Source organism: Pusillimonas sp. (assembly GCF_035515275.1).
In the GTDB taxonomy this organism is placed as follows: domain Bacteria; phylum Pseudomonadota; class Gammaproteobacteria; order Burkholderiales; family Burkholderiaceae_B; genus Pusillimonas.
Genome location: NZ_DATJBQ010000126.1, coordinates 1 through 41,981 on the forward strand (window position 1 = coordinate 1; position 41,981 = coordinate 41,981).

General features: G+C 59.5%; 34 protein-coding genes, 1 tRNA gene and 2 pseudogenes. 5 read left to right on the forward strand and 32 right to left on the reverse strand.

From position 1 onward, the window contains the following. From dctP to VL003_RS09080, 10 genes are all read right to left on the reverse strand, one after another. On the reverse strand, nucleotides 1-912 hold a 912-nt coding region (gene dctP / locus VL003_RS09035; protein WP_325441694.1), incomplete at its 3' end, for a TRAP transporter substrate-binding protein DctP. A 201-nt stretch (nucleotides 913-1,113) separates the two neighbouring features. Next, nucleotides 1,114-2,205 (reverse strand): redox-regulated ATPase YchF, encoded by a 1,092-nt coding sequence (gene ychF / locus VL003_RS09040; RefSeq protein WP_325441696.1) that lies wholly within the window; start codon nucleotides 2,203-2,205, stop codon nucleotides 1,114-1,116. A 53-nt stretch (nucleotides 2,206-2,258) separates the two neighbouring features. Then, entirely contained in the window at nucleotides 2,259-3,029 is a 771-nt protein-coding gene (locus tag VL003_RS09045) for a CPBP family glutamic-type intramembrane protease (RefSeq protein WP_325441698.1), read from the reverse strand. Further along, nucleotides 3,019-3,678, reverse strand: a complete 660-nt coding sequence (pth, locus tag VL003_RS09050; RefSeq protein WP_325441700.1) for an aminoacyl-tRNA hydrolase — start codon at nucleotides 3,676-3,678, stop codon at nucleotides 3,019-3,021. The genes VL003_RS09045 and pth overlap by 11 nt, the downstream gene beginning before the upstream one ends. Nucleotides 3,679-3,839: 161 nt before the next feature. Next, nucleotides 3,840-4,469 carry a 50S ribosomal protein L25/general stress protein Ctc gene (locus VL003_RS09055; RefSeq protein WP_325441702.1) on the reverse strand — a complete coding sequence of 210 codons (630 nt, stop codon included), beginning with the start codon at nucleotides 4,467-4,469 and terminating at the stop codon, nucleotides 3,840-3,842. A gap of 105 nt (nucleotides 4,470-4,574) precedes the next feature. Continuing rightward, a complete protein-coding gene (locus VL003_RS09060; RefSeq protein ID WP_325441704.1) occupies nucleotides 4,575-5,525 on the reverse strand; it encodes a ribose-phosphate pyrophosphokinase in 951 nt (316 codons plus the stop codon). Between the two features lie 112 nt (nucleotides 5,526-5,637). Continuing rightward, a tRNA-Gln gene (locus VL003_RS09065) sits at nucleotides 5,638-5,714 on the reverse strand. A gap of 1 nt (nucleotide 5,715) precedes the next feature. Then, complete coding sequence (ispE, locus tag VL003_RS09070) at nucleotides 5,716-6,702, reverse strand: 4-(cytidine 5'-diphospho)-2-C-methyl-D-erythritol kinase (protein WP_325441706.1); 987 nt, start codon at nucleotides 6,700-6,702, stop codon at nucleotides 5,716-5,718. A gap of 8 nt (nucleotides 6,703-6,710) precedes the next feature. Then, the gene (gene lolB, locus VL003_RS09075; protein ID WP_325441708.1) at nucleotides 6,711-7,301 is read right to left on the reverse strand and encodes a lipoprotein insertase outer membrane protein LolB; all 591 of its coding nucleotides are present in this window, start codon (nucleotides 7,299-7,301) and stop codon (nucleotides 6,711-6,713) included. Continuing rightward, entirely contained in the window at nucleotides 7,301-9,064 is a 1,764-nt protein-coding gene (locus VL003_RS09080; RefSeq protein WP_325441710.1) for a tetratricopeptide repeat protein, read from the reverse strand. The genes lolB and VL003_RS09080 overlap by 1 nt, the downstream gene beginning before the upstream one ends. 85 nt (nucleotides 9,065-9,149) lie before the next feature. On the opposite strand from VL003_RS09080, the gene mutM reads away from it, so the two are divergent. After that, entirely contained in the window at nucleotides 9,150-9,977 is an 828-nt protein-coding gene (mutM, locus tag VL003_RS09085) for a bifunctional DNA-formamidopyrimidine glycosylase/DNA-(apurinic or apyrimidinic site) lyase (protein WP_325441711.1), read from the forward strand. A 23-nt stretch (nucleotides 9,978-10,000) separates the two neighbouring features. Here the strand turns inward: mutM and VL003_RS09090 are convergent, their stop codons facing one another. Continuing rightward, nucleotides 10,001-11,416: an FAD-binding oxidoreductase gene (locus VL003_RS09090; protein ID WP_325441713.1), complete on the reverse strand. Its 1,416-nt coding sequence runs from the start codon at nucleotides 11,414-11,416 to the stop codon at nucleotides 10,001-10,003. A gap of 158 nt (nucleotides 11,417-11,574) precedes the next feature. Between VL003_RS09090 and VL003_RS09095 the strand changes: the two genes are divergently transcribed. Further along, complete coding sequence (locus VL003_RS09095; RefSeq protein WP_325441715.1) at nucleotides 11,575-12,966, forward strand: phosphomannomutase/phosphoglucomutase; 1,392 nt, start codon at nucleotides 11,575-11,577, stop codon at nucleotides 12,964-12,966. A 78-nt stretch (nucleotides 12,967-13,044) separates the two neighbouring features. On the opposite strand, the gene VL003_RS09100 is transcribed toward VL003_RS09095, so the two are convergent. From VL003_RS09100 to coq7, 10 genes and pseudogenes are all read right to left on the reverse strand, one after another. Further along, nucleotides 13,045-14,262, reverse strand: coding sequence for a glycosyltransferase family 4 protein (locus tag VL003_RS09100; protein WP_325441747.1), 1,218 nt, complete (start codon nucleotides 14,260-14,262; stop codon nucleotides 13,045-13,047). A gap of 150 nt (nucleotides 14,263-14,412) precedes the next feature. Then, a pseudogene (locus tag VL003_RS09105) lies at nucleotides 14,413-15,429 on the reverse strand (glycosyltransferase); the annotation flags it as partial. A gap of 10 nt (nucleotides 15,430-15,439) precedes the next feature. Further along, entirely contained in the window at nucleotides 15,440-16,561 is a 1,122-nt protein-coding gene (locus VL003_RS09110) for a glycosyltransferase family 4 protein (RefSeq protein ID WP_325441717.1), read from the reverse strand. Next, nucleotides 16,558-18,471 (reverse strand): asparagine synthase (glutamine-hydrolyzing), encoded by a 1,914-nt coding sequence (asnB, locus tag VL003_RS09115; protein WP_325441719.1) that lies wholly within the window; start codon nucleotides 18,469-18,471, stop codon nucleotides 16,558-16,560. Before asnB ends, VL003_RS09110 begins: the two co-directional genes overlap by 4 nt. A gap of 64 nt (nucleotides 18,472-18,535) precedes the next feature. Beyond that, nucleotides 18,536-19,630, reverse strand: coding sequence for a glycosyltransferase family 4 protein (locus tag VL003_RS09120; protein ID WP_325441749.1), 1,095 nt, complete (start codon nucleotides 19,628-19,630; stop codon nucleotides 18,536-18,538). 54 nt (nucleotides 19,631-19,684) lie between these two features. Beyond that, nucleotides 19,685-21,034: a murein biosynthesis integral membrane protein MurJ gene (murJ, locus tag VL003_RS09125; protein WP_325441720.1), complete on the reverse strand. Its 1,350-nt coding sequence runs from the start codon at nucleotides 21,032-21,034 to the stop codon at nucleotides 19,685-19,687. A gap of 1 nt (nucleotide 21,035) precedes the next feature. After that, nucleotides 21,036-22,061, reverse strand: coding sequence for an SDR family oxidoreductase (locus tag VL003_RS09130; protein WP_325441722.1), 1,026 nt, complete (start codon nucleotides 22,059-22,061; stop codon nucleotides 21,036-21,038). Nucleotides 22,062-22,078: 17 nt separating this feature from the next. Beyond that, the gene (tviB, locus tag VL003_RS09135; RefSeq protein WP_325441751.1) at nucleotides 22,079-23,353 is read right to left on the reverse strand and encodes a Vi polysaccharide biosynthesis UDP-N-acetylglucosamine C-6 dehydrogenase TviB; all 1,275 of its coding nucleotides are present in this window, start codon (nucleotides 23,351-23,353) and stop codon (nucleotides 22,079-22,081) included. A gap of 96 nt (nucleotides 23,354-23,449) precedes the next feature. Beyond that, nucleotides 23,450-24,586: an MraY family glycosyltransferase gene (locus tag VL003_RS09140; RefSeq protein ID WP_414708277.1), complete on the reverse strand. Its 1,137-nt coding sequence runs from the start codon at nucleotides 24,584-24,586 to the stop codon at nucleotides 23,450-23,452. A gap of 689 nt (nucleotides 24,587-25,275) precedes the next feature. Continuing rightward, a complete protein-coding gene (coq7, locus tag VL003_RS09145; RefSeq protein WP_325441755.1) occupies nucleotides 25,276-25,935 on the reverse strand; it encodes a 2-polyprenyl-3-methyl-6-methoxy-1,4-benzoquinone monooxygenase in 660 nt (219 codons plus the stop codon). A 196-nt stretch (nucleotides 25,936-26,131) separates the two neighbouring features. Between coq7 and VL003_RS09150 the strand changes: the two genes are divergently transcribed. Further along, the gene (locus tag VL003_RS09150; RefSeq protein WP_325441724.1) at nucleotides 26,132-26,554 is read left to right on the forward strand and encodes an OsmC family protein; all 423 of its coding nucleotides are present in this window, start codon (nucleotides 26,132-26,134) and stop codon (nucleotides 26,552-26,554) included. 52 nt (nucleotides 26,555-26,606) lie between these two features. Here the strand turns inward: VL003_RS09150 and arsB are convergent, their stop codons facing one another. The 6 genes from arsB to VL003_RS09180 all read right to left on the reverse strand — a co-directional run bounded on the left by arsB (nucleotide 26,607) and on the right by VL003_RS09180 (nucleotide 31,882). After that, entirely contained in the window at nucleotides 26,607-27,635 is a 1,029-nt protein-coding gene (gene arsB / locus VL003_RS09155; RefSeq protein WP_325441726.1) for an ACR3 family arsenite efflux transporter, read from the reverse strand. An 80-nt stretch (nucleotides 27,636-27,715) separates the two neighbouring features. Continuing rightward, nucleotides 27,716-28,216 (reverse strand): arsenate reductase ArsC, encoded by a 501-nt coding sequence (locus VL003_RS09160; RefSeq protein ID WP_325441728.1) that lies wholly within the window; start codon nucleotides 28,214-28,216, stop codon nucleotides 27,716-27,718. A gap of 94 nt (nucleotides 28,217-28,310) precedes the next feature. Further along, entirely contained in the window at nucleotides 28,311-28,634 is a 324-nt protein-coding gene (locus VL003_RS09165; RefSeq protein WP_325441730.1) for an ArsR/SmtB family transcription factor, read from the reverse strand. Between the two features lie 9 nt (nucleotides 28,635-28,643). Next, nucleotides 28,644-29,897, reverse strand: a complete 1,254-nt coding sequence (gene arsJ / locus VL003_RS09170; protein WP_325441732.1) for an organoarsenical effux MFS transporter ArsJ — start codon at nucleotides 29,895-29,897, stop codon at nucleotides 28,644-28,646. Between the two features lie 11 nt (nucleotides 29,898-29,908). Further along, complete coding sequence (locus VL003_RS09175; protein ID WP_325441734.1) at nucleotides 29,909-30,838, reverse strand: ArsJ-associated glyceraldehyde-3-phosphate dehydrogenase; 930 nt, start codon at nucleotides 30,836-30,838, stop codon at nucleotides 29,909-29,911. A 210-nt stretch (nucleotides 30,839-31,048) separates the two neighbouring features. Next, the gene (locus VL003_RS09180; RefSeq protein ID WP_325441736.1) at nucleotides 31,049-31,882 is read right to left on the reverse strand and encodes a thymidylate synthase; all 834 of its coding nucleotides are present in this window, start codon (nucleotides 31,880-31,882) and stop codon (nucleotides 31,049-31,051) included. A gap of 323 nt (nucleotides 31,883-32,205) precedes the next feature. Between VL003_RS09180 and VL003_RS09185 the strand changes: the two are divergent. Next, nucleotides 32,206-32,676 (forward strand): annotated as a pseudogene (locus VL003_RS09185) (dihydrofolate reductase); the annotation flags it as partial. Then, the gene (aptA, locus tag VL003_RS09190; RefSeq protein WP_487047251.1) at nucleotides 32,674-33,999 is read left to right on the forward strand and encodes an omega-aminotransferase AptA; all 1,326 of its coding nucleotides are present in this window, start codon (nucleotides 32,674-32,676) and stop codon (nucleotides 33,997-33,999) included. The pseudogene VL003_RS09185 and the gene aptA, both read left to right, overlap by 3 nt. A 54-nt stretch (nucleotides 34,000-34,053) precedes the next feature. Here aptA and gcvH read toward each other — a convergent pair whose 3' ends face one another. From gcvH to VL003_RS09215, 5 genes are all read right to left on the reverse strand, one after another. Beyond that, nucleotides 34,054-34,434: a glycine cleavage system protein GcvH gene (gene gcvH / locus VL003_RS09195; RefSeq protein ID WP_325441738.1), complete on the reverse strand. Its 381-nt coding sequence runs from the start codon at nucleotides 34,432-34,434 to the stop codon at nucleotides 34,054-34,056. Nucleotides 34,435-34,534: 100 nt separating this feature from the next. Then, nucleotides 34,535-35,734 carry a BaiN/RdsA family NAD(P)/FAD-dependent oxidoreductase gene (locus tag VL003_RS09200; protein WP_325441739.1) on the reverse strand — a complete coding sequence of 400 codons (1,200 nt, stop codon included), beginning with the start codon at nucleotides 35,732-35,734 and terminating at the stop codon, nucleotides 34,535-34,537. A 2-nt stretch (nucleotides 35,735-35,736) separates the two neighbouring features. Further along, entirely contained in the window at nucleotides 35,737-38,001 is a 2,265-nt protein-coding gene (locus tag VL003_RS09205; RefSeq protein WP_325441741.1) for an arginine/lysine/ornithine decarboxylase, read from the reverse strand. A gap of 34 nt (nucleotides 38,002-38,035) precedes the next feature. After that, nucleotides 38,036-38,605, reverse strand: coding sequence for a dCTP deaminase (dcd, locus tag VL003_RS09210; RefSeq protein ID WP_325441743.1), 570 nt, complete (start codon nucleotides 38,603-38,605; stop codon nucleotides 38,036-38,038). Between the two features lie 77 nt (nucleotides 38,606-38,682). Continuing rightward, the coding region (locus VL003_RS09215; protein WP_325441745.1) for a translocation/assembly module TamB domain-containing protein at nucleotides 38,683-41,981 on the reverse strand (3,299 nt) is incomplete at its 5' end.

The following is a 41,981-nucleotide window of genomic DNA, read 5'->3' on the forward strand; positions in this document are numbered from 1 at the left end:
TTGTGCCCAGCCGGCCTCGCGTGCAGTGCTGAGCCATTTGTCGCGCTCGGCGCCTTCAAGCGTGTACACCACCATGCCCGCATCGGCTTGTTTCTTGGCCTCGGCCTTGTTGATTTGCTCGTTTTCGGCGTTGGTGGTTTCCAGCCATTCGGCCATTTTGTTCAGGAAGGCACGCTGTTCGTCGGAGAGCGACTTCCATTTGTCGAGGTTAACCAGCACATTGACGTCGACGTTATAGAAACCTGGGTCGACTCGGGCTTTGGTGACCTCGTGCCAGCCCAGGTCGAGCACGCCCTGAATGGGCCAGCCGTAGCCGTCGACCACCCCACGTTCGAGCGCGGTGTAGACCTCGGACGGTGCGGTTTGCACGCTGTTGGCATTGAGCGCATCGAAGAACGCGCGATACACAGGCGTGACGCGCAAGGTGAGCCCACTAAGGTCGGCCTTGTTTACAGGTTTGTTGACGTAAAGGTGAAACGGCACGCCATCGCCGGTACGCGCCAGGTACCAGACGTTCATTTTTTTGTTGTGCAGCTCGTTGATGTATTCCCAGCCGCCGTTCTTTCGAAGTTCTTGTATGGGGCGTTCGGCCAGCTTCAGGCCGTCGCCCTCGGGCAGCAGGTTGGTGTAGAAAGCGGCTGTGACAAACGCCATGTCGATGACGCCCGAAGACACCGAGTTGCCGACCTCGAATGGGGGAATGGCCGAAGGGCCGCCCATGTGGTTGATCTGCACCAGGCCCTTGCCTTCGGCATTGACCTTTTCAACAAACCGCGCAAATGGACGTTCGATTTCGGAGCCCGGTTGAAACGAAGCCACGGCCCGAAGCACGACCTCTTTTGCAGTGGCCGGCGCGGCGGCGAACAAGGCGCTGACAGCAAGAGCGCCGGCAATTCTGGTGAAAAGCGTCATGGGGTTGTCTCCTGTTTACTGTTTTATATTTTGTACCGGCGGCAACGCCACATAACGCACGCCGCCAAGGCCTTGATTCTTTATGCGCGAAAAAAACCTGGGGATCTTTCGGCATTGGTCAGTCACGCTGGCTAGTCTGGCACAAATCGTACCGCTTTGTCACTAGGGCTTGCCCCATGGCGCATTCGCAGGGTACTTGGCTTAGACGTTGAACAAGAAATTCAGTACATCACCGTCTTTGACCACATATTCTTTGCCCTCGGCCCGCATCTTGCCGGCTTCTTTGGCGCCCTGCTCGCCCTTGCAGGCAATGAAGTCGTCGTAGGCAATGGTTTGAGCGCGAATGAAACCGCGCTCAAAGTCGGTGTGGATGACGCCCGCCGCCTGGGGCGCGGTGTCACCGATGTGGATGGTCCAGGCGCGAACCTCTTTGACGCCCGCCGTAAAGTAGGTTTGCAGGCCCAACAAGGTGTATGCGGCCCGAATCACCCGGTTCAGTCCGGGTTCGTCCATGCCCATGTCTTCAAGAAACACCGCCTTGTCTTCGTCTTCGAGCTCGGCGATTTCAGCCTCAACGGCAGCACATACCGCCACTACCGGCGCGTGCTCGCCCTGGGCGTACGTGCGCACGACATCCAGGTGCGGGTTGTCAATAAAGCCGTCTTCGCGCACGTTTGCCACGTACATGCATCGCTTGGCGGTAATAAAGCAAAACTGCTTGATCAGGGCGGCCTCGTCTTCGTCGAGCGCAAGCGAGCGAATAGGCCGCGCTTCGTTCAGAACAGGAATGATCTTTTCAAGCACCGCCACCATCTTGATGGAGTCCTTATCGCCCGAACGCGCTGTTTTTTGATGACGCAGCAAGGCCTTTTCAGCGGACGCCAGGTCGGCCAGGGCCAGCTCGGTGTTAATCACCTCGATATCGGAGATGGGGTCGACCCGCCCGGCCACGTGCACCACGTTCTCGTCTTCGAAGCATCGCACCACGTGAACAATGGCGTCGGTTTCGCGAATATTAGCCAGGAACTGGTTGCCCAGGCCCTCGCCTTTCGAGGCTCCGGCCACCAGGCCTGCGATGTCCACGAACTCGACCACTGCGGGCAGGACGCGCTCGGGCTTGACGATTTCGGCCAGCGCATCGAGCCGTGCGTCGGGCACTTCGACCACACCGACGTTGGGTTCAATGGTGCAGAACGGGTAGTTTTCCGCCGCAATGCCTGCCTTGGTCAGGGCGTTGAATAAAGTTGATTTTCCGACGTTGGGCAAGCCAACAATGCCACATTGCAAAGCCATGGGTGTCCTGAATAATGAAAGAAGCGAGAAGTTATTGGAAAATGGGGTCTATTCTAACTTGGCGGCATCGGCATCCACTGCAACACCAGCCATACCAGCAGCAAGGGGCCGCCGTTGAACATAGCGTGCAACAGCACCGAGGCCCCAATGCCACGCCGCACGCGTAGCCAGGCCAGCGCAAGCCCTGTAAGCCATTGGGGCAAAACCAGTAAGGGCATCAACCACCAAGGCGTCTGGTTAAGCGAAAAGTTATTCAGATGAACGGCCGCAAATAGCAGGCACGAGCCATGCACCACCAGAGGAAACACCGCACGGTAAGCACGACGCCAGCGCAAGGGCAAGGCGGCAAGCCTGCGTGACGGCCGTTTTAAAAAAGGCCACCAGCACAGCAACACGACCCCAGCCGCCAGCGCAAAGGCGTAGCCCTGCGGCCCGGCAAGCAAGGCGACCACGCAAACGGGTACCACCCAGATCGCGCGGGCGGGTTGACGCAGGCCATAGCGAAAGGTCAGCTCTTCGATAATCGGCGCCCAGATCAGGGCGTGCATCCATGGGATATTGCCGAGATTGAGCCTGTGTTCGGCCCCGCCGGCACCTGCTGCGGCCAGGGCAATGGGACCAAGAAAAAGCAGGTTGATCGCCCACAACACCCCCGCCCATTGAAGAAGGCGGCCGATCGACACATTGGGAAACCAGTCGGACCATTCGCCATGGCCGGGCCGACGCCCTGCCGGCCGAGGCGACAGTGCAGGCTTGACGACAAAGCGCAGGAAATCCCGCCACTCTTGGCGAAACGGCAACCTGGATGCCGAGTTAACCGCCATTGCCACCGCCGGGGGCGTTGCCCACTTTGCCGGCGCTTTTGGTTTCAGCGCCATTACCGCTATTGCCACCGTGCAACTGACGCATGGCCGCGTCGAACTCGCCGCGCAACAATGCCGGCACAGCAACGCGGCTGCGCTCGATGGCTTTTTCGATTTCGGCCAGTTCGTCGCGTCGCGGCGGAGCCAGTACGAAGGCCGCCACTTGCTGCGCAAGGCCCAGGTCGCGCGGATGCCCAATGCCCAGACGCATGCGCCAGAAATTAGGGGTCGAGAAAGCCGACTGTATATCGCGCAAGCCGTTATGGCCGGCGTGACCGCCACCCCGCTTAAGCTTTACTTGCCCCGGAACAAGATCGAGCTCGTCATGCAGCACCAGCACTTGTTCGGGCACGAGCTTGTAAAAGCGCATCAGCGCACCGGCCGCCTGGCCCGAACGGTTCATGAACGTGGCGGGCTTGGCCAACAGTACGACCTCGCCGTCAACACGCGCTTTTGCCACCCATGCGGAAAATGCTTTTTCAAGAGTGAATGAGGCGTGCAGGTCGTCGGCCAGATGATCGGCCAGCCAGAAACCGGCGTTGTGTCGCGTGGCTTCGTACTCGGGGCCGGGATTGCCCAGACCGACAATCAGGCGAATGGGTGGCTTCATGAAACTACCAAAGTAAGGCTGCTGAATTCAAAGCGTCTATCGTAATGCAAACGGAACAGCGAACTAAAACAAAACCCCCTGTGGTACACACCAGAGGGGGTTGAGCGAAGCGCCCTTGCACGCGGGCATGCCGCATGCAAAGGGGCCCGAAGGCGGCGTGACTACTCGGCTGCGGACTCGTCGCCGGCTGCAGGGGCAGCGTCGTCGGCGTCGTCGGCAGCAGCACCGCCGCCCTTGACCATGGCGGTAGCCAGTGCGGGGTTGGCGGCTTCGCCCTGACCCACGAACGTTACGCCTTTGGGCAGCTCGATGTCGGCCAAGTGCAGTGTGGCACCAGCTTCGATCGCACCCAGGTCGACCTCAATGCTCTGAGGCAGATCGCCTGGCAGGCAGGTAATTTCAAGTTCGGTCAGCACATGGCTGATAATAGCCTTGGAAACCTTCACGGCCGGCGAGTTCTCGCCATTGATGAAGTGCAGGGGCACCTTGGTGGTAATAGCTTGCTTGGCCAGCACGCGCTGAAAATCAACGTGCAAGACCTGCTGCTTGAAGGGGTGCCATTGCACGGCACGCAGCAGAACCTGCTGCGACTTGCCCTCGAGCTGCATGTCAAGAATCGAAGCGTGGAACGCTTCTTTACGCAGGGCGTGGTAGATTTCGTTGTGGTCCAGCTCGATATTGACAGGCTGTTCGGTTCCGCCATAAACAATGGCGGGAACACTGCCCGCGCGGCGCAGGCGGCGGCTCGCACCCGTACCTTGGACGCTACGCAAAGTGGCGTTGAATTTCATGGAAATGCTCCAAATACAAAGGGGCTTTTGCCCCGTTTACAAACGCAACGCATCGCGTTGCGCGCTTTCGCCGCCTGCCGCGACCAGCAGAACGGCGTCTAACTTTTACTCGACGAACAACGAACTGACCGACTCGGCGTTGGAAATGCGCAGTATGGTCTCACCCAACAGCGAGGCACAGGAAAGCTGGCGGATCTTGGCACAGGCGTTGCCCTCTTCGGACAACGGAATCGTATCGGTCACGACCAGCTCGTCGAGTTCGGAATCTTTGATGCGGTCGATGGCGCCACCCGACAATACCGGGTGGGTGCAATAGGCATAGACAGCGCGGGCGCCGCGCTCTTTAAGAGCCTGCGCGGCCTTGCACAGCGTGCCGGCGGTATCGACCATGTCGTCCATGATAATGCAGGTGCGGCCGTCGATTTCGCCAATAATGTTCATGACCTCGGACACATTGGCACGCGGGCGGCGTTTGTCGATAATGGCCAGGTCGGCCTCAAGCTGCTTGGCCAGAGCCCGGGCACGCACCACGCCGCCGATATCGGGCGACACAACGACCACGTCCTGGTAATTGCGACGCCAGATGTCGCCCAGCAAAATGGGGCCGGCATAAACGTTGTCGACGGGAATATCGAAAAAACCTTGTATCTGGTCGGCGTGCAGATCCATGGTCATGACGCGATCAACGCCCACAACCTGCAGCATGTTGGCCACGACCTTGGCCGAGATGGCAACACGCGCCGACCTTGGCCGGCGATCTTGCCGTGCATAACCGAAATACGGAATGGCAGCCGTGATGCGGCCTGCCGACGCCCGGCGCAACGCATCGACCATGACCATGACTTCCATGAGGTTGTCGTTGGTGGGCGCGCAGGTGGGCTGTAGAACGAAGACGTCTTTACCGCGGACGTTCTCGTTGATTTCAACCATGACCTCGCCGTCTGAAAAACGACCGACGGTCATTTTGCCGAGCGACATGTCCAGATGATTGACAACGTCAACCGCCAAACGGGGGTTGGCGGTGCCGGTGAAGATCATGAATCTGTCATTTGCCATGATGGATGGGATTCCGCGGCGTCAATAATAAAGCTGTTGACGCGCGCCGGCGAAGCGCACAGACTCAACAGCTTGTTGTTCGCGCCAAGGGCCTGTGCCGTGGCTGCGTAAATGGCTGGGGAAGAAGGATTCGAACCTTCGCATGCTGGAATCAAAATCCAGTGCCTTAACCAGCTTGGCGATTCCCCAATTAATCTTTGGTCCAGTAGCGCAAGGGGTGATTAACCAACCCGCGACAGGCCCACACTGCATCTATTACCGGCCCTGTGTCGCCACAGTTGGGTATTTTACCGATTATTTGCTGTTGGGCAAAAACAGCCTGCTTGTACGTTGCAAACTGAGCAAAAATACAAGCACCCGAACCACTCATGCGTGCCTGTATGTTTTGTTTCGCAAAAAAAGCCAAGGCTTTTTCTACTTTTTCATACCGTGCCCGTACAACCGGCTCTAGATCGTTGCGGCCAAATTCGCCAAGGCTAAATAAGCCCGCTTCCTCTGGCTTTACAACTCCCGGGTTTGCAACCTTTGGGTTTGCAACTCCTGGGTTTACTCTATTCAACCCTGCGTTGCGTTCCAGCCAATCAGTAAAGACCGTTATTTTGATGCTTTTTGTATTGCGTGTCAAGTCTGGGTCTGCAAATACATCAATAGTCGAAACATGTTGTGCGGGTCGGGCAATAACGTAGCTGCGTTCGGGAAGGTCGACAGCCGTAAGCAGCTCGCCAACCCCTTGCGCAAAGGCCGCCCGGCCAAATATAAACACCGGCACGTCTGCCCCCAACGGCAGCGCCAGTTCCATCAGTTGCCGCCGGCTCAAGCCGGTTTCCCATAAACGGTTCAAGGCGATGAGCGTGCTTGCGGCATCGCTGGAGCCGCCGCCCAGGCCGCCGCCGGCCGGTATGTTCTTGACGCAGGAAATTTGCGCGCCGAGCCTGGTGCCGGTGGCTTGCTGAAGCGCCCTGGCCGCTTTCAGGATCAGATCATTTTCAGGCGCCAAACCCGGCAACGAGTTTTCGCACTCGACCACGCCGTCTGTGCGTCGCTCGAAACTCAGCGTGTCGGCAAGGTCCACAAAACGAAATACGGTCTGCAACAGATGATAGCCGTCATCGCGACGCCCTGTTACGTGCAGGAAAAGATTGAGCTTGGCTGGTGCCGGCACATCGTACAAACGCATACCGGCCACTACTGTCCGTCGATCACCAGGCGCAAGCTGATGTCGCGTGCGGTTTCCGCGCGCCGTAGGCGAAGCAGACGGGGGCCCAAAGTGTCATAACGTGAAAGTTCGGCCTGCCAGCCGTTTTGCACGAAGCGCGCCAACCGGCCTTCGGCGTCTTTTTCTACCTGCTCGGCCGCCCCCGGCGCCAAGCGCCCATGGAGCCAGTCGCGCAGACCTTCGACAGGAATGGGGCTGCCAAGCACTTGCTCAACCAGCGCGTCGGCGTGCGGCGCCTGATCGGTGGTGCCGTCAGAGCGTGTCAGCACCGCCAGATTCGGCGTGACTTCAATACGGGCCAGGGTGCTGCCCAAGGGGTTGGCCAGATCAAGCCACTGTCGCGCCCGGGTGTCGCGCCAGGCAAAGCCGCCCTGAACCGAGTCGCGGTCTCCGCCCCGATGCTCAACCAGCAGCGCGAAGCGGCCGGTGCGATCAAATGACGGACCTTGAACCTCTCCGCCGATGCGCTGCGGCGTTGCGCAGCCGGCAATCACGGCCGCGGTCAGGATCATGCCTGCGGCAACGAATCGGCGACGGGTTCGAAAGCCGGCTGCCGACATTAGCGGGATACTCCAAAGCGCTGCATCGTTTTGTTCAAAACTTCGTTGCCGGGGTCTGTTTCGAGCGCCGCACGCCAAACGCGCTGCGCCTGGTCGCGCCGCCCTTGCTTCCAAAGGACTTCGCCCAGATGGGCGGCCACGTCGGCAGCCGGCATCAATTTGTACGAACGCTCGAGGTACTCTTGTGCGGCCGGGTAGTCGCCGATGCGATAAAAATACCAGCCCACACTATCAAGAATGTAGGGATTGTCGGGCTCGAGCTCAAGTGCGCGCTCGAGCAGATCTCGCGCCTCATCCAGCCGCGTGTCCTGATCGACAAAGGTGTAACCAAGCGAGTTGTAGGCATTGGCGTCGTCAGGCTCCAGCTCAATAACGCGCCGCATCATGGCCTCGAATTGCTCGTAGCGGCCCTGCCGCTCGTAAAGCATGCCAAGGTCGTATTTTATTTCAGATGTGTTCGGAAGCGCCTTATCGGCCGCCACCAACACCGAAACGGCCTGCTCCGTGCGACCGGCTTCGCGCAAGATGGAAGACAGTGTCAGGGCAATAACCGCACGCTCGCGATCGTCGACCGGCTTAAGCATGTCGAGGGTGCGGCGGGCCTGAGCCAGGTTACCCTGGCGGCCCTCAAGCACCGCTTTGTGGATACGAGCCTGAAAAACCAAGGACGGGTCATCGATAAGCTCGAGCTGACGTATGGCTTCGGCGAGGTCGCCCTGTTTTTCGGCGATCTTGACCAGCATCAGACGCGCGTCCGACGCATCGTCCACGGCATCGGATGCTCGGTCGTCAATAGACTGCCGCCGCTGGGTCTGCACATTTATGTATTGCAGCAGCAGGCTGCGCGCAGCGTCGAAGCGGTCGGCACGGAAATTGATTTCGGCTTCAGTGTAAAGCAGGTCAAAGTCTTCGGGAGTGCGCCGACGCAAATCGTGCACTACCCTTAATGCCCCGTCGAAGTCGCCGCGCCGCACCAAATGGTTAGCCAGCAATAACTGGGTTTTGCCAGACTCTGGATTGGCCTGCACAAACGCCCGGGTCTCGGCAAGAACAGCCTCGGGGTTGACGCTCATGCCGTACTCCAGCACCCGCTGGGCGGCCGACTCAAGCCGCGGGTCAAGGGCCTGTGCCTTACGGGCTTCGCCCAGCGCACGCGTGGCGTCGCCCGCGGCCCAGGCCGCGTCAGCCAGCACCACGTGGGAAATCGGCAACGACCTTACCGGCGCACGCAAGGTGCGTTCGAGCACATCGAGCGCCACCTGCTTGTCGTTGAGCTTTGAGATAATGGCCGCCGCCTGCAAAATGGCGGTGTCTTTGTCGTCGGCTTGCTCGATGCGCTGCCAAAGCGCCGACGCCATGCCCGAAGTTTGCCCGTTCGAGGCCGCCAGCGCCAACGAACTGGCTACGGCCTCGGGGTCGCCCGGGGCCAGCAGCACCCATTGCTGGGCCGCTTCATTTGCCCGCGCCATGTTTCGGTCGATAATGGCCGCACGAAAGGCCTTTTGCGCCAGACGCGGGTCAGACGTATCTTTGGCCAGGCTAAGATACTGCTCGCTGGCCACGTCGAAATCTCCGCGTTGAGCAGCAATTTCAGAGAGCAGGAGTCGGTACAGCAGGTCGGCGGTAAGCGCCACGGCCGGCGGTTCGCCGGCGCGCAAATGTATCTGCTCGACGACCTCGCCTTGCGCGGCCAGCCCCGTGGCGGGAAACTGCACACACAAACCTGCTGATGCCGCCCAAAACAAAAGACTCGATAGTTTCATTCATGAACCGCCGCTGCGGCGTCGATACAAAAGCGCAAATTGGCGAAAATACATTTATCAGATTTAGCGATGTTATCACCCTGTCATGCCAGAGCTCCCAGAAGTTGAAACCACCCGTCGCGGAATTGCGACGATCATGCCCGGCCATAAGCTGCGCCGCCTGCTGGTTCATGAACCACGCATGCGCTGGCCCATACCCCAGAACCTGTCCGACCTGGTCGCTGACCAGGTGGTGCGGGCTTGCCAGCGCCGAGGCAAATACCTGCTGCTGAACTTTGATCATGGAAGCATGATCATTCACCTGGGCATGTCCGGCTCATTGCGCAGCGTCACGCTGGACGAGCCCCGCCGCAAGCACGACCATGTTGAATGGGTATTCGACCACGCCCGCTTCCTGTTGCACGATCCGCGTCGCTTCGGCGCCGTGCTTTGGCACAATGCGGCCGATGGGCCGGTGCTTGCCCACCCTTTGCTGGCAAAGCTGGGTGTCGAGCCTCTTGAAACTGATCTGGACCCGGTCTATTTGCATGGACGGCTACGCGGTCGAAGCATCAGCATCAAACAGGCGCTGCTGGCGGGCGACATTGTGGTCGGGGTGGGCAATATCTATGCTTCCGAGGCGCTGTTTCGGGCGGGCATCCACCCGGCCACAGCAGCCGGGCGGGTATCGCTAAAACGCTGCCAGCGGCTTTGTCTGGCCATACAAGACACCTTGAACGATGCACTGGATTCCGGCGGCAGCACGCTGCGGGACTACGTCAACGCCACGGGCCAGCCCGGCTCGTACTTTGACATTCACGCCGCCGTTTATGACCGCGAAAAACAGCCCTGCCGGGTTTGCGCCACCCCCATACGCCGCATGATGCAGGGGCAGCGGGCCACGTATTTTTGCCCCGGCTGCCAACGCCGGTAACGCAACCGGCGCAACAGCGCCGCTTACGCGTTCAGCACCTTGCCTGGGTTCATGATGCCTTGCGGGTCAAGCGCTTGCTTGATGCTACGCATCAGGGCCATTTCAACCGGGTCTTTGTATTTGGGCAGCACATCGCGTTTAAGCTGCCCCACCCCATGCTCGGCGCTGATCGACCCACCCAGCCGGTAGACGTTGTCGTGCACGATTTCGTACACGGCGTCCTGGTTCGCCAGCAGCTCGTCTTCGGCAAAGGCCTGGCCGCGCGCCACGTTGTAATGCAGGTTGCCGTCGCCAAGGTGCCCGAAAATAACATGCTCAATGCCCGGAAAGCGTGCTTGCAAGGCCGCGTTGGTGGCGTCAATAAAGGAAGACATCTTTGAGACGGGCACCGATACGTCGTGTTTGATGCTTTTGCCGGCGTCTTTTTCGGCAAGCGGAATGCTTTCGCGCAAATGCCATAAGGCCTTGCTTTGCGAGATGTTCTCGGCAATGACGGCGTCAGCAATCAGCCCCGCCTCGAATGCTTCGCCCACGATGGTCTCGAAACGTTCCCGGGCATGGTCGGCGCTTTCGCTGTCAGAAATTTCAAGCAGGGCATACCAGGGCAATTGGGCGGACTCACCTTCAAAAGGCAGGCGTTGCTGCGGGTAGTGCCGGTTGACCAGGGCCAGACAAAAGCCGGCAATCAGCTCGAAACCGGTTAGTGCCGCACCAAAACCCCGGCGCGCAGCAGAAAGCAAGGCAACGGCATCGTCGACCGAACTTAGCGCCACCAGGGCGGTGCATTGGGCCACCGGCCGCGGATACAGCTTGAGGGTGGCAGCGGTAATGACGCCAAGGGTGCCTTCGCTGCCCATGTACAAGTTGCGCAGGTCGTAGCCGGTATTGTCTTTGCGCAGACCCCGCAGGCCGTGCCAGATTTCGCCCTGCGGCGTCACCACTTCAAGGCCCAGCACCAGGTCGCGTGCATTACCGTAACGCAGCACCTGGGTGCCGCCGGCATTGGTGGCCAGGTTGCCGCCGATGGTGCAGCTGCCTTCGGCCGCCAGGCTTAGGGGGAACAAACGGTCTGCATCGCGTGCCGCCTGCTGCACTGCCTGCAGGATGCATCCGGCCTCGACTTCCATGGTGTCGTTATCGGTATCGATGCCGCGAATCCGGTTCAGGCGACCCAACGAAAGAACCAGGGCCGTACCGCTGGAATCAGGTGTGGCAGCGCCGCACAAGCCGGTGTTGCCGCCCTGCGGAACCACCGGCACATCGTTGGCGGCACACCATTTGATCACCTGAGCAACCTCTTGAGTGTTGCCCGGCCTGACCACTGCCAGTGCCTGGCCGCGATAGCGCCCGCGCCAGTCTTCGACAAACGGCGCCGCATCGGCGCCGGTCAGCACGTGGGCCGAACCCAGGATCTCAACGAGCTCATTCAGTTGTGTCATTACTTACCTTTACTGTGCGCCGTAGCGGCGTAGATTGCCATTTCATTTTAGCCGCTCTGTGTAGACGCGCCTCCGCGCCCGAAACGTGCCGCGCCGCCTGTCACGACCCTATGCAATAATCAGCCGGCAAGCCGGAATTGAATTTGAAAGGAAACCTCGTGACGTCGACCCCCTCTTTGCCCGATGCCGTATTCAAGGCCTACGACATTCGCGGCATCGTGCCCGAGCAACTTAATGCGCCCTTTGCACGCCTGCTGGGCCAAGCTCTGGCTCAACGCGCCAAGCGCGAAAGCATCGATACCCTGGTCATCGGTTACGACGGCAGGCTCAGCAGCCCCGACCTGGCCGACGCGCTTCATGAAGGCATTAACGCCGAAGGGATCGACAGCCTGGATATCGGCATGGTGCCGACCCCCCTGGTGTATTTTGGCGCCCATGTGCGGCACACAGGTTCGGGAGTTGCCATTACCGGCAGCCATAATCCTTCGAACTACAACGGCTTCAAGATGATGATGGGCGGAAAGACCCTGTACGGCGACGACGTGCAAGGGCTTAAAGCAGCCATGCTGCAAATCGACCCCACCCGCGAAGCCACCCCGGGCACTCGCCGCAAGCTCGATCTGGTCGGCGACTACATTGAACGCATCGTGTCCGACGTCAAGATGGCACGACCCATGAAAATCGCCATCGATTGCGGCAATGGCGTGGGCGGCGCTGTCGCGCCGCAGTTGTTCCGTGCGCTGGGCTGTGAGGTTGATGAGCTGTACTGCGAGGTCGACGGCCGCTTTCCCAACCACCACCCCGACCCTGCCGACCCGCACAATCTGCAAGACCTTATCCGCCACGTAAAAGACACCGACTGCGAGATCGGCCTGGCCTTTGACGGCGACGCCGACCGCCTGGGCGTAGTCACCAAAGCCGGCGAAATCATCTGGCCTGATCGCCAATTGATTCTCTATGCGCGCGACGTGCTCTCGCGCGTTCCGGGCGCCACGATTATTTTCGACGTCAAGTGCAGCCGGCACGTTGCGGCATCCATTGCCCAGGCCGGCGGCAAGCCGCTGATGTGGCAAACCGGCCATTCGATGATCAAGGCCAAGCTGGCTGAAACCAATGCACCGCTGGCCGGTGAAATGAGCGGCCACACGTTTTTCAAAGAGCGCTGGTTTGGCTTTGACGACGGCCTGTATACCGGCGCCCGCCTGCTCGAAATCTTGTCACGCAGTGCGGATCCGTCGGCGGTGCTTGAAGCCCTGCCCAAAGATATTTCAACCCCCGAGCTAAAACTTGAAATGCAGGAAGGCCAGCCTCACGTCCTGATTGCCCGCTTGCAAGCCGAGGCCAGGTTCCCCAGCTCGACCAGCATCAACACCATTGACGGCGTGCGTGCCGAGTACCCAGACGGTTTCGGCCTGGCCCGCGCTTCGAACACGACGCCGGTGGTCGTGCTGCGCTTTGAAGCCGACAGCCAGGAAGCCTTGAACCGCATCCAGCAGGAATTTCGTGCCGCACTTACGCCCTTGGCGGGCAACGCAAAGCTTCCTTTCTAGCTTTCGTGCGCCGGGGCCGCGTAGCGGGCCCGGCGCACGGCCGCCGCTACAGCGCTCGAGCGGCAAGGCGCACTCGCATCAGTCCAGGTCTGAAGGCTCAAACTTATGGGTTGAGCCCGACGCGTCAACAAGGGTCTGGTACAGCTCAAGGTGCCGCTGCACCACCAGCCTGATGTCAAACGCACGTTCGGCAAGATGTCGACCCTCGGCACCGAATCGCTGCCGCAGCTCGGGGTCGTCAGCCAGACGTTGCACCGCCGAACACAACGCCGCCGCGTCATGGGAAGGAACCAGCAAGCCCGTCACATCCGGTTCGATGGCATCGCGGCAGCCTGGTACATCGGTGGTAACCACCGCCCTGCCGCAGGCGGCCGCCTCGACCAGCGACTTGGGCAGGCCTTCTCGATAAGACGGCAGCACCGCTATGTGCGAACGCGCATACAGGCCAGCGACGTCCGATTGCTCGCCGACACAGTCCACCATGCCCTGCTTTCGCCAGGCCTCGAGCTCATGGGTAGATATGCCGGCCGGGTTTCCGCTGTCAATGCTGCCCGCCAAAACCCAGCGGATGCGCTGGGAACGCGTGAACGACAGACGCGCCGCTTCAACGAACTCTCGCACGCCCTTGTCGGCCAGCAACCGGCACACCATCACGGCAACGATGGGCTCCGGCGGTTCCGGCGCCACCGCAAAGGCCTGCAGGTCAACGCCCGAGCCCCGAATAAGCACGACCTGTTCCGGGCGCACCGCCCCCGCCTGCAGCAATACATCACGATCTGCCGTGTTCTGAAAAATGACCCGGCTATTGCGATGCCCCAGCGCCAGGCGATATAGCTGCAGCGCGGCCCAACGCAAAAAATCAAAACGTTGCCGCTTGCGCATGAAGATAAAGCCCAGGCCCGATACGGCCGCCACATAGCTGGGCACGCCTGCCAAACGCGCCGCGATGCCGCCGTACAACACCGGCTTGATCGTGACCGCATGAACAATATCGGGTTGCAGCTTGCGAAACAGCCGCCAAAGCGCGAACAGGGTTGCGCCTTCTTGCATTGGGTTCTTGCCGCTACGCGACATGGGGATCTCGTGATGTTGAAAACCCAGCGCCACAATGTCAGAGGCGGCGTCTCCGGCCATGGTGGCCACATGAACCTGGTAACCCGCGTTCTTGGCGGCCACGGCGATGGGCTTGCGGTGCGAAAGGAAGAACGCGGGATTATTCACCACAAACAGCAGACGTCGTGGCCTGGAGCCCGGCTGGGCCTGACCGCTCTGGCCGACCGCGTCATAGGTCGACAGCTGCGCGCCTGCAGTCGAATGCTGCGCCGCCAGTTGACGCCAATTGCGATCGTAAGCCGATACCATGGTAGACAGGCTGTACAGCCTTTGCACCCGCTCTGCTCCCGCGGCGAGGCGTTGCTGCATGGCGGGCGTACCAAGCTCTGCAAGCGCAGACTCTATGCCCTTCGCCAGCGCTGACGCATCACCCGGCGGAACCACCCAGCCAAAATCGCCCACGATGCGTGCCGCGTCGCCCACGTCGGTGACGACGCAGGCCGCGCCTGCAGCCATGGCCTCGGCCACCACATTGGGAAAACCTTCGGCGCAGCTGGACAGTACGTGCACATCCAGCGCAGCCATGATGTCGGGCACGTCGTCGCGGCGGCCCAGCAAAATAACGTGCCTGCGCAGGTTCAAGCGGTCGACCAAAGACATAAGGGCCGGGTTGTCGGACGACACGCCCTGCCCCACCAGCACACATTTCAAATCAGGCTGAACCCGCAGGCACAACGCCAAGGCTTCCAACAGGTTGGCGTGGTCCTTAAGTGGATTCCACCGTGCAACGCTGCCAATGACCGGAGTGCCGTCTGCCAGCCCCCATTGGGCACGCAAGCGATCACGCACACCGGGCTGCGGCACCCAGCGGGAAAAGTCGTAGCCATTGGGAATGACCTGCATACGGTCTGCACGATAGCCCCGTGCTTCGTGGCGCCCGGCGGCGTCTTGCGCGCAGGCGATAATGCCCGCCGGCACCAGCCCCGAAAGCCGCGCACACACCCAGGCAATGACGTTGGTCAGGCGGCTGCTTTTTTCCAGGTTGGCGCCCGAATTGCGAATGCCCCACGACACGGCACGCACGCCGGCCCATCGGGCCACAATGCCTCCGACCAGATCAGCGTGATACATCCAGGTCTGAACCACATCGGGCCTTTCGACTTGCAAAAAACGATAGAGGCTTTTTAGGCCGGACCATGTCAAGCGGCCCGCCGGCATGTCCAGCGTCACTACCCGTACACCGGCTTCTTGCAGCCGCGGGCCGAACACGCCCGCGGAGCCCATGGACACCACTGTGTGGCGGGTCGATTGCCCCGGCGCGGTAACCAGGCGGTGCAGCACGGTTTCAGCCCCGCCTTGCCCGAGGCCCGAAATAATGTGAACAACATGCAAAGGCGTGGTGTCGGCCATGCGTTTCCTTTCAGTGGGCAGCACGGGCCACGCCCGCCTGCCTCATGATCTCGTCCCATCGCTCAAGCACGCGCGGCAGCGCATAGCGATTTCGTACTGATACCGCTGCTCGTTGTCCCAACTCGGCCCGTAAAGCCGCATCTTCCATGAGGCACAGCAAACCCTGCGTAAACGCTGCGGTATCACCTAACGGTATCAGCAGCGCATCGCGCCCTTGCCGCGACATTTCCGCCGGGCCGCTGGGGCAGTCGAATGCAATGCACGACAGGCCCAATGCCATGGCTTCGAGCAATGCATTGGGAAAGCCCTCGACCGCCGACGACAAGGCGAATGCATCGGCCTTTGACAGCTCGTCCCAGGGTGTGTTGCTGCGACCCGGCAATGCAATGCGCGACTGCAGACCCAAGCCCGCCACCTTGGAAAGCAAGACATCGCGAAGGGGGCCGTCGCCGTATATGGTCAGGTTCCAGTCGGGTTGTTGAGCTGCAACGCGCGCGAACGATTCGATCAATACATCGAACTGCTTGGCCGGCACCAGTCGGCCCATGGCCACCAATTGCTTGCCGCCCTGCGTCTTCGCAGAGGGTGGTTCGCGCTCAAGCAGCGCCGGGGGCAAGGGGTTGGGTACGACTTCGAGCCGACGGATGCCAGGCACCATTCGTCGAAACGGCTCGACGCTGGAATCAGCCTGCACGGTAACCATGTCGGCCCACGGGTAAGTGACACGCCGCATCAGCTTGAGCACTGCCCCACTATTGGTCGCTGCAGCGGGGTTGGTGCGCTCGCAGACGATGACAGGCACCTTCAGGCCCCAATGAGCCAGCAGCGCCATGACATTCACATTGGTCAGGAACGAAATGACGACGTCAGGTTGTTGGTCGCGCATCAGCTTGCGCATCAGACGCAGCTTTGCCGCAGTGACACTGACAGGGTTGCCGGCCGCGTTCAAAAGATCGGCAATCCACACCAGCTTCACGCCCGGGTTCAATGGATAAAAGCATTCGCCCCGCTTGGGGTACGTAGACACAAGGGTAACGTCGTCGCCGCGCTCGACCCAGGCGCTGGCCAGCGTCGTGGCGACCCGCTCTGCGCCTCCGGTATTCAGCGAGCTGACCAAAAACAGTATTTTCACGGTGCCTGCCTCTGGGAGGCTGTGTCGTCCAGCCAGGCCTGCGCCATCAGAACGCCCCACAAATGGGCGCTCCAGTCGCGCCTCCCGGATTGGTGTTCCTGCCATTTTTGCTGGATGGGCTGAACCTGGAACAGGCCCTGCTGCTTCAGCCTGGAAGGCTCCAGCAAAGCGTGGCCCCAGTCTTTTAGCGGCCCGCGCAGCCAAACCGCAAGCGGCACGCCAAAGCCCTTCTTGGGCCGGTCGACCAGGGCCCGCGGCACATGCTTGTATAAAAGCTGGCGCAGCAACCACTTGCTTTGGCCGTTGCGATATTTATAGCGTTGCGGCAGCCGCCGCACAAACTCGTAAACCTCGTGATCCAGCAACGGCACCCGGGTTTCAAGGCTGACCGCCATGGCTGCCCGATCGACCTTGACCAGAATGTCGTCCGGCATATAGGTAATGGTGTCCAGCAGGGTCATGTGATCAAAAAACGGTAGAGTCAAATTACGATGAAACGCACCGCTTGGCTCAGAGCCGCCGATCACCACTTGCTCCGGCTGCTTCCAGTACGACACAAACTGCCTGTAGAACAGGCCCGAGTGCTCGGTGCTCAATGCCTGAGAAAGCTTGTCAGCCTGCTCGCTCCATCGCCCTTCGGGCAGCACCCTTGCCAACATGCCCGAGCCCTTTGCAATCGGGCCCCGCAACAGTGTGGGCATGCTTTCGCGACGCGCCCACCATTGAGCGGCCCGAAAGTAACGCGAATAACCCCCCATAAGTTCGTCACCGCCGTCGCCCGACAAGGCCACGGTAACGTCCCGTTTTGCCATACGGGCGACCAGGGCGGTCGGAATCTGCGATGAATCGGCGAATGGCTCGTCATACGTGCAAGACAGCGCAGGCACCATGTTCAGGGCGTCTTGTGCAGACAGATAAAGCTCGTGATGCTGCGTACCAAGGTGCTGCGCAACTGCCCTTGCATGCTCGGCTTCATTGAAAGCCGGGACATCAAAGCCAATGGAAAATGTACTGACGGGGTTGGCACTGCGCGCCTGCATCAATGCCACGATGGTGGACGAGTCGATGCCCCCCGACAAAAAGGCGCCAAGCGGAACGTCGGCCATCATCTGGCCCTGCACCGCCGATCCCACCACATTCTCGAATGCATTAACGGCCTGTTGATCGGTGTCGAACAGCAACGGCTGATCCATTGCATTGAGCGCAATTTTTTCGGCCGACCAGTAGGCGCGGGCAGACGGCACACTGCGGCCGCCAAGCGCAGCTTCATCCAACTGCAGCCACGTGCCCGGGGTAAGCTTTCGCACAGCACGATAAATACTGAGGGGCGCGGGAATGTAGTTGTGGCGCATCAGTAAAGTAAGCGCCTGACGGTCGATGTCATGATCGAACCCAGGCAGGCCCGCCATGGCCTTAAGCTCGGATCCGAAAACGAATGTTCCGCCCGCATAGCCCAAGTACAAGGGCTTTTCGCCGAAACGGTCACGGGCGAGAGAAAGCGTGCGCTGCTGGCGATCCCACAATGCCAAGGCGAACATGCCGGTCATTTTCTGCAGGGTGGCTTCCACACCCCACGCGCAAAAGGCTTCGACCAGGGTCTCGGTGTCGGAATGCCCACGCCACGCGGCCACGCACCCTTGCTGCTCAAGCGACGCCCGCAGCTCAAGGTGGTTGTAGATCTCGCCGTTCAACACCAGCACGTACCGGCCACAGTGGCTGGGCATGGGCTGATGCCCAGCCTCGCTAAGGTCGACAATGGCCAGCCTTACATGGCCCAGGGCAAGCTGCGCGGGGGTGTCCTGCCAATAGCCGCTGCTGTCGGGGCCGCGATGCTGCATGCGCTTGCAACCTTCCGCAATCGCGGCCTGTTTGTTCGGCATGGGCCCCCAGGCCCCCAAGATTCCACACATGTTTCGCCTTTGTTTGCCTTGTATTCAAGAAGTGCGTTGCACACGCCGGCCTGGCATGCAACGCTTAACGAGCATGCAGCACTTCGTCCCACAACGCCATGACCCGAGCCGTAGAAAACCGGTCGAGCACATCGGTTGCGCGGCGCGCACACGACAGACGCTTGTTCTCGTGGGCCATCAAGTCTGACAAGTGGGCGGCCAAGGCCTCGACGTCTTCAGCCGGTTCAACCAATGCGCCGTCAATGCCATGCCGCACGATCTCGCGTGGTCCGGTGTCGCAATCGAAAGCCACGGCCGCCAGGCCGCTGGCCATCGACTCGAGCAATGTATTGGAAAGCCCCTCGACCCGCGAGCTAAGCACGTAAAGATCGGACTCGGCATACCATTGCCCGACATTGCCGACACGGCCCGGCAGGGACACTCGAGCGCTCAGGCCCGCGTCGTCGATTTGCTGCTGCAGAGCCTCGCGGCACTCGCCCTCACCCAAAATGACCAGATCCCAATTGGGGAAATACCCCTCCAACTGCCCGAATGCCGAAATCAGCAGGTCGAAGCCCTTGTGTTCGTGCAGGCGCCCTACGGCCAGCAAGCGTCGACGACCATAGCGCGCCGGCGGCGCGACAACAGGCTCTGCCTCCGGCAATGGCCAACGCACCGCATTGGGAATGACGCAAACCCTGGAGCCCGGCACATGTTCTTCCAGCCAGGCAGCTGTACCGGAAGTCAGGGCCACCACCCGCAAGGCCTTGGGATACGCCCAGCGGCGCAAGCGTTGCCAAAAAGGCGATATGGTCTGCGAGGGCGGATGAGTATGCTCGGTTGCAATCACCGGAACCTTCAAGCCCCGGGCGGCCAGCACCGCCAGCACCGACGAGGTGGTCATCATTCCCAATATCAACGAGGGCTTCTCGCGCCGAATCAAGCGCCGCAGCTTCCAGACCCGGCGCAGGTTGGCCACAATGCCCGACACGGTTCCACCGCTTTCACCCACGGTTCCCAACACAAAACGCTGAACCCTGGAATCTAGCGCGTACACATCGGAGGACTCAGCGGCCTGGGTGACCAGCGACACACGGTAGCCGCGATCGGCCCAATAAGCGGCCAGATCGGCAGCGACACGCTCGGCGCCGCCGCCGCTGAGCGAATGGATGACAATCATTAAATGAGGTGAGCGAACAGAAGAGCCAGACAATTTAATACCCTGATGACAAACTCAACGCCTTGCGGACACCGCCCCGGGTGAACGCAAGGCTACAAATACATAGCAGCTATACGACAAGGCATACATGCAACTGGTTGCCAGCATGATGCCCGCCGTGCCCATGGAGGGCGCCAGCACCTGGTTCAGCACGGCCTTGATGGCAAAATTGGCCACCGCAATGGCCGCCATGATGCGGTACCGGTTTTGGCTGGCCAGCAACTGCACAAGAATCAGGACGCCAAAGTAAAAAGGCAGTTGCAGCAAGCCCCAGCGCAACACATGGGCCACGGCCTGAGTGTCTTGCGCGGTAAAGGCGCCGCGCTCGAACAGCAGGGCCACGCCCCACGGAGCCAGCAGCCAGCCCACTGCCGCCGCCACCGCCCCCGCCCCCAGCATCCACACCGACCATTTCAAAGCCACGGCCCGCGCATGCGCCACATCACCCCGGCCATGAACGTCGGCCAGCACGGGAAGCGCCGCACGGCCCACTGATGCAGCACCGATGCCCAGCACCAAGGACAGCAGCCTGGCCGCGTACCCCAATGTAGAGTTGGCGTTAGCCCCAAGATTGGCCGCTGTGTATTGGTCGATGGGGCCGACAAAGCTCATTGCAATCTGGCCCACCAGCATGACACCGGCGGCCTTCACCAGTTCGGGCCATTGGTGCGCGGTAAACCCCAGCCTGGGCCGGGCCCACATGCCATCGGCCCGAGAGGCCAGCCACAGCAGCCAGACCGATTGAATAAAGTAGCCGACCAACGTACCCCACAACAAGGGGCCTACATTGTCGACAGTGACCGCCAGCATGACCCAAATGAGAATCACCACGGCCGGCACACTGTCGAGCAAGGTATTGATATGCCGCTCGTGCGCGCGTAGCCGTGCTGCACTGACACCGGTCATCAGGGTAAGCAGCGCAGCAGGGGCAAAGGCCACCATCAGTTGCGAGGTCAGGCGCTGAGTATGTGGGTCCAAACCTTGCCCCGCCATTTCCAGCAAATACGGCCACGCAACATAGCTGAATACGGCCAGCCCCACGCCCACCAACAAGGCCCAGCCCTGCAGCTCGCCCAGAAACGCCGTACGCGCCTTGCGCTCGTCGCGCCTGGATCGCACCAACACTGGAATCAGCACCACCGACAAGGCGCCCACCAAGGTAACGGGCAGCCATCCGGCCATGGTCAGCGTGAACTGGTAGGCGTCGACGATGTCGCTGACCCCATAGCGGTACGCCACCGCCATTTCCTTGAGCGCGCCCGCCGCCTTGCCCAGCAAAAGAAAAAAGGCCACCCGGGCGGCACCGCGCGCGATCCGGCGGTGGTCTGCGTGCAGCCCCGAAAGCCTTTGCGAAAACGTCTTCAAGTCAGCGCAGGAACTGGGTATACCACGGCATGGCCACTTCAAGCCCCTGAACGATGTTGTGCATGGGCTCGTAGCCGAGCAGCTCTTTAGCCTTGCTGATGTCGGCCTGAGAGTGGCGGACGTCGCCGGCGCGGAAATCGCGGTACACAGGGGGCTTGTCGTACTTCACGCCTTGGCTGTCGAGCGTTTCCGCCAAATACTGGAACAGTTCATTCAGGGTCGTGCGCGCATTGAACGCAACGTTATACACCTGGTTGACGCCCTCGGGCTGGGCCAGGGCCGCCAGAATATTTGCCTGCACCGCGTTTTCGACAAAGCAGAAATCACGGCTGGTTTCGCCGTCGCCGTTGACGACCACTTCTTCGCCGCGGATCATGGCGGCCACCCACTTGGGAATGACCGCAGCGTATGCGCCATTGGGGTCTTGCCGCTTGCCGAACACATTGAAGTAACGCAAACCAATGCTGCCAAAACCATATGAACGCGCAAAAACGTCGGCGTATAGCTCGTTCACGTACTTGGTGACGGCGTAAGGCGACAAGGGACGACCGATGCGGTCTTCGACCTTGGGCAGGGCCTCGTGGTCGCCATAGGTCGAGCTGGAGGCGGCATAAACAAACGACTTCACCTGCGCATCGCGGGCCGCGACCAGCACATTCAGAAAGCCTGAAATATTGACGTCGTTGGTGGTGATGGGGTCTTGCAAAGAACGTGGCACCGACCCCAACGCGGCCTGATGCAGCACGTAGTCGACATCTTGCATGGCGCGCCGGCAGGTGTCCAGGTCGCGAATATCGCCTTGGATAAAGGCAAAATTAGCCCATTTGTCGGCGCCCACGGTTTTTTCGACTTCGTCCAGGTTGCGCTGATGCCCGGTGGCGAAATTATCCAGCCCCACCACCTTCTGGCCAAGCGCCAAAAGGGTTTCGAGCAGATTGGAGCCAATGAAGCCGGCGCAGCCGGTTACCAGCCAGCGCTTGGGCTCTTCTCGCAGCGACTCAACAACTTCAAGATAGCGGTTGCTCATAAGACCTCTCTGTTGGATCACAAGCGCAAGTCGGACTCGTCGGCCGACATGATGTACTTAAGATCGTAAAGCACATGCTGGTCCTTGCCCAGTGCGCGAATGGCCTTTGCGCCCATGTCGGTGAACTGCTTGTGCGCCACGGCCACAATGATGCCGTCGTAGGTGCCAGGCTCGGGCTTGTCGACCGGGGTAATGCCGTACTCGCGCTGTGCTTCGGCAGGATCCACCCACGGGTCGTAGACGTCGACCTGAATGTTGTAGTCGGCCAGCTCGCGCACAATATCCACCACCCGCGTATTGCGCAGGTCGGGGCAGTTTTCCTTGAAGGCAAGGCCCATGACCAGCACTTTGGAATCCTGCACCTGGAGGCGACGCTTGGTCATGGCCTTGATCAGTTGCGAAACCACATAGCTGCCCATGCCGTCGTTCAGGCGGCGTCCGGCCAGAATGATCTCGGGGTGGTAGCCAATGGACTGTGCCTTATGCGTCAGGTAGTAAGGGTCGACCCCAATGCAGTGCCCCCCGACCAGGCCCGGGCGAAACGGTAGAAAGTTCCATTTAGTGCCGGCAGCCTCGAGCACCGCCTGGGTGTCGATACCCAAACGGTTGAATATCAGGGCCAGCTCGTTGATCAGGGCAATGTTGACATCGCGCTGGGTATTTTCGATCACCTTGGCTGCCTCGGCCACGCGGATCGACGATGCCTTATGGGTGCCTGCGGTAATGATCTCGCCATATAACCGGTCGATCAGCTCGGCAATTTCAGGCGTCGACCCTGCGGTGACTTTCTTGATGGTCGATACCCGGTGCTGCTTGTCGCCCGGGTTGATGCGCTCGGGGCTGTAGCCCGCGTAAAAATCTTCGTTGAAACGCAGGCCCGACACCCGCTCAAGCACGGGCACGCACTCTTCTTCGGTGGCGCCCGGGTATACCGTCGATTCGTAAATAACGATGTCGCCCCGCTTAAGCACCTTGCCCAGCGTTTCGCTGGCCCGTATCAGGGGGGTGAGGTCAGGCTGCTTATACTCGTCAATAGGCGTGGGCACGGTAACGATAAAGACATTCGCCCGGGCCAGCAGCTCGGGCTCATGCGTAAACTCAAGCTGCTTCGCTTCCGACAACTCTTCGGGTTCGACCTCGAGCGTGTGGTCTCGGCCTTCGTTCAGTTCAGCAATACGCTGGGCGTTAATATCAAAACCCAGGACCGGACGCTTCTTGCCGAATTCCACCGCCAAGGGTAGCCCCACATAACCCAGGCCGACCACGGCCAGTTTCACGTCTTGTAGTTGCAAAATCGAATCTCCCACTTTCAGGTCTGGAAACAATATAAATTTGGTCAACGCAGCAAAGACAACCGATGTTTCATGTAGCGCGAGCCGCCGGCCCGGCTAGTGCTTGTTGCGGCCGTGCCGCCCCAATGAAGGAAGCAGCAGCCATGCTGGGCGGCGCCAGGACACCAGTCGCGTATAGATCCAGATATAGACCGCGGCAAATACCGCCATGCTGATGCACAAAATAACCGGGTCATGCCACCAGAGGGTGGCAGGCACCAGGCCGATCAAGGTCAACACCCACAAATACGGCGAGGCCATGGCATTGCACAATGCCGGCACGGCATGGCGGCTGTCGCGGCTGAAGGTCACCCTTACCAGGCGTCGAAACACCAGTTGATGCAAGTGCAGGGCATCGGGCTGATCGACCGGCGTTCCGCGCTTGAAGCGCCTTCGCCAGATCGAAAACAAGGTTTCAAACACGGGGTAGAACACGACCGCCAGTGCGTAAAAAGGCGACACCGCCGGGTTGCGCACCACCAGTTGCACCGCCAGAGAAGCAAGCATGAAGCCCAGAAAATAAGCCCCGCCATCGCCTAAAAATACCCGGCCAAACGGAAAATTCCACACAAGAAAGCCCATCGTGGCCGATGCCAGCGCCGCTGCAATCAGAAAAATGGGGATGTCCTGCACCTGCAGGGCCACCAGACCGATGGAAAGCGCCATTAATGTGGCCACCATGCCGGCCAGACCGTTCATGCCGTCAACGATATTCAAGGCATGGGTGACACCGCCTACGGAGACAACCGTAACGAACAGCGATATGGGCCAAATAGCCAGCAGCCAGTCGATTCCACTGATGCCCACGCGCGAAATCCCGCCCAGCAGCCACCATGCAATGGCCGCCGACACGAAAGCGGCGATAAGGCGTTTGCCGGCCCCGACCTCTTTGGTGATGTCTTCGAGCAGCCCGGCCACAAAAACCGGCATGGCGGCAATAAACAAGACCGGCCAAAGCCAGGTCAGGGTCATATTGCTGGGGCCAAGCACCAGCAAACCTGCCAGACTGCCCGCCACCACGGCCAACCCCCCAACACGCGGCGTGGACCGCGAGTGCGAGGCTTGCGGCTTGGACATGTCGGAATCGCCCGTGAAGGCGCCATGCCAACGTTCGGACGCAACGATCAGCCCACCGACCGTGAAAGCCACAATACAGATATACAACCAAGTTAAAGTGTCCCAAGTTTGAGGCACAGACAGGTAACTCCATAACGAAAACAAGCCGGACCCGCTAAAGACAACGGCGTGGCCACGCATAAGAACTCGACCGCTCGCCGCTTCAGACGCAAACCCGAATCAGATAACCGCCATTATGAGCCGAATCTGTAACAACTAGGGCTTACCCTAAAGAAAATATGCAACTAAACATGTAACCAAGATCGAGGGAAACCAGTGCTCCCCATTGCAGGACCGGGTGTTTTATGTACTTGGGTTGCACATGCTTTGTGGCAAATCACCAGCGTCAGCTGCCCTTTTTCTGGCAGACGACATCGTGAATATACAAGACGGAGCCGGGCGCGGAAGATGGATAAAAAAAAGCCCGAGATCGTGAGATCTCGGGCTAAATCCACCAAAGGAGGAGGGTGGAGGAGACAACCTTGGCATGCCGGGCTACGAAAGCTAAGTGCTTGAGCCTGGGTGATTGCGGTTTTTTAAGGGTTTGCCCTTACAATCACGTTTCGGCATCCGATAACTAAACTATATAACAAAAAATGCTGCAGTGCAAGAAACTTTTGGAAGCTGTTGTATTTAAAGCAGTTCTGGCGGTAAACGCGGTTTCTTGCCAACACAACTGCAGTATACCTAGGGGAAACCCGAATGGCAAGTAAAACCAAAACTCCGGCAGATTAAATCGTTACCAAACTACAACACACCCTACCCTGCTACAGCCGATAAGCGGTGACGGTCATGACCTTGGACATGGCGCGCATGCCCAGCCGAATGGGCAATGGCAGGCGTTGGGCGCCCTCACGTTGTGCCGTTGTGCGGTGATCAATTTCGTCGGCGCGCATCTGCTCGACAATGCGTCTGGAGCGGTCGTCGGATTCAGGCAATTGGGTAAGGTGGCCGTCTAGATGCTGTTCAACCTGGGCCTCTGTCTCGGCCATAAACCCCAAGTTGCGTGCCTTGCCGGCGCGACCCGCCGCCACCCCCAGGGCAAACGAGCCTGCATACCAGAATGGGTTCAGATAGCTGGGGCGGCTTTGAAGTTCGTTCAGGCGGTCGCGGCACCACGCCAAGTGGTCGACCTCTTCAGCCGCCGCGTGCAGCAACAGTTGTCGCGTGGCCGGATCGTCGCAGAATACGGCCTGGCCCCGGTACAACGCTTGCGCGCAGACTTCACCGACGTGATTGACACGCATCAGGCCTGCGGCGTGCCGCCTCTGGGCGTCGGTAAGCTTGGTTTCGGCAGCCTGCCGACCAGCCGGATTGGGCCGGCCCGCCTGTGCCACGCCCGCAAGAACTTGCATGGCGCGCCCGGCTTCGGCCAGTATGGCGTCGAGCCCGCGCAGCGCGGTTGCAGGCGAATGCCCAACGGGCAGGGTTTGGGTTGCAGTATCTTGGGCCACAGCGCCCCCTTCTAGAGAAAGCAGGAAATTGACGGCGGCACCGTCAATCAGGTTTGACCCGTGACATGATATAAAAATTCCGTGGCCCGCGCAGGGTCGGCCCCGATCGCCGATCCTGCGTGTAAGCTATGATTTACCCCTGACTTACTTCGATCGAACGAGACTCCAGATGGAATGCACGATAGATTGGGGCGGCCCCGAAGGCATGCTTTTCGTGGCGCGCACAGGCAGCGGCCACGTAGCCGCCATGGACGGCGCGCCCGAGGGAGGCGGCCACAACCTGGCGCCGCGCCCCATGGAAATGATGCTGGCCGGCGCGGGCGGATGCGCCGCCTACGATGTGGTACTGATTCTAAAGCGGGGCCGGCACGCCGTAGTAGGCTGCCAGGTCAAGCTCGAGGCTGAACGCGCCGAGTCCGACCCCAAGGTTTTTACCAAGATTCACTTCGCGTTTAAAGTGACCGGCACAGCATTGCCACAAGCGGCCGTCGAGCGTGCGGTCAAGCTTTCGCACGAAAAGTACTGCTCGGCCTCGGCCATGCTGGCCAGAACCGCCGAACTCACGCATTCAGTTTCAATCATCGAGGCTTGAGCGCGAAGCTGCCCATCAGGTAGGACGCGATACCCCGGTGCGGCATCGCGTCTCAGCTAACGATGCTTTTGGAGTTTCTTGGCCCCCAGGCATTAACGAGTGCAACCAGCGTTAACATCACCGGCACCTCAACCAGCACGCCCACCACCGTGGCCAGGGCAGCACCCGAATTAAGGCCGAACAACGAAATAGCAACGGCGACAGCCAACTCAAAGAAGTTGGAAGTCCCGATCAGGCAAGCCGGACCAGCAACATTGTGCGGCAGCTTGAGCAATCGGGCACCCCACCAGCCAATGATAAAAATGCCGTAAGTCTGCAACACCAACGGCACTGCAATCAGCGCGATGATGCCGGGTCGCTCCACAATCGTATTGGCCTGAAAGCCAAACAGCAGCACCACGGTGGCAATCAAGCCAACAATCGACCAGGGTTTGAGCGCAGCCACATATGACGCCAGAGCCTGCTCCGAGCGCTTCAGTAGCTGGTGGCGGGTCAATACGCCTGCAGCCAACGGCAACACCACGTAAAGCACGGTGGACAGTAGCAAGGTCTCCCACGGTACGGTCACGTCGGTCACGCCCAGCAAGAAAGCGGCGATGGGCGCGAAGGCGAACACCATGATAAGGTCGTTCACCGATACTTGAACCAAGGTGTAATTGGCATCGCCCTTGACGAGTTGGCTCCACACAAAAACCATCGCGGTGCAAGGTGCCACACCCAGCAATATCATGCCGGCGATATATTCGCTGGCCGACTGAGGATCCACCCAGGGCGCGAACAGATACTGGAAAAACAAGACACCCAAGCCAGCCATAGTGAACGGTTTGATAAGCCAGTTCAGAACCAATGTAAGCAGCAGACCTTGCGGGCGCTTACCCACGTCTTTGACGGCATGCCAGTCAATCTGAATCATCATCGGGTAAATCATCACCCAGATGAATACCGCCACGACCAGGTTGACCTGCGCATATTCCAGCCCAGCAACCCCCTCAAACAGACCGGGGAGCCAAAGGCCCAGAACCACTCCCGCAGCAATCCCAAGCGCAACCCATACCGTCAAAAATCGTTCAAACAGACCCACTCACTACCCCCGGCTTGACCTAATCAAAATGAACATAGCCGAGCCTTTCCAGCCTGGCCAATTGAGCGACTGACCTAAGCTCAGCCACGTTGCTTGGCGATACTGTGCAGCTCTTTTTGCAGCGACAGCTTATCCAACTTTTCAATCGGAAGACTCACCAGCAAGCCGACGCGGGTGCGCAGGATCATGAACACGGACGAAAAAGCTTTCTGTTTTTGTTCGTCTGTGCCTTCCACTGCCACGGGGTCTTCCACCCCCCAGTGTGCTGTCATGGGTTGGCCGGGCCATATCGGGCAAACCTCTCCAGCAGCTTGATCGCACACCGTCAGCACAAAATCCATCGACGGCGCATCGGGTCGAGCAAACTCATCCCAACTTTTACTGCGCAGCCCATCCACCGGAAAATTATTGCGCTGCAGCAGGTCGATTGTGAACGGATTAACCTTGCCTGCAGGATGGCTCCCTGCGCTATAACCACGAAACATCCCTCCACCCAACTTATTGATGAGCGCTTCGGCCAAGATACTGCGGGCCGAATTGCCCGTGCACAAAAATAGAACGTTGTAGATACGAGAAGGCATGTAAATTCCTTAGCGGTGGAGTTTGGCGAAAAAAGCGAGGTCTTGAATTAGGACGCTGAGGTCAAGGTGAATTGGTGTCGTTTTATGGGTGCTGTCAATCGATGCACGCTTGCGTTGTCGTGGCAAGACAAGGTCGCCCTTGGCAGCATTCCTTCGTCAGAAAAGCAAGGAGTGTATCCATGGCGCCGTAGTCAGCCCGGTAGATGATGTTTCGTCCGTCTCGTTCGGTACTTACCAGGCCCGCATGACTGAGTTCCTTCAGGTGAAACGACAGCGCTGTAGGCGTGACGTCCAGGGTCTCAGCCATTTGCCCGGGATTCAGACCCTCTTCACCGGCAACGACCAAAAGGCGGAACAATTTGAGGCGGGTTTCTTGGGCCAGAGCACCCAGGGCCTTCACTACAGACGATTCATTCATTTCGAGTCCTCAGGATGCCACCGAAGCAGCCCGGTTTACGTTCACGGGTAGATACAGGGTGAAAACCCAGCATATCAAAAGCATCGCCGCCGAACCCAACAGGGCATACAGCAACCCACCCCATTGGTAGAGCAGTCCTGACATCAACGTGCCGAAGAAACGGCCCAGCGCGTTAGCTGCGTAGTAGAAGCCGACGTCTTCGGCGGCTTTCTCGGAACCCGCGTAGGCCAGCACGAGGTAAGAATGAACAGAGGAGTTCACCGCAAAGGCAAAACCGAATACGCCTAACCCAGCCACAACCACCCATTCCAGATGGGGCGCATCCAACGCAACAGCGGTAGCCAGAGCCATCGGAACCAGTGCCAAAAGCGCCGACCAAAGACGCGCGGCCGGTACCTCGCTACTTAGACCATCGACACTACGCTTGACGATGTTCGGGGCCAATGCCTGTACCAATCCATAACCAATCGTCCAGGTCGCCAGGAACCCACCTACCATGGTGAAACTCCAACCTACTGAGTACAAGAACACGGGGACACCCACGACAAACCACACATCACGCGCGCCAAACAGCACCACCCGGGCAGCGGCCAAGCAGTTGATACCGGCATTTTTGGCGAACAGTTCTTTGGCAGATTTGGAGGCTTTGCTTTTGCCCATCATCTTTGGCAAAGTGCTGACCACAGCCAGCAGCGCCATCGCCAACAAGCCGGCCATTAACCACAGCGAGCCCTGAAAACCCGCCGTCTGCAACAGCACACCGCCCAAGAAAAAGCCGAAACCCTTCATGGCATTTTTGCTGCCTGTAAACCAGGCAACCCACTTGAAGAGCTGCCCGCTGTCGCCGGCACCCTGATGCGCTAGGGCGGCCGCTTGCGTAACTTTGATGGCCGATTTGCTGGCGGTTTTGGTCAAGTCCTTGGCCACGCCACAAATCCCTTGTGCGACCACCACCCAGGCCACCGACATGGCGGCTGTCCACCCCGGATCCAGCATGGACAATACGCTGAAGCCCACGATCTGGGTCATCAACCCTACGGTCAGCATGCGTGTGATGCCATAACGCGTTGCCAGCCAGCCGCCGACGAGGTTGGCCAGCACACCCGCGGCTTCATACAGCAGGAACAAAAACGCCAGGGTGAATGGAGAATAGCCAAGCTGGTAAAAGTGCAGTAGCACCAACATGCGCAGAGCGCCATCGGTGAGCGTGAACCCCCAGTACGACGCCGTGACAATGGCGTAGTTACGAGTAGCATGTTTCATGATCAACAGCCTTAAATTCCCTGGGCTTCCAAATGCTTGGCCAGGTCTACCATACGACAGGCGTAGCCCATCTCATTGTCGTACCAAGCATAGACCTTGAGCATTGTGCCGTCGGTCACCATGGTAGAAAGACCATCAACGATAGAGCTGCGTGTGTCACGGGCGTAATCAGCGCTAACCAGAGGGCGTTGCTCGTAACCTAATATGCCGGCCAAAGGGCCCTGCGCAGCAGCCTTGAACAGTGCGTTCACTTCCTCGGCAGTGGTGGGGCGCTGCAGTTCAAATACACAGTCGGTCAGCGAAGCATTCAACACCGGAGCGCGAACGGCATGGCCATTCAACTTGCCCTTGAGTTCCGGGTAGATAAGCGCAATGGCGGTGGCACTGCCTGTCGTGGTTGGCGCAAGACTCAACATCGCGCTGCGGGCACGGCGCAAGTCTTTATGCGGGGCGTCCACCACCAGGTTGGTGTTGGTGGGGTCGTGGATGGTGGTAATCTGACCGTGTCTGATGCCTAGGGCCTCATGCACGACCTTGACCACCGGGGCCAGACAATTGGTGGTGCAGCTTGCTGCTGTCACGATGCGATCCCTGGTGGGGTCATAGAGCTGTTCGTTGATACCCACCACGATATTAAGCACACCGCCAGTCTTGACCGGTGCTGCCACGATGACGCGTTTGGCGCCTTGGTCGAGGTGGCCTTGTATCGTCTCGGGAGTCAGGAACTTGCCGGTGCATTCCAGCACCACATCCACACCCAAATCACCCCAGGGAATATCGGCGGGGTTGGCGTGAGCGCTGAAGGCCAGCCTTGTGCTGTCGATGTGTATTGCATGGTCATCTTCAGCCGCAATGTCTGCACGCCAACGGCCCTGAACAGAGTCAAAGGCCAGCAAGTGGGCAGTACCAGCGGCACCACCCTTGATTTCATTGACTGCCACCACCTCGAGGCGATGACCGGCCCGGGGATCGTCGCTCTGCCGCTCGGCGGCCCCCCATCGCGGAACGAAGCGCCAAGCGCCCGATACGACCCATTCCGTTGATACCGACTTTCATCATCTCCCCTTTGATTCAATAGTTCAACTGTTGTTGAATTATTGCATTATTTTATGACCGTGGGATGACAAGCGTCTTCGGGCAACGAATTCAACCTACACGGCTATCGGCGCGGAAATCGACGGATGAGGGTGGTAGCCCACAATTTCGAAATCGTCGAACTGATATCCATAGATGGACTCTGGCGTGCGCTTTATTTTCAATTCAGGCAAAGCCCTCACCTCACGCGAAAGCTGCGTCCGAATCTGGTCTAAATGGTTCGAATACGCGTGCAAGTCTCCCAGGCTGACGACAATCTCGTGGGGAACGAGATTACATTGCTGAGCAAGCATGTGTGTCAGCAACGCAAGAGAGGCTATGTTGTACGGCAAGCCGAGGAAGCTGTCAGAGCTCCGGATATACAGTTGAGACGAAAGTTTGTTGTTTGCCACGTAAAACTGATACAGCAAATGGCAAGGGGGCAGGGCCATTCTGCCCTGCTGGGCATTTTCGACCGGACTTAAGGATTCGTCGGGTAAGTACTCGGGATTCCACGCATGAAACAGGATTCTGCGACTATCCGGATTGGTTCTTAGCTTGTCGACCACGTAGTCAATTTGATTGATGGTTCCACCTTCTTTTGTCGGCCATGCTGTCCATTGCTTTCCATACACAGGCCCTAACTCTCCATCTATGGTCGCCCACTCATTCCAGATAGTCACTCCATTCTCGTTCAGCCAGCGTATATTAGTATTACCACTCAGGAACCATATGAGCTCATTGGCAATACTTTTAAAATGCAGCTTCTTAGTTGTAAGGAGTGGAAATCCCTTCGAGAGATCATGGCGTATCTGACGTCCAAAGACCGAAGTGGTACCGGTACCGGTACGGTCGCCCTTTTGAACCCCATTTTCTAAGATGTCCGATAGTAATTCGAGATATTGTTTCACGTAATTTGCTCTTCTCTGTAATGCGGAAGCACAGGAGTTGACCGGGTTTGACACCACGGAGCTTGAAGTGCCGGTACCGTATTGCGTGTCAATCGAGATAACTGGCAAACCGACGCTAGAGTATGTCTCATTTTACCCCGACAACTTCTCAGGCAACTCCGAAGGTCTCCTGTCCGACAACTGCCGGCGTCCTTCTCAACCAGTCGACATGCCCTCTGAGCGAGCTTTTCCGTGCCACTTCTTGAGAGTATGATATGGCCATTTTGACAGCTTCCAGCCCATATCAATGGCCCGGTCGAGGTCCGACTTTACAAGGCATTTGCATGGCCCATCCCTACCTGAAGTTGGTCGTCGCCTACTCTGCAAACCGGGTTATCGGCCGCGACAATGACCTTCCCTGGCGTTTGCCGGCCGACCTGGCACACTTCAAGCGCACCACCATGGGGCAGCCCATATTAATGGGCCGCAAAACATGGGAATCACTTGGCCGGCCGTTACCGGGCCGGCCCAATTTCGTCATTAGCCGCGACCCGAATTATTCGGCCGAGGGCGCCCGCGTGTTCGGTTCCTTGTCGGCCGCCATGGCCGCCTGCGAAGGCGAAGAGACCGCATGCGTAATTGGCGGCGCGCAAATTTTCCACGAAGCCTTGCCGCTGGCCGATGAAATCGTCGCCACCGAAATTCATGCCGATATCGACGGCGATGTGTTTTTCCCCGAACTTGCCGCAGACCAATGGCAAGAGCACGAGCGCCAGCCTCAGCCCGAAGAAAACGGCTACCAGTACGACTTTGTGGTCTACAGGCGCGCGCGCCCCGACCTGTCGCATCTGTGGATGCCGTTTACTGCAAATCGGCAGTTCAAGCAAAGCCCCCGCTTGCTAAGCAGCGCGCAAGGCATGCATTACACCGATGTGAACGGGCGCAAGATACTGGATGGCACCTCGGGCTTGTGGTGCGTAAACGCCGGGCACGCGCGCCCGGAGATTACCCAGGCCATCGCCCGCCAAGCGGGTACGCTGGACTATGCCCCCGGCTTCCAGATGGGGCACCCCGAAGCCTTCGAGGCCGCCACTGCCGTCGCCCGCATCATGCCGCCGCAACTGGACCGCATCTTCTTCACCAACTCGGGGTCTGAGTCGGTAGACACAGCCCTGAAGATCGCCCTGGCTTATCACCGCAGCCAGGGCCAGGGCCAGCGCACACGGTTCATCGGCCGCGAGCGCGGCTACCACGGCGTGGGCTTCGGCGGCATTTCAGTGGGGGGCATTACTGCCAACCGCAAGGCGTATTCCGGCGCCCTGCTTCCTGCCGTCGACCATCTGCCTCATACACATAGCCTTGCGCACAACGCGTTTTCTCGTGGCCAGCCCGAATGGGGAGCACATTTGGCCGACGAGCTCGAGCGCCTGGTCGCATTGCACGATGCGTCGACGATTGCGGCGGTCATTGTCGAGCCTCTGGCCGGCTCGGCCGGCGTGCTGGTGCCGCCCAAGGGTTACCTTGAAACATTGCGCGCCATTACCGAACGGCATGGCATCTTGCTTGTTTTCGACGAGGTGATTACAGCGTTCGGGCGGCTGGGCGCCGCCACCGCGAGCGAACTGTTCGGCGTGACGCCCGACTTGCTGACACTTGCCAAAGGCATCAGCAATGCCGCCGTGCCCTGTGGCGCAGTGGCCGTGCATCGCAATATATACGACAGTATTACTGCTCGGGCGCCTGAAGGCATCGAGCTGTTTCATGGCTATACGTATTCGGGCCATCCACTGGCTGCGGCCGCAGTTCGCGCAACGCTTGGCATCTACCAACGCGAACAGCTGTTCGATCGCGCGGCGCAACTGGCCCCGTATTTCGAAGAGGCGGCGCATCGTCTGCAAGGCGCCCCCCATGTGCAGGACATACGCAACCTGGGGCTGGTGGCCGGAATCGAACTGCAAGCCCGCGAATCAGCCCCGGGGGCTCGCGCGGCCGAAGTATTCCAGGCCTGCTACGACAATGGGGTATTGCTGCGCTACACGGGCGACACGCTCGCGGTGTCTCCGCCGCTTATCATTGACCATGAACAGATCGACCATCTGTTCAACACTTTGGCCGCTGCACTTCGCCAGGTGCATTAAGCAATAAAAACGGCTTCCCGCAAAACAGGAGGCCGTGTGCGAGCAACTGTTTGCTTAGTCGGCGTCGACCAGGTCTTGGTAAGCAGGGCCGTCAAGCAAGGCCTCGACGTCGGTAGGGTTGGTCGGGCGGATCTTGAATATCCAGGCGTCGAAGGGCTTTTCGTTGATCAGCTCGGGCTGGCTGTCCAGCTCTTCGTTGAAGGCGGTAATTTCGCCGGCGACCGGGGCGTAAATATCGGACGCCGCCTTGACCGATTCAACCACGCCTGCGGTTTCACCCGCCTGCAGGTGCGCACCCACGGTAAAGTCGCCGACAAACACCAGGTCGCCCAGCTGATCTTGCGCATTGTCGGTAATACCCACCAAAAAGACATCGCCCTCGGCTTTGACCCATTCGTGAGACGGCGTGTATTTGCGATCGTCTGGCTGACTCATTTGACCCTCTTTATATTGCTGATTGTTCAGAGCGCCAGCATAACGTGAATCGACCTTGCAAACCAGAGCGGGCAGGTCGGCTGGACACTAGTGTTGCTGCCTAAGTGCCCTGCACCGCCCGCCCACACGCCACGCCCGACGCCCAGGCCCACTGAAAATTGTAGCCGCCCAGCCAGCCCGTAACGTCGACCGCCTCGCCCACAAAATACAGGCCCGGCACGGCCTTGGCCTGCATGGTTTTTTGATCGAGGCCGCGAGTATCCACCCCACCCCGCATCACTTCAGCCTTGCGATAACCCGCCGTACCGGTAGGGCGCAATGACCAACCATGAATGCGGGCGGCCAGGAGGCGCAAGACCTTGTCGGGCACATCAGCCATGCGCATGGCTGCGGGCGCTTCGGGCATGGCGGCCAACCACTGCTCGGCCAGCCGCTTGGGCCAGATGGCAGAAAGCGTATTGTCGAGCTGCTGACGATTGCCCGGTTTGGCCGCAAGCAGTACCTGCTCCAGATCCTGGTCGGGCGCCAGGTTTATGTGTATGGCTTCGCCCGGATTCCAATAGCTGGAAACCTGCAAGATCGCGGGTCCCGACAGGCCGCGATGGGTAAAAAGCAAGTCTTCAACAAAACGCGCCTTGCCCTTGCCCTGACCACATCGCACATCCACCTCCAGCGAAACGCCGCTTAGCGCGGCAAACGGTTTCCAGTGCTCGGCGTCGAATGTCAGCGGCACCAACGCCGGACGCGGCTCGACTACTTTCAAGCCGAACTGGCGCGCGATTTTCAAGGCAAAGTCGGTGGCGCCCAACTGTGGAATAGCCATGCCGCCGGTGGCAATGACCACTTGCCTGGCTTGTATCGGCTCGCCGTGGGTCTTGATGGAAAACGCCCCGGCCTCATGCACAATGGCCTGCACTGGGCACGGCATGCGCCAACTTACGCGGCCTGTGTCGCATTCGCGCTTGAGCATCTGAATGATCGACTCACTAGAGTCGTTGCAAAACAACTGCCCCCGATGCTTCTCGTGCCAGGCAATGCCATGGCGCTCGACCATGTCAATGAAATGACGCGGCGTGTAGGCTGCCAGGGCTGATCGGCAAAAATTGGGGTTCTGAGAAATGAACTGGGCCGGCGTAGTGCCAATATTGGTAAAGTTGCAGCGCCCTCCGCCCGAGATGCGGATCTTCTCGGCCAGGCGCTCGGCATGGTCCACCAGCACCACGCGCAAGCCGCGCTGGCCCGCCACGGCAGCCGCCATCATGCCGGCTGCGCCGGCTCCGATGACGGCAACGTCAAACATGCTCAATCTTCTTCGCGTATGCAGTCGACGTAGTAACGCGGCTGTGAATCGGGTCCGATGTCTTCGGCCAGACCGTGCACATAGGTTTCGAAACCCGGAAACCGTTTATTGAATTCGCGAACAAACTGCAAGTAATGCACGATGCGCGTGTTGAACCGCTCGCCCGGAATAAGCAAAGGAATGCCCGGTGGGTACGGCGTAAGCAACACGCCGGTCACCCGGCCTTCGAGCTCGTCAATGGATACGCGCTCGACTTCGCGGTGGGCCATCTTGGCGTAGGCATCTGAAGGCTTGAGCGCCGGCACCATGTCTGAAAGGTACATTTCGGTGGTCAGCCGCGCCACATCGTGAGCACGATAGGCTTCGTGGATTTGCTGACAAAGGTCGCGCAAGCCCATGCGCTCATAACGCGGATGCTCTTTGCAGAAATCGGGCAAGATGCGCCACATGGGATGGTTGCGGTCGTAGTCGTCCTTGAACTGCTGCAGCGCGGTTAGCAGCGTGTTCCAGCGGCCTTTGGTAATGCCAATGGTAAACATGATGAAGAACGAATACAGGCCGGTCTTTTCGATGACCACGCCATGCTCGGCCAGATATTTAGAGACCAGCGCCGCTGGTATGCCGGTTTCGGCGAAGGTGCCCGAGATATCAAGGCCGGGCGTAACCACCGTGGCCTTGATGGGGTCGAGCATATTGAAGCCCGGCGCCAAAGCACCAAAACCGTGCCATTCGGCATCGGTTTCAAGCATCCAGTCGTCGCGATGGCCGATGCCCTCGGCAACCAGCTTTTTGGGCCCCCACACCTTGAACCACCAATCGTTCTTGCCAAACTCGGATTCCACCTTACGCATGGCGCGGCGAAAATCCAGCGCTTCGCTGATGCTTTCTTCGACCAGGGCGGTACCCCCGGGCGGCTCCATCATGGCGGCCGCCACGTCGCAGGACGCAATAATGGCGTACTGAGGCGAGGTTGACGTGTGCATGAGGTACGCCTCGTTGAACACGTTGCGATCGAGCTTGCGGGTTTCAGAGTCTTGCACCGTAATTTGCGATGCCTGCGACAAACCCGCCAACAGCTTGTGCGTTGAATGGGTGGCAAACACCATGGCGTCCTTGCTGCGCGGACGGTTCTTGCCAATGGCGTGCATGTCTTTGTAGTACTCGTGAAACGCGGCATGCGGTATCCACGCTTCGTCGAAATGCAGGGTGTCGATTTCGGAGCCGAGCTTTTCTTTGATCATTTCGACGTTGTAGCTGACCCCGTCGTAAGTGCTTTGCGTAATGGTAAGAATGCGCGGCTTTTTGTTCTTGATGCGGTCGGCAAAGGGGTGGGCTTCGATTTTCTGGCGAATGCTCTCGGGCTCGAACTCTGCGAGCGGAATGGGGCCGATAATGCCAAGATGGTTACGTGTCGGCCGCAAAAACACCGGAATCGCGCCTGTCATGGTGATGGCGTGCAATATCGATTTATGGCAGTTGCGGTCAACCACCACCACATCGTCCATCGCCACGTTGGCATGCCAAACAATCTTGTTCGAGGTTGACGTGCCATTGGTCACGAAAAAACAGTGGTCGGCGTTAAAGATTCGCGCGGCATTGAGCTCGGACTCGGCCACGGGGCCGGTATGGTCCAGCAGCTGGCCCAGCTCGTCTACCGCATTGCATACGTCGGCGCGCAGCATGTTCTCGCCAAAAAATTGGTGAAACATCTGGCCCACCGGGCTTTTCAGAAACGCAACACCGCCCGAGTGCCCCGGGCAATGCCACGAATAGGAACCGTCGGACGCATACTTGACCAGCTCGCGAAAGAACGGCGGCGGCAGGCCGTCGAGGTAGGCGCGTGCCTCGCGGATAATATGCCGCGCCACGAACTCGGGCGTGTCTTCAAACATGTGAATGAAGCCGTGCAGCTCGCGAAGAATATCGTTGGGAATATGCTGCGAGGTGCGCGTTTCGCCGTACAGATAAATGGGAATGTCTTCGTTGCGAAACCGCAGCTCGCCGATGAACGAGCGCAGGTTCTTGATGGCATTGGCCACGTCTTCGGGGGAATCGACGTCGAACTCTTCGTCGTCGATCGACAAGATAAAGGCACTGGCGCGGCTTTGCTGTTGCGCAAACGAGCTTAGGTCGCCGTAGCTGGTAACGCCCAGCACTTCGACGCCCTCGGCCTGGATCGCCTCTGCCAGCGCCCGAATACCCAGCCCCGATGCGTTTTCGGAACGGTAGTCTTCATCGATGATGACGATGGGAAAACGGAATTTCATACGATGACTCCCTGGGGCCAATAAATGCTAAAAACTAGGTGCGAGGCAAGGTAACGCCTTGCTGCCCCTGATACTTGCCGCCGCGATCACGATACGAGGTTTCGCACACCTCGTTGCCTTCGAAGAACAGCATCTGCGCACACCCCTCGCCGGCATAAATTTTGGCGGGCAAGGGTGTGGTGTTTGAAAACTCAAGCGTCACGTGACCTTCCCATTCGGGCTCAAGCGGCGTGACATTGACAATGATTCCGCAACGCGCATAAGTGCTTTTACCCAGGCAAATGGTAAGTACGCTGCGCGGGATACGAAAGTACTCGACCGTACGAGCCAGCGCGAACGAGTTGGGCGGAATAATGCACACATTGCCCTTGAAGTCGACAAATGACTTTTCGTCGAAGGCCTTGGGGTCGACGATGCTGGAATTGATGTTGGTGAAGATCTTGAACTCATCGGCACACCGTACATCATAGCCGTAGCTGCTGGTTCCGTAACTGACGATGCGCGAGCCGTCTGCGGCCTGACGCACCTGACCGGGTTCAAATGGCTCGATCATGCCGTGCTGCAAGGCGGTTTCCCGAATCCAGCGATCACTCATTATGCTCATTGCGTTTTCCCTTGTAACGAGGGCGCCTATTTTATCCCTTACCCACGACAGAGGGGCGTACTGGGGCCACAAAACAACTAATCACGGAAAAACGTGCGGTAGATGAGGGCAATTCCGTTAACGGTGCCCACACTCAGCTGTGCCGACAGGCCCCGCGCCAATTGGTAGCTAAGGCGACCGACCGTACCGCTGTCCGACAGGGCCTGCTCGATACTGGCGGTAACACCATCCGTAATGCGGCGGCTGGCCACCACAAACTGGTTCTCGATGTTGCTGGTGCCGCTATCCAGTCCGCGCACCACGCTTTCCACGGGCAAGATGCTGCCGGTGGTGCCCAGCTCGCCCGAGCGCATGTTGAGATCATCGATGCCGAACCTGCGATAAAACGGCTCGCCCTTGCCCAGGAACGACGTACCCACCGAAAACAGCAACGCGGCATCACCGCCTGAGTCGTCAGGCCCGCGCCCCAGCAGTAACCACGAAAGCTTTTGCACCTCGCTGACCTCGGGGTACGAAACCAGATCAATGCGCGGCCGCTTGGCCGTGCCGGCGACCCTTACACCCGCCTCGACGGCGACGCCGGTGCGTAATGCCTCGATATTAAGCACCGGGTTGCTGACGTCGCCCTGGAACGTGATGGAGCCGCGCCGCAGTTGCAGGTGCTGGCCGTAAACATCAATGGAGCCGCCTCGCGTGCGCAACGCGCCTTCGGCCGTCAGCTTGCCCTCGCGCATCAACAGGCGCATTTGCCCCACCAGGCCCGAGTTGACGCCGTAACCGGTAATGTAAAACCGTGGCCCCAGATCGACCGTAAGATCAAGGGCAATATCCATGGGGGCGCTTGCCTTGGGTGCGACTCCCGAACGTACGACCACCACATCGCTGTCCAGCGTCGGTACGCTGCTCAGCATGTCCAGGTCAACCCAACCCGCATCGGCGGTAAGCTGACCCGAAAGCGAGAACGAAGGCAGCGGCGCATCAACCCGCAACCGGCCGGTAACCATGGCGTAACGGTCTGAACGCTGCAAAATCGGGTATCGGTACAGATCGATGTCTATTTCGCCCACCGATTCACTTAATTTCCAACTTCCGCTTAAGGTCAGGCTGCCGTCCTTGGCGTCGGGGTTGGTGGACACCCACTCGGCGGTTCGCCATTCGTCCGGGGTAACGCGCAGCCTGGCCGGAAACCGCAGGCTCTCTAAAATGACACGGTCACCGTCTAGCCGGGCCGACAGTTCGCCGTCAAGCAAGCGTACGCCGTCATCGATACGAACCACCCGGATCTCGCGACCGGTGACCGTTCCCTGTGTGGACCAGGTACCGTCGGCCCGTGCGCTACCCCGCAATTGGGCGGCAAGGACACCGCCCACATCCATGGCGTCACCCACAAACATACTGGCCCAGCTCAAATCGTTGATGTCCGCATCCACCTCAAACGTGCGGGGCGTTGCAGCCAGCTCAAAGCCGCCCTCGGGCGAGCTGCTCAACACAGCGCCCAGTTCGGCATCGATCCGGCCCATTTTCTCGGTCGAGACGTTAAGCTCGGCCAACAGGCGGCTGCTCGCCCCGCCGGTGGGGGTGGCGGTAAGGTGCACGTCAAGATTACGCAAGCCCAGCGGAAACTCCGGCTCGGCCGGCACGATGAAGTCGCCCGACAGACGACGCAAATCGAGCGACCCGGCCAGCGCACCTGAAAACTTGAAGTCCCATGCCGCCTCGAACACGATTTCAACCGTAGAGTATTTGTCGTCGCCGGCCATGATGATCCGGCCGCGATCGGGGTCGGAAGCGCCGCTGGGAACCAGCGCCTGCAGCTCTTGAACAATAGGTTTGGACACCACCAGCCGGCCAATGTCGCCTCGCGTTTCCCATCGCCCGTGGCCGGCGCTGGAGCGCTGATGGTGAACCACCGCCTCGCTGCCCGAGGGCAGCGTGAGCGACAACGAGGTTTCGCCCACCCCCCATTGCCAGTCAGGGGCCACCGCTTGCGGTGCAAAGACCAATTGAATGGGGGTGAGCGAATTTACCCCAAACCCTGCGTGGGATGCATGCAGCATCGACACGGCTCCACGCCAACCCTCTGCACCGGTTTCAGTCTGCAGCACACCCCAGCCGCCCTGCATGGCCACTTGAGCGTTGATTGGCGCACTGCCCAATTTATCAGCCTGAGAATCATCAGGCGTATATTCCGCTTTCAGGTCTAGCGCGTGTTCGTGCAGCGAGCCGCCCAGCCATCCGTTTAAGTGCGCACCGCCGGGCAAGCCCGGCCAGGCGTCAGCCAGGCGGGACACCGCCAGATCAAGATCGACGCGACTGCCCGGCGTGCCAAGCGACCCTTTACCGACAAGCTTGTGCCCGCCTAAAGCCAGGTCCATGTCAAACTCGGGCAGTTGCAAGTGCTGCCACAAGGTACCCTTGGCCAGCTCCTGGCTGCGTTGCGCCAAGGGCGCCACATTGACCAGCCTTGCTCGTACGGCACCCGATAATTCCTGGCCGTTCCACCGCGAGGCCGGATCCACCTGAAGATTCAAGTTTGCCGACAACGGCCGGCGATGATCAAGCAACTGGGCATTGAAATCGAGCTGGGCGGTCAGGGCGCCCGGGGGCACCTCATTACCTGCCAACAAACGAAAATTGAGCTTGTCGGCGCGAAGCCAGCCCGCAACCTGATCATGAGTGACACCCTCGCGTTCGACCAGGTCCCAGGCCACCTCGCCCGCCAGCGACGAGCCGTCGGCGAGCCGCAAATTCAGGTTGCCCTGCTTCAAGGGAAAACCTGCGCGGGGCGCCAGGCTTGCCTCAAGATCAAGCTGAAGATCCTGGCCCTGACCGGTCAGGTCCAGCGCCAGTTCATTCAGATTGCCGGTAGCGTTGATTTGCAGGTCAAGAGCGCAGGCCGAGCTGATGCCCGCCAGATCCGTCAATGGATTTTCGGCGGGCAGCTCGGGCACGAAATGACGCAGGCACAGGGGCGAATTGGGTTCATCGCTATGGGCACTGGTTTTTATCTGCAATGACAAGGGCCACGGGTCTGCCAGTTCCAGCAGGCGCCACTCGCCCTGGATATCGGCCTCGATGCCGTCACGGCCCAGGTTCAGGTTCTGAAACACCAGTTGGGCATTGCTTTCGGTAACGGCCAGCGAAGCCTGCAGATCGCGTACATCGAGCAGTAGCGGCTCGCCGTCGAGTTTGACATTGAGCTTGCCCAGGTAGAAACGATCTAGCGCCACCCGAAACGGTATGGCCGGAAAACCGAAGGGCTCGGTATCGGGCTGTTTCTCGGCATCGCTCAGTACGTCGATGTCAAGCACGCCCACTGATAGATTCGTGGTGCGCAAGCGGCGGTCAAGCAGTTCGCGCCACGCCACGTGCAGCT

Excerpts from the sequence above, each read along its gene's own strand:
- VL003_RS09150 (WP_325441724.1), top strand. The coding sequence starts at position 26,132 with ATGGAATGCACGATAGATTGGGGCGGCCCCGAAGGCATGCTTTTCGTG.
- asnB (WP_325441719.1), bottom strand. The coding sequence starts at position 18,471 with ATGTGTGGAATCTTGGGGGCCTGGGGGCCCATGCCGAACAAACAGGCC.
- VL003_RS09200 (WP_325441739.1), bottom strand. The coding sequence starts at position 35,734 with ATGTTTGACGTTGCCGTCATCGGAGCCGGCGCAGCCGGCATGATGGCG.
- dcd (WP_325441743.1), bottom strand. The coding sequence starts at position 38,605 with ATGAGCATAATGAGTGATCGCTGGATTCGGGAAACCGCCTTGCAGCAC.
- VL003_RS09090 (WP_325441713.1), bottom strand. The coding sequence starts at position 11,416 with ATGACACAACTGAATGAGCTCGTTGAGATCCTGGGTTCGGCCCACGTG.
- arsJ (WP_325441732.1), bottom strand. The coding sequence starts at position 29,897 with ATGAAACATGCTACTCGTAACTACGCCATTGTCACGGCGTCGTACTGG.
- ispE (WP_325441706.1), bottom strand. The coding sequence starts at position 6,702 with ATGCGTTTGTACGATGTGCCGGCACCAGCCAAGCTCAATCTTTTCCTG.
- ychF (WP_325441696.1), bottom strand. The coding sequence starts at position 2,205 with ATGGCTTTGCAATGTGGCATTGTTGGCTTGCCCAACGTCGGAAAATCA.
- mutM (WP_325441711.1), top strand. The coding sequence starts at position 9,150 with ATGCCAGAGCTCCCAGAAGTTGAAACCACCCGTCGCGGAATTGCGACG.
- VL003_RS09055 (WP_325441702.1), bottom strand. The coding sequence starts at position 4,469 with ATGAAATTCAACGCCACTTTGCGTAGCGTCCAAGGTACGGGTGCGAGC.
- VL003_RS09160 (WP_325441728.1), bottom strand. The coding sequence starts at position 28,216 with ATGCCTTCTCGTATCTACAACGTTCTATTTTTGTGCACGGGCAATTCG.
- VL003_RS09205 (WP_325441741.1), bottom strand. The coding sequence starts at position 38,001 with ATGAAATTCCGTTTTCCCATCGTCATCATCGATGAAGACTACCGTTCC.
- lolB (WP_325441708.1), bottom strand. The coding sequence starts at position 7,301 with ATGTCGGCAGCCGGCTTTCGAACCCGTCGCCGATTCGTTGCCGCAGGC.
- VL003_RS09130 (WP_325441722.1), bottom strand. The coding sequence starts at position 22,061 with ATGAGCAACCGCTATCTTGAAGTTGTTGAGTCGCTGCGAGAAGAGCCC.
- VL003_RS09165 (WP_325441730.1), bottom strand. The coding sequence starts at position 28,634 with ATGAATGAATCGTCTGTAGTGAAGGCCCTGGGTGCTCTGGCCCAAGAA.
- VL003_RS09060 (WP_325441704.1), bottom strand. The coding sequence starts at position 5,525 with ATGGCAAATGACAGATTCATGATCTTCACCGGCACCGCCAACCCCCGT.
- VL003_RS09045 (WP_325441698.1), bottom strand. The coding sequence starts at position 3,029 with ATGGCGGTTAACTCGGCATCCAGGTTGCCGTTTCGCCAAGAGTGGCGG.
- gcvH (WP_325441738.1), bottom strand. The coding sequence starts at position 34,434 with ATGAGTCAGCCAGACGATCGCAAATACACGCCGTCTCACGAATGGGTC.
- VL003_RS09120 (WP_325441749.1), bottom strand. The coding sequence starts at position 19,630 with ATGATTGTCATCCATTCGCTCAGCGGCGGCGGCGCCGAGCGTGTCGCT.
- pth (WP_325441700.1), bottom strand. The coding sequence starts at position 3,678 with ATGAAGCCACCCATTCGCCTGATTGTCGGTCTGGGCAATCCCGGCCCC.
- VL003_RS09080 (WP_325441710.1), bottom strand. The coding sequence starts at position 9,064 with ATGAAACTATCGAGTCTTTTGTTTTGGGCGGCATCAGCAGGTTTGTGT.